Origin of the sequence: Microbacterium karelineae (assembly GCF_009745985.1) — a bacterium.
GTDB classification, from domain to species: domain Bacteria; phylum Actinomycetota; class Actinomycetes; order Actinomycetales; family Microbacteriaceae; genus Microbacterium; species Microbacterium karelineae.
In genome coordinates, this window is sequence record NZ_WFIX01000182.1 from 340498 (window position 1) to 395846 (window position 55349).

Genomic DNA, 55349 nt, shown 5'->3' on the forward strand with positions numbered 1-55349 from the left:
CGGGCCTGCTCGATGTACGCGGGCTCGTCGAGGGCTCGGCCGAGCTCGACGAGGCCGAGCTCGATCTCGGGGTGGCCGCAGATGCCCTGCCGGCCGTCGACCCCGAACTCGCGGCACACGTGATCCGCCGCGCGCCGCGCGATCCGGACGAGTTCGTCGTCCTCGCCGTGCGTGCGCACGCGGGCGACGGCCACCTGCAGCAGGTGGCCCGTGCAGTACAGCTCGTGTCCCGCCGAGAGGTCGGAGTAGCGCCCCGCCTGCCCGTCGTGGCCGAAGCACGTGTTGAGGTAGCCGTCGTCGTCCTGTGCGGACGCGATCCGCCCCACGAGCTCGCCCCAGAGCCGCTCGGCGGCGGGATCCGGCGTGTGCCCGAGCTGCCAGGCGACGGCCTCGAGCAGCTTGTACACCTCGGAGTCCGAGAACTGCCAGCCCGGGCGCTCTCCCCCCGTGGCACCGCGCGCGACGCGGTCGAAGTTCGCGAGCCAGCCGAGGCGCTCCATCCAGTCGTGGCAATGGCGCAGCGTGGCGCGCGCGTTCGTCTCCTGGAGGCCGCCCCAGAATCCGCCGACGAGGCGCATCTCGCCGAGGCCGATCCCGCGACGGGATCCGGGCGCGACGACGGGGCGCGCAAGCGGGTCGGCGCGTGTGGTGTCGAGAGTCACGAAGATGTCCTTCTCAGTCCTTGACGGCGCCCGCGGTGACGCCAGCGGCGACGTAGCGCTGAGCGATCACGAGCAGCACGGCGGCGGGCACGGAGGCGACGACGGCGGTCGCCATGATCGCGTTCCACTGCGTCGTGTTGTTGCCGATGTAGTTGTAGATGCTGAGGGTGATGGGGATGAGCTGCCCGTTGCGGTTGAGGGTCGAGGCGAAGATGAAGTCCGACCAGGCCCAGAGGAACGCGAACAGCGAGACGGTGAGCATCGAGTTGCGGCTCACGGGCAGCACGATCGAGGCGAACGTGCGCCACGCGCCCGCGCCGTCGACGCGCGCCGCCTGCAGCAGCTCGCGCGGGATCCCCGACATGAACGCCGAGAACAGCAGCACGCCGAAGGGGACAGAGATCGTCGAGTCGGCGATGATGAGGCCCCATACGGTGTTCAGCAGGCCGAGGCTGTTGTAGACGGCGTAGAAGCCCATCGCCATCACGACGGCCGGGATCATCTGCGCGACCAGCAGCAGGAAGTTGAGCGACCGCCCGCCGCGCATGTTCAGCAGCGCGAGCGCGTAGCCGGCGGGCGCCGCGATCACGAGGGTGACGACGACGCTGCCCAGGCCGATCAGGAGGCTCGTCCCGAGCGCGGGGAGCTGCTGCGCGAACACGGCCGCGTAGCCGTCGAACGTCGGATCCCACGGGAACCACTGCGGCGGCGTGCGCCGCAGATCCCCCGTCCTGGTGAACGAGACGTTCGCCATCCAGTAGACGGGGAACAGCATCAGCGCCGTGAAGACGACGCCCAGCGCGGTCTTCCACCAGGCGCGCCTCATGGTGCGGGCGGCGGTCATGATCCGGCCTCCTGTCGGTGCTGGAGCCTGAGGTGCAGGAATCCGAACACGAGCGCGATGACGATGAGCAGGTTGCCGACGGCTGCCGCGGGCGAGAACGCGGGGATCCCGGTGCCAAAGGCCTCCTGGTAGGCCCAGATCGACAGGGTGGTCGAGGCGCCGGCAGGCCCGCCCGCGGTCATCACCCAGATCACGTCGACCACCTTCAGCGTGTAGATGAGGCCGAGCAGCAGCGTGATCGCCGACACGGGCCGCAGCAGCGGGAACGTGATGCTCCAGAACTGCCGCCACGGACCCGCGCCGTCGAGCGATGCCGCCTCGTACATCTCGACGGGGATGTTCTGGAGTCCCGAGTGGAGGATGACGAGGTTGAAGGGGATCCCGAGCCAGATGTTCGCGATCGTGACCGACAGCAGCGCCGTCTCAGGCGACGTGAGCCAGTTGATCCGATCCCCGCCGAACGCCACGAGGAGCGAGTTGACGATGCCGTTGTCGCTGTTCAGCATCCACGCCCACGTCGACGCCGAGACGATCAGCGGCAGCAGCCACGGCACGAGGAACAGCGCCCGCAGCACGTTCGAGAGCCGGAAGTTCTGCCGGAAGAACACCGCGAGGGCGAGCCCGACCGCGAACTGCACGACGATCGAACCGAACGTGAACAGCAGCGTGTTGACGAGGGCGGTCGGGAACGTCGACGATCCGAAGATCTCCGCGTAGTTCGCGAATCCCACGAACTCGGCGTCGCCCTGCACGAAGGCGCGGATCGTGTAGTCGTGGATCGACAGCTCGATGTTGCGCCACAGCGGATAGGCGTAGAAGACGCCGAGGTACGCCAGCAGCGGGGCCGCGAACCCGACGGCGGCCCATCGGCTCGCGTCGAGCCGCCGTCGGGGGCGCCACGCGCCCTGCTTCGCCCGCGCCCCGATGAGCGTCGCGGTGGTGGTCATGGATCGGTTCCCTCTCGTGCGCGGGGCGCGCGGGTCAGCTGGTGGCGGCCTCGGCGGCGTCCTGCGCCGCCTCGAGGGCCTCCTGGGGGCTCTCGGCCCCCGACAGCGCGCTCTGCACAGCCGTCCACAGCGCCTCGGAGATGAGCGGGTAGTCGGTGCCGAGCCCGCCGCTCGTGCGGCCCTTCGCGTTCTGCACGGCCGTCACCCACGGCTCGAGGTCGGGATTCTCGGCGAGCAGCTGCTGCTGGCCGTCGGCGGTCGGCGGGATGTAGTACGCGAACGTGGTCGCCGTCTCGACGAAGCCCTCGGGTGTCGTCATGCACTCGACGATCTGGCGCGTGACGTCGTACCGCGCCGTGTCGTCCTGTGCGGGCGCGACGATGAACTCGCCGCCCGTCGGTGCCGGCGCGACGCCGCCGTCGCGGCCGGGAAGCTGCACGATGCCCGTGGCGAAGTCCGCCTCGGCGGCGCTGTTGACCTGCCACGTGCCGTTCTCGGCGAATGCGAAGTCGCCCGTGAGGAACTCCTCCCACACGGTGTTCTGCGAGTTGCCGATCACCGAGTTGGGCGCGTAGCCCTCGTCGAGCCACGTCTTCCACAGCTCAAGCGCCTCGACGGCCTCCGGCGAGTCGAGCGCGCCGAGGTCCGCGCCGGATCCCCAGAACCAGGGCAGGAACTGGAAGGTCCCCTCCTCCGTGCCGATACCCGCGAAGGTGATGCCGCGGTGCCCGGCCCCGTCGACCTTCTCGAGGGCCGTGGTGAGGCTCGCCCAGTCGGTGATCGAGGCCGGGTCGACGCCCGCGTCGTCCAGGACGTCGGCGTTGTAGTAGAGCGACAGCGTGTTGGTTCCGATCGGGACGCCGTACGCGGACCCGTCGACGACGCCCGCGTCGAGGAGGTTCTCGTCGATCGCCGACGTGTCGAGTCCGAGCTCATCAACGGTCGTGAGCATCCCGGTCTCGGCGAGAGTGGACACGGCCGGGTTGTCGAGCAGGATGATGTCGGGCGACGTGCCCTCCTGCGCCGCGAGGAGCGCCTGATTGGTGAGCGCCGTCGTGTCGTACGCGGTGCGCTCGATCTCGACGCCGGCGTCTTCGCCGCACTGCTGGGCGCGCTGCTCCCAGTCGGACGAGCCGTCGTGCTGGGGGTACGGATCCCACCAGGTGTAGGTGCCTCCGGCGGCATCGCCGTCGTCGGATCCGCCGCCTCCGCCCGATGAGCAGGCGGCGAGGGCGCCGACGGCGACGAGTGCGGTGGCGGCGGCGAGTGCGGTGCGGGTGCGGTTCATTGCTGTTCCTCCTTGAACGAGAGTCGGTTCGTTCGAACCGGTTCGATGAACGACGTGGTGAAAGGGCTGTCGGGTGGTGGGGATCTGGGGTCAGGGACGCCGCGGGGCGGCGGTGCTGCCCCTGTCGACGAGGTCGGGAGAGACGTAGCTCACGACGTTCGGGCCGTCGTGGCCGGTCTGCCCCTCGATCCGCCGGACGAGCGCGCGGACCGCCATCTCTCCCAGGCGGTCCGGCGCGCTCTCGACGGCCGAATAGGGCAGCGAGAAGGTGCGGGCGAACTCATCGGAGTATCGACCGACGACGGACAGGTCGCGCGGCACCGACAGGCCGCGCTCATGCACGACCGTGGGCAGCGCCGCGGCCGCCGCCTCGTTGTTCACGAGCAGGCCCGTGGCGTCGGGGTGGGCGTCGAGCAGCTCGCCGATCGCGCGGCCGACCTCGGGCTGGCGCGCGGGTGCGAACGCGGTGTCGAGGCGGATCCCCCGGATCCGCGCCTGCTCGATCGCCGCGTCCCGCAGGCGCCAGACGTACGCGCCGCCGCGCTCGACGACGTGCTCGGGCTGCGAGACGAGGAGCAGCTCGCGGTGCCCGAGATCGCACAGGTGGTCGACCATCCGGCGCCCCGCCTGCTCGAAGTCGAGGTCGAACACGTCGACCCCCGAGCAGTCGGCCGGACGGCCGACGAGGGCGCCCGGCTGCGCCGCGGAGCGCAGGACGGCCAGGCGCTCGTCGTGCTCGGCGACGTTCAGGAGCACGATGCCGTCGACCATGCGCGTCGACGTCAGGCGGCGCAGCGCGCTGGCGCCGTCGGACTCTGTGACGAGGAGGATGTCGTAACCCAGCTCGCGCGCCGTGTCGGAGACGCCGAGGATGTACTGGAGCATCGCCGGCGCGAACTCGTCTTCGTAGAATTGTGCGAGCAGGCCGATGGTGCGGGTGCGCGCCGTCGCGAGCGCGCGGGCGCCGGCGTTGGGCGTGTAGCCGAGGTCGCGCACGGCGTCCTCGACGCGGCGGCGCACATCGTCGGAGATCGACCGCTTGCCGGAGAGGGCGTATGACGCGGTGCTGCGCGACACCCCCGCCTCGCGGGCGACGTCTCCGATCGTGACCACGGCGTCTCCTGTTCCGGTCGCGGCTGTGCGAACCGGTTCGACAGTACATGCGGGCGGGCAGATCGCACAACCCCCGGAACAGCCCCCTCCAACACAACGCAGTCATTCCGACACCCGGCGGGCCGCGGATCGGCGTGTCGGGCCGGTGCCGGCCGCGCTGACTGCGTTGTGTTGGAGCTCAGACCGCGCCGGCGAGGAGCGCGCCGGCCTCGCGCAGCCAGCGGGCGGGGTCCGCGAGGGCGGCCTCGGTGGATCCGGCGATCTCGGTGAGCGCGGCGGATCCCGCGAAGGCCGCAGTGTCGCCGTCGATCGCGCCGGCGACGAGCGCGACGGGCACACCGGCCGTGCGGGCCAGGTCGGCAACGTGCGCGGGCGCCTTCCCCTCCGCGGACTGCCCGTCGAAGCGCCCCTCCCCCGTCACGACGAGGTCGGCGCCGGCGATGCCCTCCGCGAGGCCCGTGAGCTCGGCGATCGCGACGGATCCGGGCACGAGCTCCGCACCCCAGACCCGCAGGGCGAATCCCGTACCGCCCGCCGCGCCCGCGCCGGGCTCACCCGCGAGGCTCGCGCGCCCGAGCACCTCGGCGAGCCGCGCGAGCCCCGCGTCGGCGCGCGCGACGCCGGCCTCGTCGAGCCCCTTCTGCGGGCCGAACACGGCCGCCGCACCGCGGTCGCCCGTGAGGGGGTTCGTGACGTCGCTCAGCACGGTCGCACCCCCGGCGGGAAGCGCCCGCAGCGACGACAGGTCGGCGCTCGCGAGCTCGTCGAGGCCGGCGGATCCCGGCACGGTGGACGCGCCGAAGTCGTTCTGGAACCGCGCGCCGAGGGCGGTCAGCATGCCCGTCCCGCCGTCGGTCGACGCGCTCGACCCGATTCCGAGCACGAGGCGGGAGACCCCCGCGTCGAGCGCCGCGGCGATCGCCTGCCCGAAGCCGAGCGTCGAGGCATCCCGGGGGCGCAGATCATCGCCGAGCAGCTCGATTCCGGAGGTGCTCGCGAGCTCGACGACGCCCGTCCCACCCGGGAGGCCGTCCTCGGCGGGCAGCCGCAGCCACGCGGCCGTCACGGCGCGGCCCGCCGGCCCCGTCACGCGCACCGACATGCGCTTCGACCCCGGCACCGCCTTCTCGAACGCGTCGAGGGTGCCCTCGCCCCCGTCGGCCATCGGGCGCAGCGTGAAGCGGTCACCGGGCGCCGCGCGCACCCACCCCTCCGCGATCGCGACGGCCGCGTCCGCTGCCGAGATGGATCCCTTGAAGCTGTCGGGCGCGACGACGATGCGGCGAGTCATGGGACCCATCCTGCCGCATGGAGCAGGAAAGCGCTTACCGCCGCTCGAGTCAGAACGTCGACCGGAGCCGGGCGATCTCCGTCTCGACTTCGAAGTCGGCGGCGGGCCACGCGGGATCGATGTCCTCCAGGGTCTCGAGGAGCAGCGCCTGCACTGCGAGCCGCGCGTACCACTTGCAGTCGGCTGGCACGACGAACCAGGGCGCCTCGTCCGTCGAGGTGCGGCGGATCGCCGTCTGGTACGCGTCCTGATAGGCCGGCCACTCCGAGCGCTCGTCGACATCGCCCGGGTTGTACTTCCAGTGCTTGTCGGGGCGCTCGAGGCGCTCCATCAGCCGCGCGCCCTGCTCCTCGTACGAGGCGTGCAGCATGACCTTGATCACCCGGGTCCCCTGCGCGACGAGGCGGCGTTCGAAGTCGACGATCGCGTCGTAGCGGCGCTCGATCTCGTCCGGATCCGCCAGCTCCCGCACCTTTCCGATGAGCACGTCCTCATAGTGCGAGCGGTCGAACACCCCGATGAAGCCGGGCTTCGGCACGCGCTTCTCGATGCGCCAGAGGAAGTCGTGCTCGAGTTCGTCGGGCGTGGGCGCCTTGAAGGCGGCCAGCTCGACGCCCTGCGGGTCGACGCCGCCGACGACGTGCCGCACGATGCCGCCCTTGCCGGCCGAATCCATGCCCTGCAGCACGAGGAGCACGGCATCGTGGGCGCCCGCCGTGCGCGCCGCGAACAGCCGCTCCTGGTACTCGGAGAGCTGCGCGAGCCCCGCCAGCAGATCGGCCTGCCCCGCCTTCTTGCCGCCCTCATAGCCCGGCGTCGAGCGCGGATCGACGCTCGGCAGCACGAGGCCGTCCCCCGCCCGCAGGCACGCGCGCGCGTCATCTGTCCACTTCATCTGGCTCTTCGCGGTCATACGGCCAGTCAACCCGACGGACCCGCGGATGCACAACGACGCGGATTCTGCGCCGACCCCCGCGACACGCCGGGGAATCGACACCGGGTGCACAGAGTTGGCGTCGTTGCGCAGGGGAGCGCGCTCAGCGGTCGAGCGGAACCTCGATGATGGTCGCGCCCGCGGCCGCCGTCAGCGCCTGGTCGAGCTCCGACCGCGTCGTCGCCCGCACATGCTCCCAGCCGTAGGCGTGCGCGAGCCCCGCGATGTCCGCCGACTGCGGCGTCAGCTGCACGCGGTCCATCGCCCCGGGCGGTGCGACGCGGGCCACCTCGAGCCCGTCGAAGATCGTGCCGCCGCCGTCGTTCCCGACGACGATCTGGATCCGCGGGCGCGGCTCGTCGTCCGGCAGCAGCAGGGATCCGACGTCGTGCAGGAACGCGAGATCGCCGAGGATCACCCGGGTCATGCCCTGCTCGCCGTCGGCCTGGCTCGCGAGCGCGATGCCGAGGGCGGTCGCGATCGTGCCGTCGATGCCCGCGAGCCCGCGATTCGCGTGCACGGGCACCTTCTTGCCCGCCAGGACGTCGTCCGCGACGCGCACGAGCCGGCTCGAGCCGAATACGAGGCGGTCGTGCGGCCACGTCGCGCGCCACACGCCCGCGACGAGCTGCGCGCGGTCGAGAGGAGTGCGCACCGCCTCGAGCTCGGCGCGCACGGCGCCGAGGCGGGTCTTCCGATCCGTCGAGGCCAGCGCCGCCGAATCGGGCGCCGCCGTCTCGAGGTCGACCATGTGCGCGCGCGACCAGCGCATCCAGGATCCGAGCCACTCGCGGTCGGCCTCGCCGGGCGCGACCGCGACCGCGTCGGCGCGCGTCGTGGATCCGCTGAGGTCGAGGGCCTCGTCCGTGCCCCGCAGCGCCACGATCTCGATGTCGCGCCGTGAGAGCAGCGCGGCGACCTCGCGCCCGAGGGTGGGGTGCCCCACGACCACGACGCGCTCGATGCCCCCGCCGAGGTCGGGGTCGGCGAGCGCAGCCCGATAGCCGTGGACCACCCGGCGCCCGAAGCGCGCCCCGCTGACGATCTCGGCGACGAGCGGCCAGTCGCCCTGGTGCGCGATGACCTCGGCGTCGGCACCCGCGTCGGCGCCGGCGACGACGACCGTGCGCGGCCCGGGCTCGAGCGTGACGGGCTCGGGAGGATCGGGCAGCAGCGCCTGCGCCGCGCTGACGGCCGCGCCGCCGCGGGAGCGGCCCTCGGCGAACCATGCGGGAAGGGATCCGGCGAGGGGCTCGCGGAACGGCAGATTGAGGTGCGCGACGCCCTGCACCGCCTCGCCCGCTGCGGCAACGAAGGCGCGTGCGGCGAGCGTACGCATCTCGGCGCCCTCGCCGTCCGCCCCCGCCGGCACGTCGGCGTCGTGCGCGAAGCGCGCCGCGGATCCGAACATGCCGGGCTGCGCCGTCGTCTGGTTCGCCCCGACGCCGCGCAGCTCGGGCGGCCGATCGGCGGTGAGGAGCACGAGAGGCACGCCGGAGTGGTGTGCCTCGAGCGCCGCGGGCAGCAGGTTCGCCACGGCCGTGCCCGATGTGCAGATCACGAGGGCCGGGACCCGCGTGGCGCGGCCGATCCCGAGGGCCGTGAATCCGGCGGCGCGCTCGTCGATGCGCACGTGCAGCGAGATGCGCGCCTGCCGCTCGAGGTCCGCCGCGGCGAGCGCCAGGGCCTGCGAGCGGGATCCGGGGCTGACGACGACGTGCCGCACGCCGAGCGCGACGAACGCGTCGAGGAGCGCGCAGGCGGCATCCGTCGCGGGGGACGGGGCGCCGCCGGGTTCGTCACCCGCGGGCATCGCGCGGATCGTCCTCGGGGTCGTCGCCCTGCGTCCGCGCGCCGGCATCGCCGTCGTCCGGGGCGTCCTCGTCGGCATCGCGCAGCGGATCGGAATCGCCGTCGGCCGCTTCGCCCTGCGGATCCGTGGCGTTCCCATCGGCATCGCGCTGCGGATCGGCGTCGCCGTCCTCGCCGTCCTCGTCGCCCGCGTCGCTCGGCGGGGCATCGTCGAGCTTCGGGGCGTCGTCGAACTCCGCCTCGGCGTCGAGCAGCGCCAGCTCCTCCTCGAGGCGGCGGATGCGCTCGTCCGATGCCGAGAGGAAGGCGGGGTCGTCTTCGGGACCGATCCGGCTCGCGGCGCCCGCCGCGACGTATCCGGGTCGGGCGCGCCCGATCGTCCACCAGAGGATCCCGCCGATCACGGGCACGAGCGTGATGACGACCCAGGTGCGCTTCGAGACGCCGCGGTGACGCGACTCGGGCTGCACCGCGCAGTCGACGATGCTCAGCACGGTGAAGACGACCGCGGCGACCGCGAGGATGATGAGGATGCGTGCCACGCGTCCATCCTATTGGGGACCGGTGGGGATGAGCCGGACGTCAGGCCTGTTCGACCGGTTCGATGCGCGGGAACGACGCCGTCTCGTCGCCGACGGGCGACTCGACGGTCTCGACCCCGTCGTCCTCGCCCGTCAGTCGCGCGACGGCCGCCTCGAACTGGCGTGAGAGTGCGTCGGCCGCCGCCTCACCGTCGCCGCCCGCGATCGCGTCGATGAGCTCGCGGTAGGTCGGCGAGACGGATCGGCGCACGTGGTAGCCGTCCTCGGCGCTGAGGCTCGCGATCCGCGTCTCCGCGAGCAGCGTCGCGATGCGCGCCGACAGCCGGGCGCTGCCGACGAGGTCGACGAGCTGGCTGTGGAACGCGATGTCGGCATCGCCGATCGGAACGGCCTCCGTACCGGTGCTGACGGTGACGAGCCGCGCGAGGCACGCCTCGAGCTCGGCGATCTCGCGCGCCCGGGGGCGCTGCGCGAGACGCCTGGCCGCGTGCGCCTCGATCGCGAGCCGCGCCTCGTAGAGGTCGTCGACCTCGTCGGCGCGGATCCGGCGCACGCGCAGCCCGCGACCCGGCACGGACACGAGCAGCCCCTCCTGCACGAGGCGCTGCGCCGCCTCGCGGAGCGGGCCGCGGCTCACGCCGAGCTGGGAGGCGATCTCGACCTCGCCGATCGGGCCGCCGACGGGCAGATCGCCGGCGAGGATCGCCTTGCGGAGCTCGATGACGATCAGGTCGACGGTGGACATGCGTGCGACGGGCACAACGGATCGCGCGACGTCGAATCGGGGGACGGACTTCGTCACGTCACGCCTCCTGTCGCCCAGCAGTTCTCTCACGGGTCGATTGTCTCACCGTCACGATTCTGTCTCATTGTCGACAGTCGGACAATAGGATTGATTTGACGTCGACACTGTGCGATCGTTGCCCCGTTCTGCCTCGATGCGGGCTCCACGCGCGCACCGGCTTCCCACGGAGAGGAAACAGCACGATGATCCGACGCACCATCACGACCACGGGGATCGCCGGCCTCGGCGTCCTCGCTCTCGGCCTCGCCGGGTGCACCTCGACGGCGCCATCCGGCGGCGGCGACGGCGAGGGCTCGATGAGCACGCTCGAGACGCTGCAGGAGGAAGGCACGATCACTCTCGCCATCAACGGCGAGCAGCCGTACTCCTATCTCGACGAGAACGATGAGCCCACGGGCGCCACGATCGAGATGCACAAGAAGATCTTCTCCGAGCTCGGCATCGAGAACATCGAGGTCGAGCAGGTCGAGTGGGACAGCCTCATCCCGGGCCTCAACGCCGGCCGGTGGGACGCCGTGAGCGCGGGCATGTCGATCACGCCCGACCGCTGCGCCGAGGCCGCCTTCAGCGACCCCGAGATCATGTACACGACCACCCTCGCCGTGAAGGCCGGAAACCCGATGGGCCTGTCCGATCTCGACTCGGCGCTCGCGTCAGACGGCGACGTCCGTCTCGCCCTGCAGACCGGCGCGATCGAAGACGGCTACGTCGAGCAGCTCGGCGGCTACGACAACATCGTTCCCGTCGACAGCGCGCAGAACGGTCTCGAGGCCGTCAAGACCGATCGCGCCGATGCCTTCGCCCTCACGGCGGTCTCGCTCGAGTGGATGACGCAGGACGACGACGATCTCGAGACCACGGGCGCGTTCGTGCAGGAGATCGACGGCATCAAGCAGTACGGCGCCGGCGCGACGGTGTTCCGCCAGGCCGACACGGAGCTGCTGGAGGCGTACAACGAGGCCGCGGCGAACATCACCGGTGACGAGCAGTCGTACCTCGACGTCGTCGAGCCCTTCGGATTCAGCGCCGAGAACCTGCCGCCGCAGGACATGACCACCGAGCAGCTGTGCTCGGGCGATCTCGAGGAGCTGCAGTAGTCCCGCAGCTCCGCCCATCGTGAACGACAACATCGAGGCGCTCGTCCGGGCGCTCCCCCGGCTCTGGGACGGCCTGCTCATCACCGTCCAGCTCACCGTGGGGAGCGCCCTGCTCGCGCTCGTCATCGCCATCGTCCTCGGTCTCACGGCCCGCGCGCACAACGTGCTCCTCCGGGGCACGGCCCGCGTGATCATCGAGTTCTTCCGCGGCACCTCCCTGCTGGTGCAGCTCTTCTTCCTCTACTTCGTGCTCCCGCTGCCGCCCCTCTATGTGCAGCTCCCCGCCGTCGTGTGCGGCCTCATCGGCCTCGGGCTGAACTACGGTGCCTACGGCGCCGAGATCGTACGCGGATCCATCAACGCCGTCCCGAAGGGACAGTGGGAGGCGACGACGGCGCTCAGCATGTCGCGCGCGCAGCGCGTGCGGCGCGTCATCCTCCCGCAGGGGTGGGCCCTCATGCTCCCGTCGCTGTGCAACCTGCTCATCCAGCTCCTCAAGGGCACGGCGGTCGTCTACCTCATCTCGATCGTCGACCTCACCGCCCGCTTCAACGACCTGCGGCAGTCCACGGGCGACGTGTTCTTCACCTACTCGATCGCCCTCGTGGCCTACTTCGTGATCGCGTACCTCCTGTCGGCCGGCATGCGCGTGCTCGAGCATCGGGCCAAGAAGAAGCTCGGGCAGCACGCGCCGCCGATCTTCTCGCTCCGGACGGCGGGCCGAGTCTCATGATCGACACCACGCCCTGGAAATGGGAGCACGTCTGGGCCGCGCTGCCCGACATGCTCTACGCCTTCGTCACCGTCACGCTCTTCGTGACGATCCTCGGCAGCGTCATCGCCGCCGTCCTCGGCCTCGGGATCGCCCTGCTGCGGAAGACGGTTCCGGGCACCGTGTCCGCTGTCATCACCTTCGTGGTCGACTTCATCCGGATGACGCCGCTCGTGATCCAGCTCCTCTTCCCCTACTTCGCGTTCCCGCATCTCGACCCGCTGATGATCGGGGTCGTCGTATTCGGGATCCACTACGCCAGCTACATGGCGGAGGTGTATCGCGCGGGGATCGACGCCGTGCCGAAGGGGCAGTGGGAGGCTGCGACCGCGCTGTCGATGTCGCGCCGCCGCACGTGGACCGCCGTTGTCGTGCCTCAGGCCATCCGGTCGACACTGCCCGCCCTCGGCAACTACGTCATCTCGATGTTCAAGGAGACGCCGTTCCTCACGGCGATCACGGTCATCGACATGCTCGGTGCGGCCATGACGTACGGCGGTCAGCACTTCCGTTCCATCGAGGTCGTCACGCTCGCCGGCATCCTCTTCCTCATCGCGAGCTACCCCACCTCACTCCTCATCGGGCGATTGGAGAAGCGCCTTGCCTACTGAACCCCACATCCACACCGGCGCCATCGAGCTGGCGGAGGGCGAGACGCCCGCGATCCGCTTCGAGCACGTCGTGAAGCGCTACGGCGACAACACGGTGCTCGACGGGCTGAACTTCACGGTGCGCAAGGGCGACCGCGTCACGCTGATCGGCCCCAGCGGATCCGGCAAGACGACGATCCTGCGCCTCGTGATGACGCTCGAGGACTCGACCGACGGCTACATCCTCATCGACGGGAAGCCGCTCACGCACGAGCCCCGGGACGGGAAGCGCGTCGCGATCAAGGACAGGCGCCGCGCCGAGATGCGCAAGCGCATCGGCATGGTGTTCCAGCAGTTCAACCTGTTCCCGAACATGACGGTGCTCGAGAACATCGTCGAGGCGCCCGTGCACGTGCTCGGCGTCTCGAAGTCCGACGCCATCACGCGGGCCCACGAGCTGCTCGCGCAGGTCGGTCTGCCCGACAAGGCCGACGCGCACCCGACGTCGCTCTCGGGCGGCCAGCAGCAGCGCGTCGCGATCGCGCGATGCCTGGCGATGGATCCCGAGATCATGCTCCTCGACGAGGTCACGAGCGCCCTCGATCCCGAGGTCGTCGGCGAGGTGCTGGGGATCCTCCGCACGATCGCCGAGACGACCGATGTGACGATGCTGATCGTCACCCACGAGATGCAGTTCGCCCGCGACGTGTCGAACCGGGTGCTGATGTTCGACAAGGGGCGCATCGTCGAGGAGGGCGATCCGAACGCCATCTTCGACGACCCCCAGGAGCAGCGCACGAAGGACTTCCTCTCGGCCGTCTCGTGAGGCGCCCAGCCGTGGATCCTACGATGGATCCGTGAAGATCCGCTCCCTCGTCGTCTACTCGCTGCTGCGCCTCGCGTTCTTCCTCGTGCCGCTCGGCGTCATGATGCTGTTCCCCGCGTTCCAGGACCTGTGGTGGCTCGCGGTCATCTTCGCCGCGCTCATCGGCCTCAGCCTGTCGATCGTGTTCCTCCGGAAGCCGCTCGGCGAGGTCTCATCGGGGATCCACGAGCGCCAGCAGGCGAAGAACCGCCCGCGCACCGCCCGCGAGGTCGACGACGAGATCGAGGACGCCGCGAACGAGGCCGCCCAGAAGGACGAGTGACCCCAACCCTTCATTTCTGGCACATCCCTGCACCGGATCCCGTACGGATATGTGCCAGAGATGAAGGGTTGTCGGTGCGTCAGCCCACGAACGCCCAGGCGAGGAAGACGCCGTAGATCGGCGAGCTGATCGACGTCAGGGCGAGGGCCGTGATGAGCTCGCGCGGCGTGCGGTGGCTCCACACGATCACGATCGCGGGTCCCGCGGCGATGAGCGCGAAGAAGGCCAGCCACGCGATCGGGTAGAACAGGGCGAGCCAACCCGCGATCGCGAAGGCGAGCGCGATGAGGACCGTGAAGAGGATCTTCGTGCCGAGCGCGCCGATCACGACCGATAGGGTGCGCTTGCCGGCCTCGCGGTCCTGGTCGATGTCGCGCAGGTTGTTGGCGAGCAGCACAGCCACGGCGAGCAGCCCCGCCGCGACGGCGCCGGCCCACGCCTCCTGCGGCAAGAACAGCGCCTGCACCCACGTCGTGCCGAGCGTCGCGACGAGGCCGAAGAACACGAAGACGAACACCTCGCCGAGGGCGTGATATCCGTACGGTCGCTTGCCGCCCGTATAGAACCACGCGGCGACGATGCACACGGCTCCGACGGCGAGCATCCACCACTGCTGGGTGCGGATGACGATCGCGAGTCCGGCGAGCGCCGCGATCCCGAAGAACGCGAACGCGACGGTCAGCACGCGCTTCGCGGGGACCCTCCCCGACGCCGTGAGCCGGGCGGGCCCGACGCGGAAGTCGTCCGTTCCCCGGATCCCATCCGAGTAGTCGTTCGCGAAGTTGACGCCGACCTGCAGCGCGACCGCGACGACGAGGCAGGCGAGCGCGATGACCCGGTGGAACTCGCGGTCTCCGTCCGCGAGGATCGCGGCGCCGGTGCCGATGATGATCGGCGTGATCGCGAGGGGCAGCGTGCGCAGCCGCGCCGCGCCGATCCAGTCACGCCCCGTCACGGGCTTCGGAGGCGGCGCCGATACGGAGCCGCGCTTGGCCGGGTTGCCGGGGATGTTCCGCTTCTTCTTCGCCTTCGCCACGAGGATTCATCGTACGCGGGTGCGAGCCGGCGGCGCCCTTCCGCCTAGGCTGGCGGCATGAAGCGCACCGTGCACCTGGTCGTCGACGACCTCGACGGATCCACGCTCCCGGCCGGCGAAGGCGAGACGATCGAATTCGGGCTCGACGGAGCGACCTACGAGATCGACCTCGGAGCGGACAACGCCGCCGCGCTCCGCGAGGCGCTCGGCGCGTATGTCGAGGCGGCCCGCGATGCGGGCGGCGCGGCCGCCCCGAAGAGCCGCCCGACGACCGCGTACACCGTGACCCACCTCCCCACGACGCGTCCGCGCGGTGAGAACGCCCGGATCCGCAAGTGGGCCCGGAAGCACGGCCACGACGTCGCCGAGCGCGGCGCCATCCCGCAGTCCGTGCGCGACGCCTTCCACGCCCGCGGCTGACGGCGCGCGTCAGCGCAGCGCGCGCAGGCAGCGGCGCGTGCAGATCTCCTGCATGATGCGCACGAGGGGGTCGCCGATCCAGAAGAGCGCGCCCGCGGGTCGCGAGAACGCCGTCACGCGCAGCCAGACGGATCCGTCGCCGTCGCGCTCGACGACGAACGCCTCCTCGCCCCGCGTGCCGCCCACGTTCGGGTAGGTGAAGTCGGTCACAGGCTCCCCCGCTCCACGAGGCCCGTCAGCGCGCGCCTGTCGGGCTTCCCGCTCGCGAGGCGCGGGATCTCCTCGACGCGCACGACGCGGTCCGGGCGCGCGGGCGCGCCGATCGCGCGCGCCACGGCCGCTCGCGCCTCGTCCAGGGATCCGGTCGACGTCGCGACGATCACGGGCGTCTGGCCCCAGCGCTCATGCGGCCCGCCGACGACGACCGCCCCCTCGAAGCCGGGCACCTCCCGCACGACGCGCTCGACCCGATCGAGCGAGACGTTGACGCCACCCGAGATGATGACGTTGTCGATGCGGCCCGTCACGCTCACGACCCCGTCGACGACGGATCCGGAATCGCCCGTGCGATACCAGCGCGACCCATCGGAATCCGTGACGAACGTCGCCCGCGTGCGCTCGGGGTCGCCGAGGTAGCCGTCGGCGAGGGTCGGGCCCGCGATCCGCAGCTCGCCGCCCGCGACGGACGCCGCCACGCCGTCGAGCGGCACGCCGTCGTACACGCAGCCGCCGCTCGTCTCGGTGGATCCGTAGGTGCGTACGACGCGCGCGCCGAGGACGACCGCCCGGTCGCGCAGCACGTCGGGCAGGCGCTGCCCGCCGACGAGGATCGCCTCGAAGGCGGCGAGCGCGCGGGCGATGCCCTGATCCCGCTCGGCCGCGTCGACGAGCGTCTGCAGCTGCGCCGGCACGAGCGAGGTGAATCGGGGAACGGGCGCGCCGTCCGCGAACGAGCGCATTCCCGATGCGGCATGTGCGAAGGTGTCGGCCGTGAACCGACCCGCGAGGATCGCCGGATCCCGACCCGCGACGAGGGCGCGCACCATGACCTGCACGCCGGCGATGTAGCCGCCCGACAGCGGCAGCAGCCAGTGCCCCTCACCGATCCGCGCGGCGGTCGCCATCGCGGACGAGGTGAGGGCCGAGCGCGAGAGGGCGACGGACTTCGGCGTACCCGTGGAGCCCGAGGTCGTGAGCACGACGGCGGTGCCGGCGGGCACCTCGCCGGGAAGGTCGGCCGCGGATCCGAGCGCGATCGCCGGCCCCGCGCCGAGGACGGCGCCGCGCAGCGCGCGCAGCAGATCCCGCGGATCCTCGCTGTCGACCTGCTCGAGCCTCACGACCGGCCCCCGCCCGACATCAGAAGTGGTGCGGGTACGCCGACCAGTCGGGGTCGCGCTTCTCGAGGAAGGCGTCGCGGCCCTCGACCGCTTCGTCGGTGCCGTAGGCGAGGCGCGTCGTCTCGCCCGCGAACAGCTGCAGGCCGACCATCCCGTCGTCGGCCGCGTTGAACGCGTACTTGAGCATGCGGATCGCGGTGGGCGACTTCGTGAGGATCGTGCGCGCCATCGCGATCGCCTCGCGCTCGAGGTCCTCGTGCGGCACCACGCGGTTGACGGCGCCCATCTCGTAGGCGCGGTCGGCCGAGTACTCCTCGGCGAGGAAGAACACCTCGCGCGCGAGCTTCTGGCCGATCTGCTTCGCGTAGTAGGCGGATCCGTATCCGGCGTCGAAGGATCCCACATCGGCGTCGGTCTGTTTGAACCTCCCGTGCTCGCGTGACGCGATCGTGAGGTCGCACACGGCGTGCAGCGAGTGCCCGCCGCCGGCCGCCCAGCCGGGCACGACGGCGATGACGGGCTTCGGCATGAACCGGATGAGGCGCTGCACCTCGAGGATGTGCAGGCGTCCGGCGCGCGCCGGATCGGTCACCTGCCCCTCGTCGTCGGAGTACTTGTACCCGTCGCGCCCGCGGATGCGCTGATCTCCCCCGGAGCAGAACGCCCACCCGCCGTCCTTCGGGCTCGGGCCGTTGCCCGTCAGCAGGACGCATCCGATGCGCGGATCCGTGCGCGCCCCCTCGAGGGCCCGGTGCAGCTCGTCGACCGTGCCGGGGCGGAAGGCATTGCGCACCTCGGGGCGGTCGAACGCGATCCGCGCGATGCGGCCGTCGGTCGAGACGTGCGCCGTGATGTCCTCGAAGCGCTCGGATCCGGGCGCGGGGACCCACTCGGCGGCGTCGAAGAGGTCGGAGACGTGGGGCTCAGTCACGGATCCCAGCCTACGCGCGGCCGACACCGTGAGCCGCGATGCACAACGACGCCAATTCTGTCCTCACAGCCCCTGACCGGCCCCCATATGCCATCTCCGCACAGAATTGGCGTCGTCATGTACCGGCGCACGCGGCAGGATGGGGGCATGCCCGCTCCGCTGCCCCTCGCCGAGATCCTCGACTCGCTCCACGTGGTCTCGCTTCCCCTGGCCACCCGCTTCCGCGGCGTCGACCGCCGCGAGGCCGCCCTCTTCGAGGGGCCGGAGGGGTGGGCGGAGTTCTCGCCCTTCCTCGAATACGACGCCGCCGAGGCCGCCGCCTGGCTCGCCGCCGCGATCGACTTCGCCTCCGAGCCGCAGCCGCTGCCGCACCGCGACCGGATCCGCGTGAACGCGACGATGCCGGCGGTCGACGCCGACCGTGTGCCGGAGATCCTCGCCCGCTACGGCGCGTGCCGCACGGTCAAGGTGAAGGTGGCCGAGACGGGCCAGGTCCTCGACGAGGACATCGCCCGCGTCGCCGCCGTGCGGGCCGCGCTGGGCCCGGAGGGCCGGATCCGCGTCGACGCGAACGGGGGCTGGAACGTCGACGAGGCCGAACACGCGCTCCACGCGCTCGCCGAGTTCGACCTCGAGTACGCCGAGCAGCCGTGCGCCACGATCGGCGAGCTCGCCGATGTGCGGGCGCGGCTCCGCGACTGGGACATCCCGATCGCGGCGGATGAGTCGGTCAGGAAGGCCGAGGATCCGCTCGCCGTCGCGCGGGCCGGGGCCGCCGACATCCTGATCGTGAAGGCGCAGCCCCTCGGCGGGGTCCGGCGCACCCTCGACATCGTCGAGCAGGCCGGACTGCCGGCGGTCGTCTCATCCGCCCTCGACACGAGCATCGGCCTCGCCCAGGGCGCGCACCTCGCGGCGGCGCTTCCCGTGCTCGATCACGACTGCGGCCTCGGCACCGCGGCGCTGTTCACGAGCGACGTCACCGCGGATCCGCTCGTTCCCGAGAACGGCGAGATCCCCGTCGCGCGCGTCGCACCGGATCCGGCCCTCCTCGACGCCCACGCGGTGTCGCCGGACCGACGCGCCTGGTGGGAGCATCGGATCCGCGCCTGCTACGCAGAGCTCATCGCACGCACATGAGCAGCCACGACACGCCCTGCGGGTTCGCGGGGATCGGGCGTGTCGTGGCCGCCGAAGTCAGTTGCGGGCGTCGCGCCAGGCGAGCCAGCGCTCGACCGAACCGAAGTCCAGCTCTGGGCCCGAGATGCCGAGCGTGAACAGGCGCACGCCGGCGTCGTAGAGCGCGTCGGCCTCCTGCTCGTCGCGGCCCTTCAGCTCGTTCGAGACGACGAGTCCCGACACATCGCGCCCCTCCTTCTCGGCCCATGCGTCGATGACCCCGAGCTTGTGTGAGAGCTCATCGGCGCCGACGAAGCTGTGCCAGATATCGGCGTGCCGGGCGACGAGGCGCAGGGTCTTCTTCTCGCCCGCGCCGCCGATCATGACGGGGATCTCACGCGTGGGCGCGGGGTTCAACTTCTCCCAGCGCCGCTCGATGCGCGGCAGGGAATCGGCGAGCGCGTCGAGCCGCGTGCCGAAGGTGCCGAACTCGTAGCCGTACTCGTCGTAGTCGCGCTCGAACCAGCCGGATCCGGTGCCGAAGATGAAGCGACCGGTGTCGGTGCCCTTCGCGGAGATGTGGTCGACCGTGCGGGCCATATCGGCCTGCAGATCGGCGTTCCGATACGAGTTGCAGTTCACGAGGCAGCCGAACTCGACGCGCTCCGTCTGCTCGGCCCACGCGGAGAGCATCGTCCACGATTCGAAGTGCAGACCATCGGGCTCGCCGCTGAGCGGGGAGAAGTGATCCCAGTTGAAGAGGATGTCGACGCCCATCTCCTCGAGCCGTGAGACGGCGCCGCGGATCGTGGCGTAGGTGGAGTGCTGGGGGGCGATCTGGACCCCGAGCCGGACAGGTGCATCGAGTGCTGGCATGACGTCAGGCTATTGGCCCCGCGCGACCCGGGGCCCGGATGTCCGAGAATTCACCTGTCGTCGACGAGCAGGCGCGCGGCCCGGCCGATCTCGTCGGCACGCGCACGGGTGAACTCCTCGTCCGATGTGCCCATCATGACGCCGCGCTGGCTGGAGTCGGCCCACACGGCGAGGAGGATCCGCGTCGCCTCGACGGGGGTGACGCGCAGCGGGGCGCCGCTGCGCCCGATGGTGTCTTCGATGATCTGCGCGACCTCGTCGATGCAGCGATCGTTCGTCTCGCGGAAGGCGCGCGCGAACTCCTTGTCGCGCATCGCGTGGGTCGTCATCTCGGTCCACAGCAGTGCGCCGAAGCGGTCGTCTCCGCCGACGGCGCTGAGGATCGCGACGATGACGGACATGTCGTCGAGTCGGATCGGCTCGTCGAAGCTCTCGACCCGCGCACGGACGGCTGCGATCTGCCCCCGCCCGAACTCGGACACGAGCTCGAGGAAGATCTCGTCCTTCGACTCGAAGTTCGAGTAGAAGGCACCCCGGGTGAAGCCCGCGCGCTCGCACACGGCCTCGACGGAGGTCGCGCCGAGACCGACCTCCGCGAACAGCTCGGCAGCCGCGTCGAGCAGCCGTGCGCGGGTGGCCGCGCGGCTGCGGGGCCTGGGGGAATTCTGGGCGTCGGCGCCCGGGGAGTCGGTCACGGAGAATACGATACACTCCTGTATCGGATACAGATCTGTATCGAACCCGCGCACCGCTCCCCGATCTCGGAGGTCCCCGGCGTGTCCACCTTCCTCTCGTCCCTCGGCCGCTGGTCGTACCGCCACCCATGGCGCGTGCTCGGCGCCTGGATCCTGATCCTCCTCATCACGGGGGCAGGCGCCGCCGGCCTCAGCAAAGGCTTCGAGAACAGCTTCTCGATCCCGGGAACCGAGTCGCAGGAGGGCCTCGAGCAGCTCGAGCGCACTTTCCCGCAGGTCGCCGGCGCGTCGGCGCAGGTCATCGTGGTGGCGGGCGCCGGTGACACCGTCGACGACGGCGCCTACCGGGATCCGATCGAGCGGGCCACCCTCGACCTCGCGGATCTCGACGGCATGTCCACGTCGACCTCCCCATTCGACGACGAGGTCGACGGGCTCGTCTCGGATGACGGCACTGCCGCGATCGTGCAGCTGCAGCTCGAAGACCAGTCGACGAGCATCGGCGACGACGTCAAGGACGCCATCGCTGATCGCGTCGACGAGCTCGCGGCCGAACTGCCGGATGGATCCACGACCCGTCTCGGCGGCGAGCTGTTCGCGACCGAAGTGCCCGCGCTCTCCCCTGTCGAGGCCGTCGGCGTGCTCATCGCGCTGCTCGTGCTGATCGTCACCTTCCGATCGTTCGTCCTCGCCGGCCTGCCGCTCGCCGTCGCGCTCGTCGGCGTCGGCACCTCGATGCTCGGCATCGTCACCGCGACCGCGTTCGCCGACGTCAGTTCGACGACCCCGATGCTCGCGCTGATGCTCGGGCTCGCCGTTGGCATCGACTACGCACTGTTCATCGCCGCACGCCACCAGGACCAGGTGCGCGGCGGAGCGGATCCGGAGGACTCGGCCGCGCGCGCGACCGGCACGGCCGGATCCGCCGTCGTCTTCGCGGGCATCACCGTGCTGATCGCCCTCGTCGGGCTCGGCTTCGCAGGGATCCCCTTCCTCACGACGATGGGCATCGCCGCGGCCGTCGCGGTCGCCGTCGCGATCGCCATCTCCGTGACGCTCACGCCGGCCCTCCTCGGCTTCACGAAGGGCCGTACGATCGGCCGCCCGAGGGCACCGCGCCAAGGCCGCGAGCGTGTCGGCTTCGCCCGCCGCTGGGTCGGGCTCGTGACCCGTCACCCGATCGTCACGACCGTCGCGATCGTTCTCGGTCTCGGCGTCGTCGCGATCCCCGCCGCGCAGCTGCAGCTCGCACTGCCGAACGCGGGCGTCCTCCCCGAGGAGAGCGACGCGCGCCAAGCATACGACCTCACGGGCGAGCACTTCGGCGAGGGTTTCAACGGCCCGCTGATCCTCACGGGCACGATCGTCACGAGCGACGACCCGCTCACGCTCATGGAGGATCTCGGCGACGAGGTCGAGAGCGTCGATGGGGTCGCCGAGGTGGCGCTCTCGACGCCGAACGAGGCCGCCGACACAGGCATCGTGCAGATCATCCCCGAGACGGGCCCGTCGGATCCCGCGACGAGCGACCTCGTGCGCGAGCTGCGCGCCCACCACGACGAATGGCTCGACGAATACGGGATCGACCTGAAGGTGACGGGCTTCACCGCCGTGTCGATCGACATCTCAGATCAGCTGCAGGATGCGCTCGTCCCGTTCGGCATCTTCGTCGTCGGCCTGTCGTTCCTCCTGCTCATGGTCGTGTTCCGGTCGATCTGGGTGCCGCTCAAGGCGGCCCTCGGCTACCTGCTGTCGATCCTCGCCGCGTTCGGCGTCGTGACGATGGTGTTCGAGTGGGGCTGGGGCGCCGACCTGCTGCACGTCAGCAAGACGGGGCCCGTGATCGCGTTCATGCCCATCCTCGTCATGGGGGTGCTGTTCGGCCTCGCCATGGACTACGAGGTCTTCCTCGTCTCGCGCATGCGGGAGGACTTCGTGCACACCGCGCGGAGGCTGGGCGCGACGCGGGACGTCGCCGTCGACGCGGTGCGCTCCGGATACGCCGCCTCGGCGCGCGTCGTCGCCGCCGCCGCCGTCATCATGTTCGCGGTGTTCGCCGCATTCGTCCCGGAGGGCGACAGCAGCATGAAGCCGATCGCCCTCGCCCTCGCCGTCGGAATCACGGTCGACGCGTTCCTCATCCGGATGACGCTCGTGCCCGCCGTCATGGCCCTCCTCGGCCACCACGCGTGGCGGATGCCCGCCTGGCTCGAGAAGCGGCTCCCCCGCCTCGACATCGAGGGCGAGGCGGTCGAGCGCGAGGATCAGCTCGCGGCGTGGCCCGCGCCCGAATCGAGCAGCGTGATCGCCGCCGACGAGCTCGCGATCACGGCCGACGGCGAGGTCCTCGCGCACGACGTCTCGATGCGGGTCGGCCCCGGCGACGCTCTCGTCGTGACGGCCGAGGATCCGCGATCCTCGCGGGCCGTGCTCCTCTCGATCGCGGCGCGCATCTCCCCCGACGAGGGCGGCCGCCTGCGCGTCGCCGGGCACCTCCTGCCCGGCCGCGGCGCGTGGGTGCGCTCGCGCGTGGGCGTCGCGCTGCTCGCGGGCGCCGACGATCCCGCGGGCGCGCTGCGCGACGCGCTGGACGGCGGTACGCGGATCCTCGTGATCGACGGGTTCGACGCGCTCTCCTCGACGCGGCGAGACGACGTCGCGCGCCTCCTCGCCGACGCTCGGGCGGGATCCGCGGATCCGGTCACGCTCGTCGTCGCGTCGGCGTCCCCGCCGGATGCCGCGCGCCTCCTGGCCGACGCCGACTGGCACTCCCCTTCCGTTCTCGACGTCACGCCGCGCGTCGCGGCGACGACAGCAGAGGTGATCGCATGACCACGCACATCGAACGCGCCGGCACGAAGGGCCCGGTCACCTGGCTGACGATCGCGGGCGTGCTCGTGCTGCCCGCCGTCATCGGCGGCATCCTCGTCGCCGCCCTCTCCGAGCCGACCCAGCGCCTCGACAACATGTCGGCGGCGATCGTCAACGACGACGCCGGCGTCGAGATCGACGGCCAGCTCACGCCCCTCGGGCGCCAGCTCGCCGCGGGCCTTGTCGAGGGATCCGACGACGTCGACAGCAACATCGACTGGGTCATCTCGAACGCGGACGACGCGGCGGACGGCGTCGAGAGCGGCGAATACCAGGCGGTCGTGACGATCCCCGAGGACTTCAGCGAGGCGGCGATGTCGTCGGCCGACGCGATCCAGGGATCCGACACGCCCGCGCAGGCGATGATCGATGTCGAGACGTCCGCCGAGGCGCGGATCGTCGACGGCGCGATCATGCAGCAGGTCTCGGCGACAGCCGCCGACACGATGGGCGCGCTGCTCTCGGAGGCGACGCTCGAGAACGTGTTCGTGAGCTTCACCGACCTGGGCGACCAGCTCGGCGAGGCGGCCGACGGCGCCGGGCAGCTCGCCGACGGAGCGACAGACGCGGAGGACGGCGCGGAGCAGCTCGCGGACGGCGCGGGCGACCTCGGCGACGGGATCACGCAGCTCGGCGACGGCATCTCGCAGCTCGCGACGGGCGCCGACGAGGCGACCGACGGCGCCGTGCAGCTCGCCGACGGCACGTCGTCGCTGTCGGACGGCGCCTGGGCGCTCGCCGACGGCGCGGACCAGCTCTCGGGCGGCGCGGTGTCGCTCGCCGATGGGATCGCGCTCGTCGAGGGGGGCCTGCGCGGCGCGGACGGCCAGCCCGGCCTCGCGGATGGCGCGGCGCAGGTGGCCGACGGCGTCGCGGGGATCGACGAGGGCCTCGGCGGATCCGGCGATCAGCCGGGCCTCGCCGATGGCGCCGGTCAGCTCGCCGACGCGTTCGACGAGCTCGTCGCGGCCGTGAACGGCGGCGATCAGCCGGGCCTCGCGGCCGGCGCGAACCAGGTCGCCGACGGCGTCGCGGGACTCGACACCGGGCTGAACGGATCCGGCGATCAGCCCGGCCTCGCCAGCGGCGCCGCCCAGGTGGCCGATGGCATGGACGGCCTCAGCGCCGGCGCGACCGATCTCGCGAGCGGCGTGGCGGGCCTCGCCGACGGCACGGCCGGTCTCGAGGCGGGCCTGAACGGATCCGCGGATCAGCCGGGCGTGACGGCGGGATCGGAACAGGTCGCGACGGGTGTCGAGGACCTCTCGGCGAACTGCGCCGCGCTCGGCGGCAGCCCCGAGATCTGCGCGCAGCTCGAGCAGCTCGCCCCCGGCGCACGCGACGTGGCGACCGCCACGTCCCAGCTCGCGACAGCTGCGACGCAGGTGAACGAGGGCGCGCAGCAGGCGTCGGACGGCGCCTCGTCGCTCGCAGAGGGAGCGTCCCAGCTCGCCCCGGGCGCCCGGCAGGTATCGGACGGATCCGCGCAGCTCGCGGACGGTGCATCGCAGCTCGCTCCCGGCTCCCGGCAGGTCGCTGACGGGACACAGCAGCTGGGAGACGGCCTCGCCCAGGCGCAGCCGGGCGCACGGCAGCTCGCCGACGGATCCGCACAGCTCGCCGACGGCGCCGCCCAGCTCGCGCCGGGCGCCCGCCAGGTGTCGGACGGCGTCGCACAGCTCGCCGGCGGATCCCCCGCGCTCGTCGAGGGCGCCTCGGCGCTCGCGGACGGCGCGGCATCGCTCGGCGACGGCGCGGGTCAGCTCGCCGACGGAGCCGACCAGGCCACCGCGGGCACGTTCTCGCTCGCCGGCGGCATCGCGCAGCTCGCCGACGGCGCGCACGCGGCCGGCGACGGCACCGGCCAGCTCGCGGACGGCGCGGACGAGCTGTCGGGCGGCGCGGGCGAGCTCGCCGGCGGCATCGGACAGCTCGGCGACGGCGCGACCGAACTCGGCGACGGGCTCGGCGAGGCCGTCGCACAGCTGCCGAGCTTCACCGACGACGAGGCGGGCGACCTCGCGTCGGTCGTGCGCGCGCCCGTGACCTCGAGCGGCGGCGGACTGGCGCTCTTCGGCGATGGGGCGGTTCCGCTTCTCGCGGCGATCGTGCTGTGGTTCGGATCCCTCGCGACGTTCCTCGCGCTGCGCCCCGTCACGGCCCGCGCGCTCGCCTCGCGGCGGTCGTCGCTCGCGCTCGCGGCGCGCGGGTTCCTGCCGGGCGCGCTCATCGGCGCCGCGCAGGGCGTGCTCGTGGCCGCCATCGTCGTGTGGGTCGGCGAGTACGCGTCGGCGGCGGCGTGGTCGGTCGTCGGGGTCGCGATGCTCGTCGGTGTCGTGTTCGCATGCGTCCACCAGGCGCTCGCGGCGGCGTTCGGCGGCGTCGGCCGCTGGATCGCGGCGATCGCCGGCGCGCTCGCGATCGCGGTGAGCATCGTCTCGACGGTCCCCGGCGCGCTCGCGCAGCTCGCCGCGATCCTGCCGACCTCCCCGGCGATCGCCGCCTTCCTCGGCGCGATCGAGGGGACCTCGGTGGGCGGCGCGCTCGCGTCCCTGGTCGTATGGGGCGCCGTGTCGTTCGCCGCGACGACCCTCGCGGTGCAGGCCCGCCGCACCACCTCGCCGACGGCGATCCTCGCGGGGGCCTGAGGCTTCCCGTCGCACGAATCGATCTTCCAGGGCACCCTGGAGGTCGATTCGCGTGACGGGAAGCCGCCACAGTGAGAGTGGTCAGAGCGTTGCCGCGGTGCGGGGGAGCCCGGTACCCTCCGATGAACTGCCCGGGGCGGATCTGCCAGGGTGAGGCCGCTGAGGGGAGCATCCTGTGATCATCGATCCCGCCCGACGGGCGCGCCGGGGTGCGCTCGGCGCGGCCCTGCTCATCGCACTCGGAACGCTGAGCATCGCCGCACCCGCCGTGGGTGCGCCGCTTGCCGCGGCATCGGCACCGGGCCCGACTGCCGCGTCAACGGAGGCGCCTGCCCCGACCGCAACGCCCTCGCCGACCCTGATCCCCGCCCCGGCACCGACGCCGAGCCCGACGCCAGAGCCGACACCGACGCCCGGGCCCACCCCCACAGCGACGCCAGCGGCGCCGACGTTCAAGACACCGCACGACGGCGCGAGGGCGGTCGGACCCATCTCCGAGATCTCCGGTCTCGCGGAGCCGGGTGCGCAGGTCACGCTCACGGGCGATGTCGACGCCGCGACGACCGCCGATGCGGGAGGGATCTGGTCGGTCGCCGTCGACCTCACGTACGGCATCTACACGGTGCACGCCGCGCAGACGATCGCCGGCGCGACATCTGAATCGGCGACGTCGACCTTCACCAGCGCGCCACCCGCGCCCGAGATCACGTCGCATCTCGTGTGGCACACGATCCACAGCACCCAGTACCTCGCGGGCGTGAGCGGCACGGGAGTACCCGATGCCGAGGTGCACCTGACCGGCGACCTGAGCGGTCGAACCATCGCGGGCGGAGACGACAGCTGGACCGTGTTCGCGCAGCACCCCGACTTCGACTTCGGCACATTCGAGGTCGCCGCGACGCAGACGGTCAACGGTGTGGAATCGGATCCGACCGCCCATACCTTCACCTACGCGCCCGGCGCCCCGGAGTTCGTCGATGTCGAGGACGGGGCGGTCTTCGAGGAGGGAACCCCCGTCGAGCTCGACGTCTGGGTGAGCCCCTTCCCGGCGCACGTGCAGGTGGAACTCGCGAAGACGGAGGACACCAGCACCATCGTGTGGTCCGAGGACGTCTTCATCAACTACCTCTCCTCAGGCATCGACGGGCCTCCGCTCATCCCGCCTGCCCTCGCACCCGGCGACTACACCGCGACAGCGCACGTGGTCCGCGTGCTCGACATGGATCCTCTCGTCACGACGACGACGTTCACCGTCGCTCCGAACGGGTCTGGTGACGAGCTGGCCGCCACCGGCGCCGATTCGCCCCTGCCGGTCGCCCTCGGCGGCGCGGCGCTGATCGCGCTCGGACTCGCGGTTCGCCGCGTCGCCCGGAGGGCATGACCGCCTACGGCGATCCTCGCGGGGGCCTGACACCGGAGTTCAACAGGTCTTCGCCGAGTCCGGTGCGATTCGCACCGGACTCGGCGAAGACCTGTTGACTTGGGGAGCGGCTCAGGCCGCGACGATCTCCGGCTCCGTCTTCTTCGCACCGATCGACTTGAACAGCGTCACCGCGAAGCCGGAGACGACCGTGCCCGCGGCGAGCGCGAGGAGGAAGCCCCAGAGCGGGCTGATCGCGAAGAACACGAAGGCCCCGCCGTGGGGTGCCTGCGACTCGACGAGGAACAGCATCGAGAGGAAGCCGGTGACGGCGCCGCCGAGCATCGAGGCGGGGATCACGCGCAGCGGGTCGGCGGCCGCGAACGGGATCGCTCCCTCCGAGATGAACGACAGGCCGAGAAGCCACGCCGCGACGCCGTTCTCGCGCTCGGCGGGCGAGAACTTCGATCGTGCGAGGACCGTCGAGGCGAGCGCCATGGCGAGCGGCGGCACCATGCCGGCGGCCATCACGGCGGCCATGATGTAGTACGGCACGGGGTTGTCGGGCGAGGCGTTCCCGAGCGAGGCGACCGCGAACGCGTAGGCGACCTTGTTGATGGGCCCGCCGAGATCGAAGCACATCATGAGGCCGAGGATGATCCCGACCACCGGCAGGAGGCCCGAGGCGGCGAGGTCGTTCAGGCCGTTCGTCAGCGCCCCCATGAGCGCCGCGATGGGCGCGCCGAGCACGAGCAGCAGCAGGCCGGACGCGAATATCGACGCGAGCAGCGGGATGATCACGACGGGCATGAGGCCGCGCAGCCAGCGCGGCACGTCGAAGGTGCCGAGCCACCAGGCCGCGAGGCCCGCCAGGAGGCCGCCGACGATGCCGCCGAGGAAGCCGGCGTTCATGAGCACGGCGACGGCGCCCGCGACGAATCCGGGGGCGATGCCGGGGCGGTCGGCGATCGCGTAGGCGATGTAGCCCGCGAGCGCCGAGACGAGGAAGCCCATCGACAGGCCGCCGATCGTGAAGGCGACGGCGCCGAGGTATTCGAGCAGGCCGCCTGCGGGCAGGTTCCACAGCGCGTTGTTCACCGCGATGTCGTTCGCCGACTCGTTGATGTCGAAGCCGCCGAGCAGGAACCCGAGCGCGATCAGCAGACCGCCGCCCGCGACGAACGGGATCATATAGCTGACGCCCGTCATGAGGATCCGCTGGATGCGCTTGCCCCAGCCCTGCGGCTGCTGCGGCGCCGACGAGGTCGCGGCGTCGCCCGACACGCGCTCGGCGCTCGGATCGCTCGCGGCGCGCGTCGCGAGCGCGATGAGCTCGTCGGGGTGCTCGATGCCGGCCTTCACGGCGCGGCGGATCACGGGCTTGCCGGCGAAGCGCCCTGGCTCGCGCACATCGACGTCGACGGTGAAGATCACGGCGTCCGCGTCGGCGATCACCTCGGGGGCGATCGGCGTGTAGCCGCTCGACCCCTGCGTCTCGACGGTGAACTCGACGCCCGCCTCCTTGGCGGCCTTCGTCAGCCCGTCGGCCGCCATGTAGGTGTGCGCGATCCCGGTCGCGCAGGCCGTCACGGCGACGATCTTCGTGGCGCCGGGGGCGGCCGTCGGCGCGGCGGGCGCGGCGGCGGGGGCCTCGGAAGGTGCCTCCCCCTCGCCGATCGCCTCGCGCACGATCGCGACGACCTCGTCGGCGTCGGTCGCCTCGCGCAGGGCCGACGTGAAGTCGTCGTCCATGAGGCTCCGGGCGAGCTGCGAGAGCACCGCGAGGTGCTCCTCCGCGGCCGTGTCAGGAGCGGCGATCATGAAGACGATGTCGCTCGGCCCGTCGAAGGATCCGAAGTCGACGGGCGGGCTGAGGCGAGCGAAGGCGAGCGACGCCTCGGAGACGGTCGCGGCCTTGGCGTGCGGGATCGCGATGCCGCCGGGCAGGCCGGTCGCGTCCTGCTCCTCGCGCGCCCAGGCGGCGGCGAAGAGCGCGTCGGCGTCTCCCGCGCGACCCTCCGCGACGAAGCGTGCGGCGAGGGAGCGGAGGACGTGCTCCTTGTCGGCGCCGATCTCGTCGTCGAGGCTGACGAGCGCCGGGGTGATGGTGGACATCTTCGGGGTCCTTTCTCGGACTGGGGGATTCACAGCAAGTCGGTCAGGACGATCTCGCCGGTCGGCAGATCGTCGGGGGTGGCGAGCCGCGTGCCCGGGAGGGCGGCGGTGCCGGATCCGTATCGGACGGCGCTCGCGAGCCGTTCGGGGGCGGAGGCGCCCGCCTGGGCGGCGTGCAGATATCCGGCGAGTGAGCTGTCGCCCGCCCCGACGGTCGAGCGGACGCGCACGTTCGGGGGAATCGTGGCGTGCACGGCGCCGTGCGCGTCGACGAGCACCGCTCCGTCGCCGCCGAGCGTGATGAGGGCGGCGCCGACCTTCGCGGGCACGAGCGCCCGCGAGATGTCGGCGACGGCCCGCTCGACGGGGATGCCCTCGGGCAGGCGTGCATCGGCGAGCTCGGCGAGCTCGAGCTCGTTCGGCTTGATGAGGTCGGCGTTCCCGTCCGCGACGACCGCCGCGAGCGCGGGTCCCGACGTGTCGACGGCGATGCGGGGCGGATCCGCGAGGCGCTCGCGCACGGCGCGGATGATCCGCACGTACAGGTCGTCGTCCGCCCCCGGCGGGAGGGATCCGCAGAGCGCGAGCCAATCGGCCCCGTCGCCCTCGCAGGCGTCGACGACCGCGTCGACGAGCGCGCCCGCGGTGTCGGCGTCGAGCGTCGGGCCGGGCAGGTTGAGCTTCGTCGTCTCGCCGGCCGGGTCGGTGATCGTGAGGTTGCACCGCGCGTGCCCCGCAATGGGCACGGCGCGCGTCGGCAGCTCGGATCCGAGGGCGGCGCCGTAGGGATCCGCCGGCGCGAGCGGCAGCACGCCGCGCACCGCGTCGCCCGCGTCGTGGAGCACGCGCGCGACGTTGATGCCCTTTCCGCCCGCGTCCTCGCGCATCGAGGCGGCGGACTGCACCTCGCCCGGGGCGAGGGGCGCGTCGAGTTCGACGGTGCGGTCGAGCGACGGGTTGGCGGTGAGCGTGACGATCATGCGCGTCCTCCTTCGTCGGCGGATCCCGTCCAGACATCGACGTCGTGCCGCGCGAGCGCATCGGCGAGACCGGGATCCGGATCCTCGTCGCAGACGAGCACGTCGACGTCGCCGAGCGCGGCGAAGCGCTGCAGCGATTCGACGCCGTGCTTCGAGACGTCGACGAGGGCGATCGCGCGGTGCGCCGCGTGCACCATGGCGCGCTTGACGGCCGCCTCGTCGGCGTCGGGGGTGCTGAAGCCGAAGTCCGCGGACAGGCCGTTCGCGCCGATGAAGGCGATGTCGGGGCGCAGCGCGTCGATCGCCTGCACCGTGCTGGCGCCGACGGCGGCGCCCGTCATGGTGCGCACGTGCCCGCCGAGGACCGTCAGTCCGATGCCGTCGCGCCCCGCGAGCGCCGCGGCGTGGGCGACGGCGTTGGTGACGATCTCGGCGCGCCCGCCGGCGAGGTGCTGGGCGAGCGGCTCCAGGAGCGCGCCGGTCGTGGTGCCGGCGTCGAGCAGGATGGATCCGTCGAATCCCGAGGGGATCGCGGCGAGCGCCCTCGCGGCGATGCGCGCCTTCTCGTCGCCGCGCTGCGTGAGCCGTTCGCCGACGGCGCGCTCGACGAGGCTCGCGCGGTTCGTCGCGATCGCGCCGCCGTGCACGCGGCGCAGCAGCCCGCCCTCTTCGAGGGCCTGCAGGTCGCGTCGCGCCGTCTCGGTCGTGATGTCGAACATCTCCGAGAGCTCGCGGACGGACACTCGCCCCGCGTCGCGCACCGCGCGTGCGATGAGTTCCTGCCGCTCTGCCTGATACATCTCGCCCTCCCTTGGGTGAGACGAGAATACAACACGTTCCCACTGAAAACAACACGTTCCCAAATACTCGGGCACGGAACGCGCAACGGCCCCCTCCCGATCCGGGAGGGGGCCGCGTGGCGAGGAGGGGGATCAGTCGATGCCGCTGTACGCGTGCAGACCCTCGAAGAACATGTTCACGATCGTGAAGTTGAACAGCACCGCCGCGAAGCCGACGATCGACAGCCACGCCGAGCGGGTGCCTCGCCAGCCGCGCGTCGCGCGCGCGTGGATGTACCCGGCGTAGAGGACCCAGATGATGAAGGTCCAGACCTCCTTGGTGTCGAAGCCCCAGTACCGTCCCCATGCGTCCTGCGCCCAGATGGCGCCCGCGATGAGCGTGAACGTCCAGAAGATGAAGCCGATGATCGCGAAGCGGTACGCGAGACCCTCGAGCGCCTCCGCCGACGGCATCGTGCGCAGCAGGCTCCTCTTGTCGGCGAGCGCGTCGTCCGAGGCCGCGCGCCGCTCCCGCCGCGCCTGCAGCAGCTGGAAGACGCTGAGCGCGAAGGCGAGGGCGAGGAAGGCGGTCGCGAGCGAGGCGACGAACACGTGGATCACGAGCCACGTCGACTTGAGGGGATCCATGAGGGGCGTGATCGAGGTGTAGATCGTCGGCATCGAGGCCGCCCCGAGCAGGATCGTCACGAGGCCCGTCATGAACGCGCCCACGTAGCGGAGGTCCTTCCAGAACAGCACCCCGAGGTACACGGCTGTGAACAGCAGCGTCGCGGTCATCGCGAACTCGTACATGTTCGACCACGGCACGCGGCCCGCCCCGATGCCGCGCAGCACCGTCGCTCCGAGGTGCAGGAGGAAGGCGATCCCGGTGAGGGTCGTGCCGATCCGCGCCATCACGTTGTTCCCGTGCGGGACGGGCTCGTCGGAGCCGTCCGCATCGGGCACGGACGCGCCGCCCGCGCCGACGAGCTGCGCCTGCCGATCCTTCTGGCGCACCGAGGCCTCAGAGCGCTTCGCGAGGTCGACGGCGTAGCAGATGAACGCCAGCGCGTAGACGGCGATCGCCGTCCACAGGGCGATGACGGACCACGTGTCATACAGCAGGGCGTTGGCGGAGGGCATGGGCTCGATTCTCGGTCTGATGTTCTCGGCGGGTGGGGCGCGGGCGTCAGCCGCGCAGATCCTTCTCGTGCTGCGCGGCGAGCTCGTCGACGGCGCGGCGGATCGCGGGATCCTCGCCGCGCGCGAGGCCCGCGTACTCGACGCGCGCTCCGTCGCCATCCGGCGTCACCTTCACCCACAGGCGCCGGCGCGGCACGAGCAGCGCCGTGATGAGCCCCGCGACGAGCAGGATCGCGAAGGCGAGCACCCAGCCCGTCGAGGCGTCGTGGTGCACCTGCAGCGACACGAACCGCTTGACGGACTCGGTGTATCCGATCTCGTCGACGTCGGCACCCTCTGGGGTCTCGTCCTCGAAGGTGACGGATCCGCGCCCGCCCGGCAGGTCGACGGTCTGGCCGGGCGACAGTTCGAGCGACGAGGCCTCCGCATCGGGGCCGGCGATCTCCTCCATGCCGCTCGGATCGAGCGTGTACACGGATCGCGGGGTGCCGTCGTCGATGCCGAGGTCGCCCACATACGCGCGCAGGGTGAGCACGGGATTGTACAGGTCGGCGTACGCCGAGGTCATCGCGCCCGTGCCGAGCTCGGCCTGCGTCGGGTAGAAGAAGCCGACGAGGCCCAGCTGCTGCTCGAGCCCATCGGGCACCTTGACGACGCCGAGCGAAGTGAGATTGTCGTCCTGCGGCAGGAACGGAACCGAGTCGCGGTAGACGACCTCGCCGTCCGCGTCGCGCACCGTGATCGTCGGCGCATATCCGTTGCCGAGGAGGTAGACGGCGTCGCCGTGCACGCGCAGCGGGTGGTTCACCCGCACGGCGCCCTCCTCGGAGGACCCGTCGGCCTCGCGGACCGTGACATTGGCCGAGAAGTCGCCCGCCTGCCCCGCGCCGTTCTGGCCGTACGGCACATAGGTCACGTCGAACGAGTCGAGCGTCATGGAGTACGGCGCGAGGGCGTCGTCGGCGACGAGCCGGCCCTTGTTCATCGACGAGTAGTTCAGCAGCGAGTTCACGAAGGTCGTGCCCTCGATGATGACGCTCTGCCCCGTGTAGGCGAGCTGCCCGCCGAGGCCGACGGCGACGAGGATCCCTACGAGCGCCGTGTGGAAGAGGAGGTTGCCCGTCTCGCGCAGATAGCCGCGCTCGGCCGAGACCGACCGGGATCCGCCGGAGTCGTATCGCTCGACGCGATAGCCCTGCTTCCTCAGGCGAGCCTCGGCGGCGGCGACGGCGCGCTCGGGATCCGCCGCGAGCGTCTCCGCGCGGAAGTCGGCGAGTCGACCCAGGCGCGCGGGCGTGCGCGGCGGGCGCGCGCGGAGCGCCGAGAGGTGGTGCTTCGTGCGCGGCAGGATGCACCCGATGAGCGACACGAACAGCAGGAGGTAGATGGCGGAGAACCACGCCGAGGAGTACACATCGAACAGCTGCAGCGCGTCGACGATCGGGAACAGGTCGGGGTTGTCGCTCTCCCACTGCGTGACGCCGTTCGGGTTCGCCATGCGCTGCGGGAAGATCGATCCTGGGATCGCGGCGATCGCGAGCAGGAGCAGCAGCACGAGCGCCGTGCGCATGCTCGTCAGCTGACGCCAGCCCCAGCGCAGCCAGCCGACGACGCCGAGCGTCGGCTGGGCGATGCCGGGCCCCGCGGAGTCGTAGTGATCGTCGGGGCGACGCGGATCCGCGGCCGTGTTGTTCGTGAGATCAGATCGGGAGCTCGACACCGCCGATCACCCCCTGCAGGCGCGACATGATCATGGTCCACACGCCCGACACCATCAGCAGCCCGAGAAGGATCAGCAGGGATCCTCCGACGATGTTGACCGTGCGCACGTGCCGGCGCAGGAACGTCAGCGACCGCGTCGCCCAGCCGAAGCCGAGCGCCGCGATGACGAACGGGATCCCGAGCCCGAGCGAGTAGGTGAGCCCGAGCAGGCCCGCGCGCCACGGATCCCCCGTGTTCCACGACAGGCTCATGATGACGGCGAGCGTCGGCCCGATGCACGGCGCCCAGCCGATTCCGAGGGCGAGGCCCAGCAGCGGCGCCCCGATGAGGCCGAGGTCGCCGTTCATGGTCGGCTTCATGGTGCGCTGAAGCGGCCGGAGCATGCCGAGGAACACGAGGCCCATCACGATGATGACGACGCCGAGCACCCGCGTGATGGCGTCCTGGTAGCGCAGGAGGAACAGGCCGAGCCCGCCGCTGAAGACGTTGAGCGCCATGAACACGACCGTGAAGCCGGCGATGAACAGCAGCACGCCGCCGACGAGGCGCCCGCGGGGCGCGGATCCGGGACCCTCCGCCCGCGGCGCGACGGCGCCCGAGATGAAGCCGAGGTAGCCGGGAACGAGCGGCAGCACGCAGGGCGAGAGGAACGACAGCAGCCCCGCCGCGAGAGCGATGGGGAGCGCGACCCAGAGGGCGCCGCCGCCGACGAGCTGTTCGATGCTCACGCGGTCTCGTCGAGGGTCTCGCTGACGAGCGTCGAGAGGATCGACGCGCCCTCGAGCTGGCCGATGATGCGCGCCGCGACGCGGCCTTCGCGGTCGAGGACGAGCGTCGTCGGCGTCGCCTGGATCGGCGTCGCCGCGGCGAAGGCGAGCTTCACGGATCCGGTGTCGACGTCGACGATGCTCGGGTACGTGACCTCGTTCTCGGTCGCGAAGGAGCGCGCCGTATCGGCCTGGTCGTAGATGTTGACGCCGACGAACGCGACGTCGTCGCCCTGGTGCTCCTGCCACACCTGTTCGAGGTCGGGCGCCTCGACGATGCACGGCCCGCACGAGGCGTACCAGAAGTTGACGACCGTGACCTTGCCGGCGGTGTCATCGCTCGAGAGCGGCTCGCCGTGCTCGGTCTCGCCCGCCCATTCGACGGGGTCGCCGCGGTCGTCGGCGGGGATCTCGTCGACGCGGAAGTCGCCCGCGATGTAGCCCTTGTTGTCGCCCGCGAGGTACTGCTCCGACACGGGGTCGCTCGAGCACGCGGCGACGGACGCCGCGAGCGCGACGATCGCGAGGGCGGATCCGACGCGTCGGATCAGGGCAGTCGAGGGCACCTGAGCAATTCTACGCGCTGTAGTAAGAGGAGGCTGAGTGCGCCTGCTTACGCGCCCCGGCGCCGGATCCGGGCGGCGAGCGCCGCGATCGCGCGCCAGCCGACGAGGAATGCCCCGAGCGCGAGGGCCGTGACGATGAGGAACGACCAGGCGAAGCCGCCTCCCGTCGCGACGCGGAGGACCATGCCGAGCGCGACCGCGAGGATCCAGACGGGGATCCCCGTGCGCAGCGGGGCCGCCGGCGTCCGCCACGCACGGCACGCGGCCCACCCGATTGCGGCGCCGAGGAGGAACGGCCACGCGACACCCGCGAGGCCGGCGGGGGTGAACCCGCCCTCGTGGTTCGCCATGCCGATCGCCGCGAACACGACGATGAGCAGGGCGTCGATGACGGCGGCGAGGATCCAGGGGAACGGGCGGCGGGAGGTCACAGCTCGAGCGTACGCACCCCACCCCTGCACGACGACGCCAATATTGTGCGGAGACGTCTGCGATGGCGGCGTGTCACCCCGACGGACCGAGAATTGGCGTCGTCGTGCAGGTGGATAGGGTGGCAGCATGCCCGCCGAACGCCTGCACCTCGTCCGCCACGGGGAGGTCCACAACCCCGGCCACGTGCTGTATGAGCGGATCCCCGGGTTCGGGCTCAGCGAGACGGGTCGCGAGATGACCCGCGCCGCCGCCGCGCACGTCGCGGGCCTCGGTCGGCCCGTCACCCGCCTCGTCTGCTCGCCGCTGCAGCGCACGCGCGAATCCGCCGAGCCGTTCTCGGAGGCCTTCGGACTCGAGCCGCAGGCCGATGAGCGCGTGATCGAGCCGTGGAACGCGTTCGCGGGGAAGCGGATGAAGCGCGCCGTGATGAATCCCCTCAACTGGCGCCTGCTCGTGAACCCGTCCCGTCCGAGCTGGGGTGAGCCGTTCGCCGACACGGCGGCGCGCGTCGTCGCGGCGATGACCGACGCGTGGGACGCGGCCGACGGCGGCGACGTCGTGATCGTGTCGCACCAGGCGCCGATCTGGCTCGCCCACCTGGCGGTGGCGGGCGAGAAGCTCGCCCACTCCCCCACGAAGCGCCGCTGCGCCCTCTCGAGCGTCACGAGCTTCGATCGACCCGGCACCGGCCCGACGGGCTTCGCCGAGATCGCCTATGCCGAGCCCGCCCAGGCCGGAATCGACCTCGGCGCGGTCTGACCCGGCGTCCCGTCAGCCGCGGCGGCGCATGGCCGCCCGCTCGACGATGATCAGCACGACCACGACGATCGCGCCGCCGATCGCGAAGAGAATCGGACCGAGCGGATCCGTCGGCGCGACGAGCACGCCGTGGCCCTCGTCGCTGCCGTCGCCGCCCTGCCACGGCCAGAGGGCGCGCAGCGATCCGAGCATGAGGCCCGCCATGACGAGGAGCGTCATGCGGCGGTGCCTTTCGAGCAGGACGCGGATCACGCGCACGACCGTCAGCAGCCCGAGGATCGCCCCGGCCGCGAAGACCCCGATGTAGCCGAGATCGCGATCGTCGACGGCCTGCAGGGTCGGCGAGTAGAGGCCGATGGCGAGGAGGAAGAAGGATCCGGAGACACCCGGGACGACCAGCGCGCAGACGGCGACGGCCGCGGCGAAGAAGACGAAGATCAGGTTCGGATCGTCGATCGCGGATCCACCGGCGAAGCCGACGAGGAAGAAGGCGATGGCGGCCGGGACGACGAACGAGACGACGTCGACCGCGAGGTTCGTGCGCTTCGGAAGCAGCTGGAACGGCACGATGAGGCTCGCCGAGACGAGGCCGAAGAACAGTCCGCGCGCGTTCTCGGGGTGCGCGGAGACGAGGTGCTCGACGGTCCCCGCCGCGAACAGCACCGCCGCCGCCATGCCGATGAGCATCGGGACGACGAGCCACCAGTCGACCTCGCCGATGCGGCGCCGGAAGCCCGCCAGGCGGTCCGGGCCGACCACGAGCGTCTTGAACGCCCCGCCGAGGGCGCCTGCGGCGATCAGCGCCCGCTCGTAGACACCCGTGACGAGCGCGACGGTTCCGCCGGAGACGCCGGGCACCAGCTCGGCCATGCCGATGAGGAATCCGCGCAGCGCGTTGACGGGGCTGTGCGCGGGTCGCGCGGCGGGGGCGTTCTCGCTCATGGGTCTCGCTTCCGTCGTGGGGCGCACTCGCGCCGCCACGACATTACCGGCCGCACCTCACTCCCGCCCTGGGGACAAGCCGCGGGAACAGGCACGTCTGAGCGTCCAGGCGGCGGCGAATAGGATTGTCCCCGTCAGATCAACACAATCAGGAGGATCCTCCGTGCTGCGCACACACACTGCCGGCTCCCTGCGAGCCGAGCACATCGGTCAGACCGTCACCCTCACGGGGTGGGTCGATCGTCGCCGCGATCACGGAGGAGTCGCCTTCATCGATCTGCGCGATGCCTCGGGCATCTCGCAGGTGGTCATCCGCGACGAGGAGATCGCGCACCCGCTGCGCAGCGAGTTCGTCCTCCAGGTGACCGGCGAGGTGTCGCAGCGCCCCGAGGGCAACGCGAACGACAACCTTCCGACGGGCGAGATCGAGGTCATCGCGACCGAGGTCGAGGTCCTGAACGAGTCGGCCCCGCTGCCGTTCCAGGTGTCGACGGCGCTCGACGGCCAGGAGACGGTCGGCGAGGAGGCGCGCCTCAAGCACCGCTACCTCGACCTGCGCCGCCCGGCGCCCGCGCGGGCGATGCGCCTGCGCTCGAAGGCGAACCAGGCCGCGCGCCGCGTGCTCGACGCACACGAGTTCGTCGAGGTCGAGACCCCGACGCTCACCCGTTCGACGCCCGAGGGCGCCCGCGACTTCGTCGTCCCCGCGCGCCTCAGCCCCGGATCCTGGTATGCGCTCCCGCAGTCGCCTCAGCTGTTCAAGCAGCTGCTCATGGTCGGCGGCATCGAGCGCTACTACCAGCTCGCCCGCAGCTACCGCGACGAGGACTTCCGCGCCGACCGCCAGCCCGAGTTCACGCAGCTCGACATCGAGATGAGCTTCGTCGACCAGGAGGACGTCATCGCCCTCGGCGAGCAGCTCGTGGCCGAACTGTGGAAGCTCATCGACGTCGAGGTCCCGACGCCGATCCAGCGCATCACGTACGCCGACGCGATGCGCCGGTACGGATCCGACAAGCCGGATCTGCGCTTCGGCAACGAGATCGTCGAGCTCGCCGAGTACTTCGCCGAGACGCCGTTCCGGGTGTTCCAGCAGGAGTACGTCGGGTCCGTCGTCATGACGGGCGGTGCCTCCCTCCCGCGCCGCCAGTTCGACGCGTGGCAGGACTGGGCCAAGTCGCGGGGAGCCAAGGGCCTCGCATACGTCACCTTCGCGGAGGACGGCACGCTCGCCGGCCCCGTCGCGAAGAACCTCTCCGACGCCGAGCGCGAGGGCCTCGCAGGCGTCACCGGCGCGCAGCCGGGCGACGCCGTGTTCTTCGCCGCAGGCACGACGTCCGAGGCGCGCGCGCTGCTCGGCGCCGCGCGCGTCGAGATCGCGAACCGCACGGGCCAGATCGATGAGAACGAGTTCGCGTTCTGCTGGGTCGTCGACGCGCCGATGTTCGAGCCGGCCGCCGCGGCCGTCGCCTCCGGTGATGTCGCGGTCGGCGGCGGCGCCTGGACGGCCGTGCACCACGCCTTCACGGGCCCCAAGCCCGAGTTCGCCGACACGTTCGACACGGATCCCGGATCCGCCCTCGCATACGCGTACGACATCGTCTGCAACGGCGTCGAGCTCGGCGGCGGCTCGATCCGCATCCACCGCGAGGACATCCAGAAGCGCGTCTTCGCCGTCATGGGCCTCGACGAGGCGGAGGCACAGGAGAAGTTCGGCTTCCTGCTCGAGGCGTTCAAGTTCGGTGCGCCGCCGCACGGCGGCATCGCGCTCGGCTGGGACCGCGTGCTCCAGCTGCTCACGAAGACCGACTCGATCCGCGAGGTCATCGCGTTCCCCAAGACGGGCAATGGCTTCGACCCGCTGACGGCGGCCCCCGCCCCGATCACGCCGGAGCAGCGCGCCGAGGCCGGCGTCGACTACGAGCCCGACGACGAGTAGTCCTCCCTGAGCGCCCCGCGGATCCCGCGGGGCGCTTCGCGTGGGGTGAGTGTCCAGTGCCCGCCCTGTGTGACTGTGGCGGGGCGCACCCGACCGGCATCCCCTCTTGTCGTCGACGGCAACGTTTCAGTACGGTCGGCTTCAGCTCGCCCGTTTCCTGCGGCGCGACGACAAGGAGGTCCATCAGGTGTCATTCCTCGATCGGCAGCACACGATCGCCCCGGCCGGGTACAGCCGGTGGCTCATCCCGCCCGCCGCCCTCGCGATCCATCTCTGCATCGGCCAGGTGTATGCGACGAGCGTGTACAAGAACTCCCTCGTCGCCCACTTCGATGCCTCCCTCACGGCGATCGGCGTGATCTTCTCGATCGCGATCGTCATGCTCGGCGTCTCGGCCGCGATCCTCGGCACGTGGGTGGAGAAGGTCGGCCCACGCAAGGCGATGTTCACGTCAGCCTGCTTCTGGGCCGCCGGGTTCCTCGTCGGGGCGCTCGGCATCTCGACCACGCAGCTCTGGCTCGTCTACATCGGCTACGGGTTCCTCGGCGGCATCGGTCTCGGCATCGGGTACATCTCGCCCGTGTCGACCCTCATCAAGTGGTTCCCGGACCGGCCGGGCCTCGCGACCGGCATGGCGATCATGGGATTCGGCGGCGGCGCGCTCGTCGCCTCCCCCGTCTCCCGCCAGCTCATGGCGCTCTACGACCCGACCTATGATCCGGCGGACTCCGGAGCCATCGCTTCGGGATCCGCGGTCGCGATGCTGTTCGTCACGCTCGGCGTCGTGTACTTCCTCGTGATGATGCTCGGCGTCTTCAACGTGCGCACGCCGGCGCCGGGATGGAAGCCCGACCACTGGGATCCGCGCACCGTCAAGCCCAAGTCACTCGTCACGACCGCGAACGTCTCGGCGGCCAACGCGACGAAGACGCCGCAGTTCTGGCTGCTGTGGATCGTCCTGTTCTGCAACGTCACGGCCGGGATCGGGATCCTCGAGCAGGCGAGCCCCATGATCCAGGACTTCTTCCGCGAGGGAGGAACCTCGCTCGTGGTCGGCTCGACGGCGGCGGGATTCGTCGCGCTGCTGTCGCTGTTCAACATGGCGGGGCGGTTCGTGTGGTCGTCGACGAGCGACTACACGGGACGCAAGCCGATCTATATGATCTACCTCGGCGTCGGGATCGTCCTCTACCTGCTCCTGTCGACCGTCGGAGCGTCGAGCACGCTGCTGTTCGTCGTCCTCGCCGCGATCATCCTGTCGTTCTACGGCGGCGGGTTCGCGACGATCCCCGCGTATCTCCGCGACCTGTTCGGCACGTATCAGGTCGGCGCGATCCACGGCCGCCTGCTCACAGCATGGTCGGCCGCGGGCATCGCCGGGCCGCTCATCATCAACGGGTTCCTCGATGCGCGCGGCACGCCTGGCGAACTCGTCGCCGCCGACTACCGCCCCGCGTTGTTCACCATGGTCGGCGTCCTCGCGGTCGGCTTCATCGCCAACCTGCTGGTGCGCCCCGTCTCCGAGCGCTTCCACGAGCCGACGCGACCCGAGCCCGAGCCCGAGAAGCAGGAGGTGGCGAAGTGAACGAGCAGGATCCTCCGTCGACAGGGTCGTCGCAGACGGCGCGGATCGTCGTGTCGTGGGCGATCGTCGGGATCCCGCTGGTCTACGCGCTCGTGCAGACCGCGATCTCGGTGACGCCGCTGTTCACCGGGTGACTGTGCGCGCCCGCGGATCCGATCCGCGGGGCGCACGTCGCGTCAGATCTCGAAGTCGATCGCGGCTCGGCGCGTCTTGAACGTGCCGATGAACGTCGACACCTCGACGTGCGCGGGGTGCGTGGCGTAGACGGCGAGCGCGTCGGCGTCGTCGAAGTCGGCGACGAGGGCGAAGTCGAAGTTGCCGTCGATGTCGACCGAGTTCGCGCCGACGGTCATCGAGCGCAGGCCCGGCACGACGCCGACGAGCTTCTCGAGGCGAACGGCCGCCTCGGTGATCTTGGCGTTGCGGTCCTCGGCGGTGTCGGCGTCGACGTCGAACATCACGATATGGCGGATCATGCGCGCTCCTTTGCAGATCAGGGGATCTAAGTCATCGTACGGATCGAATCGGATCCCACGGGGAGGGCGACACGATGGCGCGGCTCACACCGCCGTCACGCGTACGGAGTGGTGGCCGGTCGCGCCGTCGGGGGCGGGCGGCGCGGTGTCGGAGGTCTGCGTCTCGCCGCGGCGGCTGAGCGCGCGGCAGGCGAGGGTGTGCTCGCCTGCGTCGAGCACGACGGGCAGGCTCCACTGCACCCAGGTGTCGTCTGAGATGGCCGACGTGAGCTGCGCGCGCTGCCACGATCCGCCGTCGACGGACACCTCCACGCCCGCGACACCGACGTGCTGCTGCCACGCGACGCCGGCGACGACCGTCTCACCGGACGGCACCTCCGTGCCGCGCGGCACATCGATGCGCGACTGCAGCTTGATGGGGCCGCGAGCGGACCAGCCGCGATCCGTCCAGTACGCGCGCGCCCGGTCGAAGCGGGTCACCTCGAGCTCCACGACCCACTTCGTCGCCGACACGTATCCGTAGAGCCCCGGCACCACCATGCGCACGGGGAAGCCGTGCTCGAACGGCAGCGGATCGCCGTTCATACCGACGGCGAGGATCGCGTGGCGGTCGTCGGTGAGGGTCTCGAGCGGCGTGCCCGCGGAGAATCCGTCCTGCGACCGCGACATCACCATGTCGGCCTCGGGCAGCGGCCCGGCCTCGGCGAGCAGGTGCCGGATCGGGTATCCCAGCCACACCGCGTTGCCGATGAGCCCGCCGCCGACCGTGTTCGACACGCAGGCGAGTGTCGTCACGGATTCCTCGAGCGGCAGGGCGAGCAGCTCGTCCCACGAGAGCGTCACCTCACGTTCTACGAGACCGTGGATCCGCAGGCTCCACTGCGCGGGATCGATCTCGGGCACGACGAGCGCCGTGTCGATGCGATAGAAGTCGCGATTCGGGGTGATGACGGGGTCGAGCCCGTCGATCGCGAGCTCCGCGCCGTCCGGCACGCTCGCGGGATCCTGCGCGGACGGCAGCCGGATCGCGGCACGGATCGCCTGGATCGTGCGATCCGTCGCCGTCCCGACAGCCGACCATGCCGCGGCCGCGACGCCGACGATCGCCGCGGCTCCGCTCGCGGTCAGGAAGCCGCGCCGCGAGAGTCCCTCGGCCTGCTCCGCCTGGCGACGCCGGATCAGGAGCCAGACGCCCGCCGCCCCGACCGCCCCCGCGATCGCCGACGGCACGATCGCGAGCGCGTCGGGGTTCGCGCGCGTGAGGGCGGCGACGATCCCGACGACGCCGAGGGCGCCCGCGAGGACGGATCCCCACGGCGGCCTGATCCGCTGGATCAGCCCCGACACGGCCGCCACTCCGAGCAGCACGGCGCCGATCAGGACGAGCAGCGCGATCTTGTCGGCCGTGCCGAACAGGGCGATCGCGAGATCCTTCGCCCACGTCGGGGCGAGGTCGATGAGCACGGACCCGATGGCCGCGAACGGGCTCGACCGCGGCGCCGCGATGACGGCGGCGAGCTCGCCCAGCCCCGCTCCCGCGACCGCCGAGGCCACGCCCGCCCACGCCGCTGGGCCCTTCGCGATCCGTGTCTCCATGCCACTGAGGCTACGGCGCGAGCGCGCGGCGTCGGTCAATCCTTACGGAGACGAAATACGTGCGTCCCTCCGGCGCGCGCGGGCCTCGCGTCGGGTGTCCGACGAGAACCAGCCGATCGCGCCGAGCACGGGGAGGAGGACCACGGCGAGCGTCCAGAGCATGCGGCGCTCCCGGTCCACCCCGCGTGCGCGCGCGACCGACACGAGCGCAACGACGCCGATGGCCGCCAGAGCGAGAAGGACCCCGCTCCACGCGATGTCGTACGCCATGGGCAGGAGCGGGTTCGCCTCGTCCGAGATCACCATGGCGGCGACGCCTCCACCGGTCATCGGCCGCGGAGCGCCTGCGTGAGGCGGTCCTGCGAGACGCGCCAATGGCCATGCAGCTCGCCGTCGATGAGGACCACGGGGATCTTCTCCCACCACGTCTCGTGCAGCAGGGGATCGTCGAGGATCGACAGCTCGGTGACCTCGACGCCGTCGGCGACCTCGTCGGTCAGGCCGGCGAGAGTCTGGTCGATGACCTCGCGCGCGACGTCGCAGAGGTGGCAGTCGGGCTTCGTGATGAGGGTGAGGTCGGTCACCGCTCGACCTCGTAGCCGGCCTCGATCCATGCGTCCGTTCCGCCCTGCACGTTCGTCACGTCGTACCCGCGCGGCTCGAGCGCGGCGACGACCTGAGCCGAGCGTCCGCCGATCTTGCAGATGACGTCGAATTCATGGGGCAGCTCGCCGAGGCGCTCGCCCAGCTGCGAGAGGGGGATGTTGATCGCGCCGGGCACACGGCCGGCGGCGAACTCGCCCTCCTCGCGCACGTCGATGAGCGGGGTGTCCGTACGCGCCATGAGCTCGGCGACCGTGATCTCCTGCATGGATCCATTCTCGCGCACGCCGCGGCCGGTCGGATCGAGATGCACGACGACGCCGATTCTGCGTGCCGTCCTGGCGGGGCCCGCGGAATCACGCGGGTCGGCCGCAGCCGGGCAGCAGAATTGGCGTCGTTGTGTATCGCAGGCCCGCGTCACATCGCGCAGTCGGCCATCTCGTCGGACATCTCGTCCGACATCTCGTCGTCCATCGACTCGCCGTCCATCGACTCGCCGTCCATCGACTCGCCGTCCATCGACTCGCCGTCCATCGACTCGTCGGACATGGACTCGTCGGACATGGACTCGTCCCCCATGGACTCCTCGTCCATGGACTCCTCCTCCATCGACTCGTCCATGGGCTCCTCCGAGGGGCATTCGCCCATCTCCTCGTCCATGGGCGTGTCCGACTCCATCGGCTGCTCCATCGGGGTCTCGTCCATCGGCTCGTCCGTGTCGACGCCCGAACCCGCCCCCGTGCCGCAGCCTGCGAGGACGAGTGCGAGGCCGACGAACGCGCTCGCTGTGATCGAAGTTCTGCGCATGGCTGTCTCCTGTGTTCTCGTCGCGCCGTTCGCGACGTCTCCCCCGACGCAATCACCGCGATGGCCCGCACGGGCGACTTGTTTCAACGCCGTAAGGGTCGGTGTCCCCGGCCCGCGGAGCGCCTATCGTCGTCACCATGGAGAGCACGCCGCGGGTGATGGTCGTCGAGGACGACCCGACCGTGCGCGCCGTCGTCGGCGACTACCTGCGCGAGGCGGGGCTCGTCGTATCGCTGCACGGCGATGGGCTCTCGGCGCGCGCCGCGATCGCCGAGGCCATCCCCGACCTGCTCGTCATCGACCGGATGCTGCCCGGGATCAGCGGCGACGAGCTCTGCCGCGAGGTCCGGGCGGGATCCGATGTCCCGATCCTCATGCTGACGGCCCTCGGCGGCGTCGAGCAGCGGATCGAGGGGCTCGAGTTCGGCGCCGACGACTACCTCTCGAAGCCGTTCGCGATGCGCGAGCTGCTGCTGCGCGTGCGCGCGCTGCTGCGCCGGCGGCAGGCCGCGGATCCGGTGTCGGTCTTCCAGACGGGTCGTTTCCGCGTGGATCCCGCGCACAGACGCGCGTGGATCGACGGGCGCGAGATCGCGCTGACGACCCGCGAGTACGAGCTGCTGCTGCACCTCGCGCGGCACCCAGATCGGGTGCTCACGCGCGACGACCTGCTGCGTGCCGTGTGGGGATGGAGCGTCGGCGACGGATCCACCGTGACGGTGCACGTGCGCCGCCTTCGCGAGAAGATCGAGCGGGATCCGCGCCTCCCCGAATACCTGCGCACCGAGTGGGGCCGCGGATACCGCTTCACCCCGGAGGGAGACGCATCATCGACGTCATGATGCTCGGGGGCGCCGACATCGCCCTCATCGTCGCGACCGCGCTCGTGTGCACGATCGCCGTCGCGGGTGCGACGCTTCTCGCGCTGCGATGGAACCGGCGCCGGTCGATCGCGTCGCAGTTCACGATCGTCGTCGCGGGCGCCGTCGGCGGCGTCGTGGTGTCGACGATCGCGATCATGGGCGAGATGTACGTGTCGCCGCACGATCTCACGGTGTTCCTCTGGGTCGTCGGCGTCTCGGCGGTCGTGAGCATCGCGGCGGCCTGGTTCCTCGCCCGCCGCACGGCGCGGGCGTCGACGGCGGCCCTCATCGCGTCCGCCCGGCAGGTGGGCGAGGGCGCCGTCGTCGACGCCGAACGCCCCGGGTGGCGCGAGTTCGACGAGGTCTCCGCGCAGCTCGCTGAGACGAGCGAGAAGCTCGCGGCGGCCCGCGGCGAGATCGCGAAGCTCGACGATGCGCGGCGCCAGTTCTTCGCGTGGATCTCGCACGATCTGCGCACGCCGCTCGCGGGGATCCGCGCGACGGCCGAGGCCATCGACGACGGCGTGAGCACGGATCCGGCCGCCTCGGCCCGCGTGATCCGGGCGCGCGTCGACGCGCTCGACCGCATGGTCGACGATCTCTTCCAGCTCTCGCGGCTCGAGACCGGCACGCTCGTGCTGCATCGGGAGCTCGTCTCGCTGCTCGATCTCGTCTCCGATGCCGTCGTCGACGTGCAGGCGCAGGCCGAGGCGCGGGGCGTGCGGATCGTTCCCGCGCGCATCGACGGTCACATGCTGTGGGCGGATCCGCGCGAGCTCACGCGGGCGATCGGGAACCTCCTCGCGAATGCGGTGCGGCACGCCCCGGAGGGGTCCGAGATCGTCATCGACGCCGAGCAGCGGGAACCCGTGCGCCGGAGGACGGCCCGTCCGACGGATCGAATCGGCGGATCGGATCCGTCAGATCGGTCGTTCTCCGAAGGATCGGGCGAGGACGAGTCCCGTCACCTCCTGGTCAGCGTCATGGATCACGGATCCGGCGTCGCGAGCGAGGACCTCGGGCGCCTCTTCGACGTCGGCTGGCGCGCGGCGGGGTCGCGCGATGAGCCCGGTGCGGGCCTCGGCCTCGCGATCGTCCGCGGCATCGTCGAGGCGCACGGCGGTGAGGTCGGCGCCGACAACGTCGACGACGGCTTCGTCGTCACGCTCGCCCTGCCCGCCGAGCCCTGAGCGCCGATACAGAAGACGCCGGCCCCGCGGGTGCGGGGCCGGCGTCTCGTCCTGCGACGCTTACTTCTTGTTGCGACGCTGGTGGCGGGTCTTGCGAAGCAGCTTGCGGTGCTTCTTCTTCGCCATGCGCTTGCGGCGCTTCTTGATGACAGATCCCATGGGAACCTCACTCATGTCTCGGGGTCGGACGGCTGGCACGTACAGGTGCCGGCGTCCGGAAACGGGACGGCAGAAAAAGTGCCTCAGAGCATCTTATACCGATGCCCCGTGTGGACGAATTCGGCGGACGTTCAGCCTGCCTGCGCGTGCCCCTCATCGGGCAGCTGCACGACCTGGGTGACGGCGCTCTCGGGGACGCGATAGCTGCGTCCGAAGCGCACGGCGGGGAGCTCACCGGAGTGCACGAGTCGGTAGACCGTCATCTTCGAGACGCGCATGATGTCGGCGACCTCGGCGACGGTCAGGAACCGCACGTCGGGCATTTCGGCCATGTTCAACTCTCCCCGGGGTGTTGCCAGCAGGATCACTCTATGGGGACGGGGAGGCTCATGTAAACCTGTGTGGCCGATGTGACCGGTCAGAGCCAGCCGTTCGCCTCAGCAGCGCGCGCCGCCGCGACCCGCCCCGATGCCCCCGTCTTCGCGATCGCGGCGCTGAGATAGTTGCGCACCGTGCCCTGAGTGAGGTGCACGCGCGCGGCGACGACCGCGATCGGCTCGCCACCCAGGCACTCGCGCAGGATCTCGCGTTCGCGCTCGGTCAGCGGGTTCGCACCGCTGGCGAGGGAGTCGCTCGCGAGCGACGGATCGATCACGCGGCGACCGGCGCACACTCCGCGCACCGCCTCGGCGAGCTCCCCCGCCGGGGTGTCCTTCACCACGAAGCCGCCCGCGCCCGCCTCGAGCGCGCGGCGCACGTAGCCGGGGCGCCCGAAGGTCGTCACGATGATCGAGCGCACGCCCGGCAGCTCATCGCGGATCCGTGCCGCCGCCTCGATGCCGTCGGCCCCCGGCATCTCGATGTCGAGCAGACACACGTCGGCGTGAGATGCGCGGGCCGCCTCGACCACCTCGTCGCCGCGCCCCACCTCCGCGACGACGTCGATGTCGTCTTCGAGCGCGAGGAGCGCGGCGAGCGCCCCGCGCACGAGCGCCTGATCGTCCGCCAGCAGGATCCGGATCACCATCGCACCTCCACGCGCGTCCCGCGCCCGTCCTCGCCCGGGCCGACCGAGAGACTCGCGCCCGCCGCCTCGGCGCGCTCGCGCATGCCGCGCAGGCCCGACGCGGCGTCGTCCCATTCGATCCCGATGCCGTCGTCCTCGATGATGATGCCGTCGCTCGCGAGCCGCACCTCGCAGCGCGCGGCCCGCGCGTGGCGCACGACGTTCGTGACGGCCTCGCGCAGCGTCCACGCGACGACGATGCGGCGCCGCGGATCCACGACGTCGCCCGATTCCGGCACATCCGCACGGATCCCCGCCCCGTCGAGGGCGGAGCGGGCGGCGACGAGCTCGTCGGCCAGCCGCGCGACGCGCAGCCCCGACACGGTCGCCCGCACCTCGGCGAGCGCCTCGCGTGACAGGCTGCGCACCTGGGCGATCTCGGCCTTGGCGCGCTCGGGGTCCCGGTCGATCAGGCGTTCCGCGAGCTCGGCCTTGACGGTCACGACCGTGAGGCTGTGCCCGAGGACGTCGTGCACATCGCGCGCGACGCGCTCGCGCTCGGCGACGAGGGAGAGCTGTCGATCGATCTCGTCATGATGCTCCTGCGCGTTCGTGATGAGACGGATGCACCCGACCGAGACGAAGACGATGGCGGGCGGCATGTACAGCACACCGAACTCGGCGAACCCGTCCGGAACGCTCGCGAGGACGATCGTGAGGACGAGGTACTGGCCGAGGAACGCCGCGGTGGCCACGATGAGCGCTTGGATGATCGGGCCGGCGAACATCGCGATCGAGATGAGGAACGCGCCCGCGCCGAGCGCACCGGGCCCGACGAGGATCGCCGCGGCCGCCATGAGAGAGACCATCACCGCGAGGCCGATCCCCCCGCGCCGCGCGGCGGTGCGCCAATCGCCGGATCGGATCATCCAGGCGTACGCCGCCATATAGGTCACGGCGTATGCGACGAGCAGCGCCACGCCCGCGCCGCGCGCGATGCTCGGCGCCGAGCTCTCGGATGCGGCCGAGATCGGGAACAGCATGAACACGACCCAGACGATGCCGAGCACCCACGCGAAGCGGTCCCACGGCCCACGCGCCGCATCGGCCGCGCTCGGCAGGGTGGACGGCCGACGACGCCGGGATCCGCCCGGATCCCGCTCCTCGCCCGTCTCCGTCGCGCTCATGGTCCCCATCGTGTCACTCCGCGCGTCGGGGAATGCACCGCGGGGCGGGGGCCTCCCCCATCTCGCCCCGCCCCGGGCTGCTCACTGTCGCGCCCGCCCGCGCCGCGCGATGAGGATCGTCGCCGTGACGAACACGATCGTCCACACGGCCAGGTTGAGGATCGGGACCCACAGCTCGTCGCGCTCGGGCTGGCCGCCCGGGCCCATCGACGCGATCCATCCCTCGGTGAGCGGGTACCGGGCGAGCGCTACGTATCCGTAGAGCGGCGTGAACCGCGCGATGTCGAGCAGCGCGCCGCTGAGCGGGAAGAACAGGTTGCCGAGGAAGGCGAAGACCACGAGGGATCCGCTCGCCGCCCCGACGGCGCCCTCGCTGCGGAACAGGAGCCCGGCGAGCAGGCCGAAGAAGGAGAAGACGGCCGCGCCGATGAGGACGATGATCGCGCTCGCGGTCCACACGCGGGCGATCGCCTCGGCTCCCGTGAGCCAGCCGAGGAGGTAGATGAGCGCGACGGGGACGATCGCGACCGTGAAGCCGACGGCCGCCTTCGTCACGACCCGCTGCGCGTCGCTCATCGGCGTGAGGCCGAGCTGGCGGCCCCAGCCCTGCATCTGCTCGACGGCCGCCATTCCGCCGACGCCGACGGTCGCGGTGACGGCGCCGTAGGCGGCCATGCCGACCATGATGTAGAACGCGACGTTGCCGTTCCCGAGATCCGTGTCGCCGTAGTCCTGCGCGGCGCCGAAGATGAGGTACATGAAGGCCGGGAGGATCGCGATGAAGAACATCGTCACGAAGTCGCGTCCGACGCGGGCCAGCTCGATGCGGTAGTAGGTGGCGTTCATGCGGATGCTCGCTCCGTGATGAGGCGGAACGCATCATCCATGCTTCCCGCGGCGATCTCCAGGTCGTGTGCGCCGTGCTCGATGAGCAGGGCGCGGGCGACGGCGTCCGAGTCGGACGCCTGCACGTGCAGGCGGCCCGCGTCGGAGGCGACGTCGAGCACCTCCGGCATCCGCTCGAGTGCCCGCACGACCTCCGCCTCGCGTGCGGCGTCGACATAGGCGTGCACGCGGCGGCCGGTCGCGGTCGCGCGGATCTCCGCGGTCGTGCCGTCGGCGACCACGCGCCCGCCCGCGACCATGACGATCCGCTGAGCGAACGCGTCGGCCTCCTCGAGGTAGTGGGTCGCGAAGATGACGGTGCGCCCGTTCCGCGCGTCCTCGCGCATGCGATCCCAGAACTCCGCCCGCGCCGTCACGTCCATCCCGGCGGTCGGCTCGTCGAGGATCAGCAGATCGGGATCCGCCAGCAGCGCGAGCGCGAAGCGCAGCTTCTGCTGCTCCCCGCCCGAGCACTTCGAGACGCGTCGCTTCTGGATCGCGGTGATGCCCGCCCGCTCCATGACCTCGCCGACGGGCAGGGTCTTCGCGAAGGTCGACGCGATGAGCGCGACCGTCTCGCGCACCGTGAGGTCGCGCAGGAGCCCGCCCGACTGCAGGACCGCCGACACCTGCCCGTCGTGCACGGCGCGGTGCGGCGCGGATCCGAGCACCGACACATCGCCGGCCGTCGGGGCCGTGAGGCCGAGCACCATGTCGAGCGTCGTCGTCTTGCCGGCGCCGTTCGGCCCGAGGAGCGCGACGATCTCGCCGCGCAGGATCGTGAGGTCGATGCCGTCGACCGCGCGGAAGGGGCCGCCGCCCGTGCGGAACTCCTTCACGACCCCGCGCAGCTCCACCGCCGTCTGCTGTGTGTCCATGGCTCCCAGCGTGGCCGACCGCGCACCGCGCGGCGAGGGCCCGCTGTCACGGATCCGGCATGACAGATGTCATACCGCCGTTCGCATGACGCCCGCCGACCGGTTCTCGCGGCCACTCGTCGGCGCGGATCCGATGACCGGGGGCGGGGTTCAGTCGAGGCGGGCGCGGGCTTCGCGCAGCGCCTGCTCCTGCTGCCGGCGCGCCTGGCGGACGGCCTTCTCCGCCTGGCGGAGCTCCTTCTCCGTCGCCGCCAGATGGCGAACGGCCGCCCGATACCTCTTGTCGTCGGCGACATCGGCGACGCCCTCGATCGCCGTCCGGTCCAGGGCCGCGGGGGCGCCGCTCCCCCGCGCGTCGAGGTACGCTTCGATGCCGTCGAGCGTGCGCTCGAGCCCGAAGCGGAAGGGATCCGCCTCCGACAGGAACGCGCCGGCGTCGACGAGCGCACGCACCCGCGGATACGTTTCGCCGTCGATGACGCGGTCGTACAGCGCGTGCTCCTCGGCGCTGATCTCCTCGGTCGTGCGGCCCGACTCGCGCGCCGCCTGGTCGTAGCCCGCGTAGACCATCCCCTGCCATCGCGCCTGCCCCGTGATCGCGAGCACGATGGCGAGCTTCTCCTCCTCGCCGAGGGGCGCGCCGTCGAGGGCCTCGAGACCCGCCTCGATCCACTGTGAGCTGTTCGGCGTGATGGGCGAGCCCGAGATGGGCAGGGCGAGGATCCACGGGTGGCGCAGGTAGATCGACACCTGCTCGACGAACAGCACGCGCAGCTTCGCTCGCCACCCTTCCTCGTCGCGGTGACGCAGGGACGGCGCGCCGGTCGCCTCCTCCTGCATGAGCAGCAGCAGATCGTCCTTCGCGCTGACGTAGCGGTACAGCGACATCGGCGTGAATCCGAGCTTCTTCGCGACGGCCGCCATCGACACGGCGCCGATGCCCTCCGCGTCGGCGAGCGCCACGGCCGTCTCGACGATGCGCTCGACGCTCATCTCGCGCTTGGGGCCGCGCTGCGGGTTCGCGGCGACGCCCCAGGCGAGAGCGATCCCGCGGGGGAGCTCGGTGTCTTCCTGCATGACCCCAGCCTACGTCGGTATATGTCGTAAACAGTGTGTTATGGTCATAAACAGTTTCGCTCGTACACGAAAGGATCCGATCGTGACACCGGCCATCGAGACCCGCGCGCTCCAGAAGCGCTTCGGCACCCACGCCGTTCTCGACGGCGTCGACCTGCGCGTCGAGAACGGCGAGGTCTTCGCCCTCCTCGGCCCGAACGGCGCCGGGAAGACGACCCTCGTGAACATCCTCACGACGCTCACGCGTCCCGACGGCGGATCCGCGCAGGTCGCCGGCCACGACGTCGCGCGCGACGCCGTGGCCGTGACGCAGTGCATCGCGCTCACGGGCCAGGCGGCGGCCGTCGACGAGGTCCTCACCGCGCGGGAGAACCTCGTCATGTTCGGGCGCCTGTCCGGGTTGTCGCGCACGAGCGCTGCGCTGCGCGCCGAGGAGCTGCTCTCCCGGTTCGACCTCGCAGATGCGTCGGACCGCCGCGTCGGCGCCTTCTCCGGCGGGATGCGCCGGCGCCTCGACCTCGCGTTGAGCTTCGTCGTCCAGCCGCAGGTGCTGTTCCTCGACGAGCCGACGACGGGCCTCGACGCCCGCAGCCGCCGCGAGCTCTGGCACATCATCGCCGCCCTCGCCGAGACCGGCACGACGGTGTTCCTGACGACGCAGTACCTCGAGGAGGCCGATCAGCTGGCCGATCGCATCGCCGTCCTGCACGATGGGCGGATCGCGGCCCTCGGCACGTCCGACGAGCTCAAGGCGCGCATCGGCGGCGGATCCGTGCAGCTGCGCGATGCCGCGGGGGCGCTCCTGCGCGAGCTGCCCACCGACGGCTCCGTGTCGTCCGTACGGCGCGCAATCGACGAGCTCGACGCCGCCGGCCTCGACGGTGAGATCGCGATCCATCGCCCGACGCTCGACGACGTCTTCCTCGCACTCACCGACCGCCCCCGACACAAGGAGGACGCATGACCGCCGCCACCCTCGCCGCTGCGCGCCCGCGCCTCGGCGGCCTCGCCGCCGAGGCCGTGTTCGTCGGACGCAGCATGCGCCACTCGTTTCGCGACGCCGAGTCGCTTCTCATGTCGATCGTGCTGCCGGTCATGCTCATGCTCGTGTTCACGTTCGTGTTCGGCGGCGCGATCGACCCCAGCGGCGGATATGTCGACTATGTCGTCCCCGGCACGATCCTCACCTGCGCGGGCTTCGGCGCCGCGACGACGGCCACCTTCGTCGCGAACGACATGACGGGCGGGATCATCGACCGCATCCGCACGATGCCGCTGCGCGCCGGCGCGGTTCTGACCGGCCACGTCGTCGCCTCCCTCGCGCGGAACCTCCTCGCGACGGGGGTCGTGATCCTCGTCGCGCTCGCGATCGGATTCCGACCCGACGCGTCGCTCCTCGACTGGATCGGCGCGATCGCGACGATCGCGATGTGGATCTTCGCGATCACCTACCTGTTCGCCGCGATCGGCCTCGCCGCCGGATCCGCGGAGGCCGCGAGCGGATACGGATTCATCCTGCTGTTCCTGCCGTACATCTCGAGCGGCTTCGTGCCGCTCGAGTCGATGCCCGGATGGCTGCGGACCGTCGCCGAGGTGCAGCCCGTGACCCCGGTCATCGAGACGATCCGCGGGTTCCTCCTGGGCACCGATGCGGGCGCCGCGCCCCTGTGGGCGCTCGTCTGGTGCGCAGGGATCGTCGCGGTCGCGGCGGCGTGGGGCGCCTGGCTGTTCCGACGGAAGGCGGGCAGGCGCTGAGACGGCTCAGGCGCCGAGGCGCTTGAGCGCCGTCTGCACGACGGCGGCCGTGCGGCCGAGGGACTCGGCGAACTTCGACGCGGGCTGCGGCAGGGGCGCGTAGATCGACTGCGTGGCCTCCGCCGCGAGCTCGCTCTCGTCGACGAAGAACGGCACGAGCCAGTCGTCGATCACCTCGAGGGGCTCCGGCTCGAGCCGGTAGTAGCGGTGCTGGCCTTCCTCGCGCACCGACACGAGCCCCGCCTCGCGCAGCACCTTGAGGTGCTTCGACACGGTCGGCTGGCTCACGCTCAGCTCCCCGACGATCTCCGACACGCTCGTGCCGTCCTGCGTCTCCTGGTCGCGACGCAGCAGCAGCTGCAGGATCTCGCGCCGGGTGCCGTCGGCGATCACGTCGAAGATGTCGGCCATAGCCCACAGCGTATGGCATGCCGGGCATATTCGACACGGTGGCCGAGGGTGCGGCGGTACGATGATCGCTGTCCTGCACGCGAACGAGAGGCGCCCGGTGATGCCAGGCAGCGAGGCCGCGCAGCGTTCGAGGCCGATCGCACGGTTCACGCGCGCCGCGTGGCACCATTTCCGGGTCGTCACGACGCACTCGCCGTCGCGGTTCGCGATCCTCGTGTTCTCGAGCCTCGTGATCATCTTCACGGCGATCCTCTCGCTGCCGATATCTTCGGCCGACCGCACGGTCACGCCGCTGTCCGATGCGGTGTTCACGGCGATGTCGATGATCTGCGTCACCGGCCTCGTGAGCGTTGACATGACCACCCACTGGTCGGTGTTCGGCGAGATCGTGCTCTTCATCGGCGTGAACATCGGCGGCATGGGCGCGCTCACGCTCGCATCGATGCTGGGCCTCATCATGTCGAAGCGCATGGGTCTGCGCGCGAAGCTCATCGCGGCCGGCGACACGAACCCCCTGCGCGCCCACGGCGGCGCCGTGAACGAGTCGCAGGCCGTCCATCTGGGCGAGGTCGGCCATCTGCTGCGCACGGTCGCGCTGTCGACCCTCGTCATCGAGCTCGCCGTCGCGCTGCTGATCCTGCCGTCGGCGCTCGCGAAGTACGAGTGGTGGCTCGAGGGCACCTGGGCGGCCATCACCTATGCCGCGATGTCGTTCACCAACACCGGCTTCACCCTCAACGAGGGAAGCATCGGTCTCTTCGCCGACGACTTCTACTTCCTCACCATCGTCATGCTCAGCGTGTTCGTCGGATCCGTCGGCTTCCCCGTCATCTTCGCGCTCTCTCGCCACCTCACGATTCCCCGCAAGGCGACGCTCTTCCGCCCGAAGACGTGGTCGCTGCACGTCAAGCTCACGCTCGTCACGGCCACGCTGCTCGTGTTCGCCGGCGCCGCGGTCCTCCTCGCCCTCGAGTACGACAATCCCGGCACATTCGGGTCGATGGGCGCGGGAGAGACGATCTTCCAGGCGTTCTTCGTCTCGATCATGACCCGATCCGGAGGCTTCTCCGTGATCGACATCGGCGAGCTGTACGGATCCGGCATGGTCGTCGGATCCATGCTGATGTTCGTCGGCGGCGGGTCCGCGTCGACGGCCGGCGGCATCAAGGTCACGACGCTCGCCGTGCTCGCTCTCGGCGTCTGGTCGGAGGCGAAGGGGCGCCGGCAGGTGCAGGCGTTCGGGCGCCGGATCCCCTCCGACGTGCAGCGCGTCGCGGTCGCGGTCCTCGCGTGGGGCTCGACGATCGTCGCCATCGCGACCATCGCGATCGCCCAGATCACGCACGCCCCCATCGCGGAGGTCCTATTCGATGTCATCTCGGCGTTCGGCACCGTCGGGCTGTCGACAGGGCTCACCGAGACACTGCCCGACGCCGCGCTCTACATCATGGCCGTGACCATCTTCATGGGGCGCGTTGGTACAGTCACACTCGCCGCGGCCGTCGCGGCGACATCGCAGTCGCAGCACTACGAGCTGCCCGTCGAAAGGCCGATCGTTGGTTGAACCGCTCCGCAGCGACTCCCCT

General features: G+C 71.3%; 59 protein-coding genes (2 of these 59 only partly in view). 20 read left to right on the top strand and 39 right to left on the bottom strand.

What is annotated here, in order from left to right; all coding sequences use genetic code 11:
• From GB932_RS10630 to GB932_RS10675, 10 genes are all read right to left on the bottom strand, one after another.
• Window positions 1-662 carry the 5' portion of a glycoside hydrolase family 127 protein gene (locus tag GB932_RS10630; RefSeq protein WP_306769947.1) on the bottom strand. Its footprint begins 1279 nt before the window's first position, so the window shows 662 of its 1941 coding nt (coding positions 1-662); it begins with the start codon at window positions 660-662; its stop codon lies off the left edge, out of view.
• A 13-nt stretch (window positions 663-675) separates the two neighbouring features.
• Window positions 676-1506, bottom strand: a complete 831-nt coding sequence (locus tag GB932_RS10635; RefSeq protein WP_231916119.1) for a carbohydrate ABC transporter permease — start codon at window positions 1504-1506, stop codon at window positions 676-678.
• A complete protein-coding gene (locus GB932_RS10640) occupies window positions 1503-2453 on the bottom strand; it encodes a carbohydrate ABC transporter permease (RefSeq protein ID WP_156760657.1) in 951 nt (316 codons plus the stop codon). Before GB932_RS10640 ends, GB932_RS10635 begins: the two co-directional genes overlap by 4 nt.
• Before the next feature lie 34 nt (window positions 2454-2487).
• A complete protein-coding gene (locus GB932_RS10645; RefSeq protein WP_156760658.1) occupies window positions 2488-3741 on the bottom strand; it encodes a sugar ABC transporter substrate-binding protein in 1254 nt (417 codons plus the stop codon).
• Between the two features lie 90 nt (window positions 3742-3831).
• Window positions 3832-4854, bottom strand: coding sequence for a LacI family DNA-binding transcriptional regulator (locus GB932_RS10650; RefSeq protein ID WP_156760659.1), 1023 nt, complete (start codon window positions 4852-4854; stop codon window positions 3832-3834).
• Window positions 4855-5032: 178 nt separating this feature from the next.
• Window positions 5033-6145 carry a glycerate kinase gene (locus tag GB932_RS10655; protein ID WP_156760660.1) on the bottom strand — a complete coding sequence of 371 codons (1113 nt, stop codon included), beginning with the start codon at window positions 6143-6145 and terminating at the stop codon, window positions 5033-5035.
• A 49-nt stretch (window positions 6146-6194) separates the two neighbouring features.
• Entirely contained in the window at window positions 6195-7058 is an 864-nt protein-coding gene (locus GB932_RS10660; protein WP_156760661.1) for a PPK2 family polyphosphate kinase, read from the bottom strand.
• Between the two features lie 124 nt (window positions 7059-7182).
• Window positions 7183-8892, bottom strand: coding sequence for a 2-succinyl-5-enolpyruvyl-6-hydroxy-3-cyclohexene-1-carboxylic-acid synthase (gene menD, locus GB932_RS10665; protein WP_156760662.1), 1710 nt, complete (start codon window positions 8890-8892; stop codon window positions 7183-7185).
• Window positions 8879-9433: a PLD nuclease N-terminal domain-containing protein gene (locus tag GB932_RS10670; protein WP_156760663.1), complete on the bottom strand. Its 555-nt coding sequence runs from the start codon at window positions 9431-9433 to the stop codon at window positions 8879-8881. The genes menD and GB932_RS10670 overlap by 14 nt, the downstream gene beginning before the upstream one ends.
• A gap of 40 nt (window positions 9434-9473) precedes the next feature.
• Window positions 9474-10235, bottom strand: coding sequence for a GntR family transcriptional regulator (locus tag GB932_RS10675; RefSeq protein ID WP_156760664.1), 762 nt, complete (start codon window positions 10233-10235; stop codon window positions 9474-9476).
• A gap of 185 nt (window positions 10236-10420) precedes the next feature.
• On the opposite strand from GB932_RS10675, the gene GB932_RS10680 reads away from it, so the two are divergent.
• The 5 genes from GB932_RS10680 to GB932_RS10700 are packed head-to-tail and all read left to right on the top strand — an operon-like array spanning window position 10421 to window position 13845.
• Entirely contained in the window at window positions 10421-11335 is a 915-nt protein-coding gene (locus GB932_RS10680; protein ID WP_156760665.1) for a transporter substrate-binding domain-containing protein, read from the top strand.
• Window positions 11336-11354: 19 nt separating this feature from the next.
• Window positions 11355-12068, top strand: coding sequence for an ectoine/hydroxyectoine ABC transporter permease subunit EhuC (gene ehuC, locus GB932_RS10685; protein ID WP_156760666.1), 714 nt, complete (start codon window positions 11355-11357; stop codon window positions 12066-12068).
• Window positions 12065-12718, top strand: coding sequence for an ectoine/hydroxyectoine ABC transporter permease subunit EhuD (gene ehuD, locus GB932_RS10690; protein WP_156760667.1), 654 nt, complete (start codon window positions 12065-12067; stop codon window positions 12716-12718). Before ehuC ends, ehuD begins: the two co-directional genes overlap by 4 nt.
• 28 nt (window positions 12719-12746) lie before the next feature.
• Window positions 12747-13523: an ectoine/hydroxyectoine ABC transporter ATP-binding protein EhuA gene (ehuA, locus tag GB932_RS10695; protein ID WP_156760734.1), complete on the top strand. Its 777-nt coding sequence runs from the start codon at window positions 12747-12749 to the stop codon at window positions 13521-13523.
• Between the two features lie 31 nt (window positions 13524-13554).
• Window positions 13555-13845 (top strand): DUF4229 domain-containing protein, encoded by a 291-nt coding sequence (locus GB932_RS10700; protein ID WP_156760668.1) that lies wholly within the window; start codon window positions 13555-13557, stop codon window positions 13843-13845.
• A gap of 79 nt (window positions 13846-13924) precedes the next feature.
• Here GB932_RS10700 and GB932_RS10705 read toward each other — a convergent pair whose 3' ends face one another.
• Window positions 13925-14887, bottom strand: a complete 963-nt coding sequence (locus GB932_RS10705) for a 1,4-dihydroxy-2-naphthoate polyprenyltransferase (protein ID WP_156760669.1) — start codon at window positions 14885-14887, stop codon at window positions 13925-13927.
• A 51-nt stretch (window positions 14888-14938) separates the two neighbouring features.
• On the opposite strand from GB932_RS10705, the gene GB932_RS10710 reads away from it, so the two are divergent.
• Window positions 14939-15301 carry a histone-like nucleoid-structuring protein Lsr2 gene (locus tag GB932_RS10710; protein ID WP_156760670.1) on the top strand — a complete coding sequence of 121 codons (363 nt, stop codon included), beginning with the start codon at window positions 14939-14941 and terminating at the stop codon, window positions 15299-15301.
• A gap of 9 nt (window positions 15302-15310) precedes the next feature.
• On the opposite strand, the gene GB932_RS10715 is transcribed toward GB932_RS10710, so the two are convergent.
• Genes GB932_RS10715 through GB932_RS10725 form a run of 3 tightly spaced genes read right to left on the bottom strand, consistent with a single transcriptional unit; the run spans window position 15311 to window position 17572 of the window.
• Complete coding sequence (locus tag GB932_RS10715; protein WP_197517427.1) at window positions 15311-15511, bottom strand: DUF1990 family protein; 201 nt, start codon at window positions 15509-15511, stop codon at window positions 15311-15313.
• A complete protein-coding gene (locus GB932_RS10720; RefSeq protein WP_156760671.1) occupies window positions 15508-16641 on the bottom strand; it encodes an AMP-binding protein in 1134 nt (377 codons plus the stop codon). Before GB932_RS10720 ends, GB932_RS10715 begins: the two co-directional genes overlap by 4 nt.
• Before the next feature lie 19 nt (window positions 16642-16660).
• On the bottom strand, window positions 16661-17572 hold the full coding sequence (locus GB932_RS10725) for a 1,4-dihydroxy-2-naphthoyl-CoA synthase (protein ID WP_156760672.1): 912 nt from the start codon (window positions 17570-17572) through the stop codon (window positions 16661-16663).
• Between the two features lie 147 nt (window positions 17573-17719).
• On the opposite strand from GB932_RS10725, the gene GB932_RS10730 reads away from it, so the two are divergent.
• Entirely contained in the window at window positions 17720-18712 is a 993-nt protein-coding gene (locus GB932_RS10730; RefSeq protein WP_156760673.1) for an o-succinylbenzoate synthase, read from the top strand.
• A 57-nt stretch (window positions 18713-18769) separates the two neighbouring features.
• Here the strand turns inward: GB932_RS10730 and GB932_RS10735 are convergent, their stop codons facing one another.
• A complete protein-coding gene (locus tag GB932_RS10735) occupies window positions 18770-19567 on the bottom strand; it encodes an LLM class F420-dependent oxidoreductase (RefSeq protein WP_156760674.1) in 798 nt (265 codons plus the stop codon).
• A 50-nt stretch (window positions 19568-19617) separates the two neighbouring features.
• Window positions 19618-20262 (bottom strand): TetR/AcrR family transcriptional regulator, encoded by a 645-nt coding sequence (locus GB932_RS10740; RefSeq protein WP_231916120.1) that lies wholly within the window; start codon window positions 20260-20262, stop codon window positions 19618-19620.
• An 81-nt stretch (window positions 20263-20343) separates the two neighbouring features.
• On the opposite strand from GB932_RS10740, the gene GB932_RS10745 reads away from it, so the two are divergent.
• The 3 genes from GB932_RS10745 to GB932_RS10755 all read left to right on the top strand — a co-directional run bounded on the left by GB932_RS10745 (window position 20344) and on the right by GB932_RS10755 (window position 27162).
• Window positions 20344-23094: an MMPL family transporter gene (locus GB932_RS10745; RefSeq protein WP_156760675.1), complete on the top strand. Its 2751-nt coding sequence runs from the start codon at window positions 20344-20346 to the stop codon at window positions 23092-23094.
• Window positions 23091-25781, top strand: a complete 2691-nt coding sequence (locus GB932_RS10750) for a YhgE/Pip domain-containing protein (RefSeq protein ID WP_156760676.1) — start codon at window positions 23091-23093, stop codon at window positions 25779-25781. Before GB932_RS10745 ends, GB932_RS10750 begins: the two co-directional genes overlap by 4 nt.
• Before the next feature lie 175 nt (window positions 25782-25956).
• Window positions 25957-27162 carry an Ig-like domain-containing protein gene (locus tag GB932_RS10755; protein WP_156760677.1) on the top strand — a complete coding sequence of 402 codons (1206 nt, stop codon included), beginning with the start codon at window positions 25957-25959 and terminating at the stop codon, window positions 27160-27162.
• Window positions 27163-27273: 111 nt separating this feature from the next.
• On the opposite strand, the gene GB932_RS10760 is transcribed toward GB932_RS10755, so the two are convergent.
• The 8 genes from GB932_RS10760 to GB932_RS10795 form a co-directional block, all read right to left on the bottom strand.
• Window positions 27274-29256: a PTS fructose transporter subunit IIABC gene (locus GB932_RS10760; RefSeq protein WP_156760678.1), complete on the bottom strand. Its 1983-nt coding sequence runs from the start codon at window positions 29254-29256 to the stop codon at window positions 27274-27276.
• 29 nt (window positions 29257-29285) lie between these two features.
• Complete coding sequence (locus tag GB932_RS10765) at window positions 29286-30236, bottom strand: 1-phosphofructokinase (protein WP_156760679.1); 951 nt, start codon at window positions 30234-30236, stop codon at window positions 29286-29288.
• Entirely contained in the window at window positions 30233-31036 is an 804-nt protein-coding gene (locus GB932_RS10770) for a DeoR/GlpR family DNA-binding transcription regulator (protein ID WP_156760680.1), read from the bottom strand. The genes GB932_RS10765 and GB932_RS10770 overlap by 4 nt, the downstream gene beginning before the upstream one ends.
• A gap of 132 nt (window positions 31037-31168) precedes the next feature.
• Window positions 31169-32158 carry a c-type cytochrome biogenesis protein CcsB gene (ccsB, locus tag GB932_RS10775; RefSeq protein ID WP_156760681.1) on the bottom strand — a complete coding sequence of 330 codons (990 nt, stop codon included), beginning with the start codon at window positions 32156-32158 and terminating at the stop codon, window positions 31169-31171.
• 46 nt (window positions 32159-32204) lie between these two features.
• Window positions 32205-33878: a cytochrome c biogenesis protein ResB gene (resB, locus tag GB932_RS10780; RefSeq protein WP_156760682.1), complete on the bottom strand. Its 1674-nt coding sequence runs from the start codon at window positions 33876-33878 to the stop codon at window positions 32205-32207.
• Entirely contained in the window at window positions 33859-34608 is a 750-nt protein-coding gene (locus GB932_RS10785) for a cytochrome c biogenesis CcdA family protein (protein ID WP_156760683.1), read from the bottom strand. Before GB932_RS10785 ends, resB begins: the two co-directional genes overlap by 20 nt.
• Window positions 34605-35213 (bottom strand): TlpA family protein disulfide reductase, encoded by a 609-nt coding sequence (locus GB932_RS10790; protein ID WP_231916122.1) that lies wholly within the window; start codon window positions 35211-35213, stop codon window positions 34605-34607. The genes GB932_RS10785 and GB932_RS10790 overlap by 4 nt, the downstream gene beginning before the upstream one ends.
• A gap of 47 nt (window positions 35214-35260) precedes the next feature.
• Window positions 35261-35644 carry a DUF3054 domain-containing protein gene (locus GB932_RS10795; protein WP_231916123.1) on the bottom strand — a complete coding sequence of 128 codons (384 nt, stop codon included), beginning with the start codon at window positions 35642-35644 and terminating at the stop codon, window positions 35261-35263.
• Between the two features lie 127 nt (window positions 35645-35771).
• On the opposite strand from GB932_RS10795, the gene GB932_RS10800 reads away from it, so the two are divergent.
• A complete protein-coding gene (locus tag GB932_RS10800; protein ID WP_156760685.1) occupies window positions 35772-36404 on the top strand; it encodes a histidine phosphatase family protein in 633 nt (210 codons plus the stop codon).
• 12 nt (window positions 36405-36416) lie between these two features.
• On the opposite strand, the gene GB932_RS10805 is transcribed toward GB932_RS10800, so the two are convergent.
• The gene (locus GB932_RS10805; RefSeq protein ID WP_156760686.1) at window positions 36417-37346 is read right to left on the bottom strand and encodes a DUF368 domain-containing protein; all 930 of its coding nucleotides are present in this window, start codon (window positions 37344-37346) and stop codon (window positions 36417-36419) included.
• A gap of 163 nt (window positions 37347-37509) precedes the next feature.
• Between GB932_RS10805 and aspS the strand changes: the two genes are divergently transcribed.
• From aspS to GB932_RS19240, 3 genes are all read left to right on the top strand, one after another.
• Window positions 37510-39285, top strand: a complete 1776-nt coding sequence (gene aspS, locus GB932_RS10810; protein ID WP_156760687.1) for an aspartate--tRNA ligase — start codon at window positions 37510-37512, stop codon at window positions 39283-39285.
• Between the two features lie 187 nt (window positions 39286-39472).
• A complete protein-coding gene (locus tag GB932_RS10815; protein ID WP_156760688.1) occupies window positions 39473-40870 on the top strand; it encodes an OFA family MFS transporter in 1398 nt (465 codons plus the stop codon).
• Window positions 40867-41004: an MFS transporter small subunit gene (locus GB932_RS19240; protein WP_197517428.1), complete on the top strand. Its 138-nt coding sequence runs from the start codon at window positions 40867-40869 to the stop codon at window positions 41002-41004. The genes GB932_RS10815 and GB932_RS19240 overlap by 4 nt, the downstream gene beginning before the upstream one ends.
• A gap of 42 nt (window positions 41005-41046) precedes the next feature.
• Here the strand turns inward: GB932_RS19240 and GB932_RS10820 are convergent, their stop codons facing one another.
• The 6 genes from GB932_RS10820 to GB932_RS10845 all read right to left on the bottom strand — a co-directional run bounded on the left by GB932_RS10820 (window position 41047) and on the right by GB932_RS10845 (window position 44352).
• Window positions 41047-41346 carry a Dabb family protein gene (locus tag GB932_RS10820; RefSeq protein ID WP_156760689.1) on the bottom strand — a complete coding sequence of 100 codons (300 nt, stop codon included), beginning with the start codon at window positions 41344-41346 and terminating at the stop codon, window positions 41047-41049.
• A gap of 84 nt (window positions 41347-41430) precedes the next feature.
• Entirely contained in the window at window positions 41431-42942 is a 1512-nt protein-coding gene (locus GB932_RS10825; RefSeq protein WP_156760690.1) for a molybdopterin-dependent oxidoreductase, read from the bottom strand.
• A 42-nt stretch (window positions 42943-42984) separates the two neighbouring features.
• The gene (locus GB932_RS10830) at window positions 42985-43272 is read right to left on the bottom strand and encodes a PLDc N-terminal domain-containing protein (RefSeq protein ID WP_197517429.1); all 288 of its coding nucleotides are present in this window, start codon (window positions 43270-43272) and stop codon (window positions 42985-42987) included.
• Window positions 43269-43526: a glutaredoxin family protein gene (locus tag GB932_RS10835; protein ID WP_156760691.1), complete on the bottom strand. Its 258-nt coding sequence runs from the start codon at window positions 43524-43526 to the stop codon at window positions 43269-43271. Before GB932_RS10835 ends, GB932_RS10830 begins: the two co-directional genes overlap by 4 nt.
• A complete protein-coding gene (locus GB932_RS10840; protein ID WP_156760738.1) occupies window positions 43523-43813 on the bottom strand; it encodes a rhodanese-like domain-containing protein in 291 nt (96 codons plus the stop codon). Before GB932_RS10840 ends, GB932_RS10835 begins: the two co-directional genes overlap by 4 nt.
• A gap of 149 nt (window positions 43814-43962) precedes the next feature.
• The gene (locus tag GB932_RS10845) at window positions 43963-44352 is read right to left on the bottom strand and encodes a hypothetical protein (protein ID WP_156760692.1); all 390 of its coding nucleotides are present in this window, start codon (window positions 44350-44352) and stop codon (window positions 43963-43965) included.
• Window positions 44353-44489: 137 nt separating this feature from the next.
• Here GB932_RS10845 and GB932_RS10850 point away from each other — a divergent pair, with 137 nt between their 5' ends.
• Window positions 44490-45194 carry a response regulator transcription factor gene (locus tag GB932_RS10850; protein WP_156760693.1) on the top strand — a complete coding sequence of 235 codons (705 nt, stop codon included), beginning with the start codon at window positions 44490-44492 and terminating at the stop codon, window positions 45192-45194.
• The gene (locus GB932_RS10855) at window positions 45191-46405 is read left to right on the top strand and encodes a sensor histidine kinase (RefSeq protein ID WP_197517430.1); all 1215 of its coding nucleotides are present in this window, start codon (window positions 45191-45193) and stop codon (window positions 46403-46405) included. The genes GB932_RS10850 and GB932_RS10855 overlap by 4 nt, the downstream gene beginning before the upstream one ends.
• A gap of 60 nt (window positions 46406-46465) precedes the next feature.
• Here the strand turns inward: GB932_RS10855 and GB932_RS10860 are convergent, their stop codons facing one another.
• From GB932_RS10860 to GB932_RS10890, 7 genes are all read right to left on the bottom strand, one after another.
• Entirely contained in the window at window positions 46466-46564 is a 99-nt protein-coding gene (locus GB932_RS10860) for a 30S ribosomal protein bS22 (RefSeq protein WP_003792170.1), read from the bottom strand.
• Window positions 46565-46695: 131 nt separating this feature from the next.
• The gene (locus GB932_RS10865; protein ID WP_156760694.1) at window positions 46696-46896 is read right to left on the bottom strand and encodes a helix-turn-helix domain-containing protein; all 201 of its coding nucleotides are present in this window, start codon (window positions 46894-46896) and stop codon (window positions 46696-46698) included.
• Between the two features lie 86 nt (window positions 46897-46982).
• Entirely contained in the window at window positions 46983-47591 is a 609-nt protein-coding gene (locus GB932_RS10870) for a response regulator transcription factor (RefSeq protein WP_156760695.1), read from the bottom strand.
• Window positions 47585-48757: a sensor histidine kinase gene (locus GB932_RS10875; protein WP_156760696.1), complete on the bottom strand. Its 1173-nt coding sequence runs from the start codon at window positions 48755-48757 to the stop codon at window positions 47585-47587. Before GB932_RS10875 ends, GB932_RS10870 begins: the two co-directional genes overlap by 7 nt.
• Window positions 48758-48838: 81 nt before the next feature.
• Window positions 48839-49603 (bottom strand): ABC transporter permease, encoded by a 765-nt coding sequence (locus GB932_RS10880; RefSeq protein WP_156760697.1) that lies wholly within the window; start codon window positions 49601-49603, stop codon window positions 48839-48841.
• Entirely contained in the window at window positions 49600-50520 is a 921-nt protein-coding gene (locus GB932_RS10885; RefSeq protein ID WP_156760698.1) for an ABC transporter ATP-binding protein, read from the bottom strand. The genes GB932_RS10880 and GB932_RS10885 overlap by 4 nt, the downstream gene beginning before the upstream one ends.
• A gap of 150 nt (window positions 50521-50670) precedes the next feature.
• Window positions 50671-51597 carry a TetR/AcrR family transcriptional regulator gene (locus GB932_RS10890; protein ID WP_156760699.1) on the bottom strand — a complete coding sequence of 309 codons (927 nt, stop codon included), beginning with the start codon at window positions 51595-51597 and terminating at the stop codon, window positions 50671-50673.
• Between the two features lie 82 nt (window positions 51598-51679).
• On the opposite strand from GB932_RS10890, the gene GB932_RS10895 reads away from it, so the two are divergent.
• Both GB932_RS10895 and GB932_RS10900 read left to right on the top strand, forming a co-directional pair.
• A complete protein-coding gene (locus GB932_RS10895) occupies window positions 51680-52561 on the top strand; it encodes an ATP-binding cassette domain-containing protein (protein ID WP_438616712.1) in 882 nt (293 codons plus the stop codon).
• The gene (locus GB932_RS10900; protein WP_156760700.1) at window positions 52558-53352 is read left to right on the top strand and encodes an ABC transporter permease; all 795 of its coding nucleotides are present in this window, start codon (window positions 52558-52560) and stop codon (window positions 53350-53352) included. The genes GB932_RS10895 and GB932_RS10900 overlap by 4 nt, the downstream gene beginning before the upstream one ends.
• 6 nt (window positions 53353-53358) lie before the next feature.
• On the opposite strand, the gene GB932_RS10905 is transcribed toward GB932_RS10900, so the two are convergent.
• Window positions 53359-53763, bottom strand: coding sequence for an ArsR/SmtB family transcription factor (locus GB932_RS10905; RefSeq protein ID WP_156760701.1), 405 nt, complete (start codon window positions 53761-53763; stop codon window positions 53359-53361).
• 100 nt (window positions 53764-53863) lie between these two features.
• On the opposite strand from GB932_RS10905, the gene GB932_RS10910 reads away from it, so the two are divergent.
• On the top strand, window positions 53864-55327 hold the full coding sequence (locus GB932_RS10910) for a TrkH family potassium uptake protein (RefSeq protein ID WP_156760702.1): 1464 nt from the start codon (window positions 53864-53866) through the stop codon (window positions 55325-55327).
• Window positions 55320-55349: the 5' portion of a potassium channel family protein gene (locus GB932_RS10915; protein WP_156760703.1), read on the top strand. The gene runs 642 nt beyond the window's last position; 30 of the gene's 672 nt are visible here — the first part of the coding sequence; the start codon lies at window positions 55320-55322; the stop codon falls past the right edge of the window. Before GB932_RS10910 ends, GB932_RS10915 begins: the two co-directional genes overlap by 8 nt.

Bases quoted from the DNA above. Each gene is read 5' to 3' on its own strand.
- GB932_RS10850 (WP_156760693.1), top strand. From the start codon at position 44,490: ATGGAGAGCACGCCGCGGGTGATGGTCGTCGAGGACGACCCGACCGTG.
- GB932_RS10890 (WP_156760699.1), bottom strand. From the start codon at position 51,597: ATGCAGGAAGACACCGAGCTCCCCCGCGGGATCGCTCTCGCCTGGGGC.
- GB932_RS10875 (WP_156760696.1), bottom strand. From the start codon at position 48,757: ATGAGCGCGACGGAGACGGGCGAGGAGCGGGATCCGGGCGGATCCCGG.
- GB932_RS10860 (WP_003792170.1), bottom strand. From the start codon at position 46,564: ATGGGATCTGTCATCAAGAAGCGCCGCAAGCGCATGGCGAAGAAGAAG.
- GB932_RS10735 (WP_156760674.1), bottom strand. From the start codon at position 19,567: ATGCCAGCACTCGATGCACCTGTCCGGCTCGGGGTCCAGATCGCCCCC.
- GB932_RS10830 (WP_197517429.1), bottom strand. From the start codon at position 43,272: ATGACCGGTGGAGGCGTCGCCGCCATGGTGATCTCGGACGAGGCGAAC.
- GB932_RS10680 (WP_156760665.1), top strand. From the start codon at position 10,421: ATGATCCGACGCACCATCACGACCACGGGGATCGCCGGCCTCGGCGTC.
- GB932_RS10805 (WP_156760686.1), bottom strand. From the start codon at position 37,346: ATGAGCGAGAACGCCCCCGCCGCGCGACCCGCGCACAGCCCCGTCAAC.
- ehuD (WP_156760667.1), top strand. From the start codon at position 12,065: ATGATCGACACCACGCCCTGGAAATGGGAGCACGTCTGGGCCGCGCTG.
- GB932_RS10800 (WP_156760685.1), top strand. From the start codon at position 35,772: ATGCCCGCCGAACGCCTGCACCTCGTCCGCCACGGGGAGGTCCACAAC.
- GB932_RS10885 (WP_156760698.1), bottom strand. From the start codon at position 50,520: ATGGACACACAGCAGACGGCGGTGGAGCTGCGCGGGGTCGTGAAGGAG.
- GB932_RS10640 (WP_156760657.1), bottom strand. From the start codon at position 2,453: ATGACCACCACCGCGACGCTCATCGGGGCGCGGGCGAAGCAGGGCGCG.
- GB932_RS10710 (WP_156760670.1), top strand. From the start codon at position 14,939: ATGAAGCGCACCGTGCACCTGGTCGTCGACGACCTCGACGGATCCACG.
- GB932_RS10845 (WP_156760692.1), bottom strand. From the start codon at position 44,352: ATGCGCAGAACTTCGATCACAGCGAGCGCGTTCGTCGGCCTCGCACTC.
- GB932_RS10730 (WP_156760673.1), top strand. From the start codon at position 17,720: ATGCCCGCTCCGCTGCCCCTCGCCGAGATCCTCGACTCGCTCCACGTG.
- GB932_RS10900 (WP_156760700.1), top strand. From the start codon at position 52,558: ATGACCGCCGCCACCCTCGCCGCTGCGCGCCCGCGCCTCGGCGGCCTC.
- GB932_RS10750 (WP_156760676.1), top strand. From the start codon at position 23,091: ATGACCACGCACATCGAACGCGCCGGCACGAAGGGCCCGGTCACCTGG.
- GB932_RS10765 (WP_156760679.1), bottom strand. From the start codon at position 30,236: ATGATCGTCACGCTCACCGCCAACCCGTCGCTCGACCGCACCGTCGAA.
- GB932_RS10820 (WP_156760689.1), bottom strand. From the start codon at position 41,346: ATGATCCGCCATATCGTGATGTTCGACGTCGACGCCGACACCGCCGAG.
- GB932_RS10770 (WP_156760680.1), bottom strand. From the start codon at position 31,036: ATGTATCAGGCAGAGCGGCAGGAACTCATCGCACGCGCGGTGCGCGAC.
- GB932_RS10655 (WP_156760660.1), bottom strand. From the start codon at position 6,145: ATGACTCGCCGCATCGTCGTCGCGCCCGACAGCTTCAAGGGATCCATC.
- GB932_RS10910 (WP_156760702.1), top strand. From the start codon at position 53,864: ATGCCAGGCAGCGAGGCCGCGCAGCGTTCGAGGCCGATCGCACGGTTC.
- menD (WP_156760662.1), bottom strand. From the start codon at position 8,892: ATGCCCGCGGGTGACGAACCCGGCGGCGCCCCGTCCCCCGCGACGGAT.
- ccsB (WP_156760681.1), bottom strand. From the start codon at position 32,158: ATGCCCTCCGCCAACGCCCTGCTGTATGACACGTGGTCCGTCATCGCC.
- GB932_RS10905 (WP_156760701.1), bottom strand. From the start codon at position 53,763: ATGGCCGACATCTTCGACGTGATCGCCGACGGCACCCGGCGCGAGATC.
- GB932_RS10870 (WP_156760695.1), bottom strand. From the start codon at position 47,591: ATGGTGATCCGGATCCTGCTGGCGGACGATCAGGCGCTCGTGCGCGGG.
- GB932_RS10855 (WP_197517430.1), top strand. From the start codon at position 45,191: ATGATGCTCGGGGGCGCCGACATCGCCCTCATCGTCGCGACCGCGCTC.
- GB932_RS10645 (WP_156760658.1), bottom strand. From the start codon at position 3,741: ATGAACCGCACCCGCACCGCACTCGCCGCCGCCACCGCACTCGTCGCC.
- GB932_RS10760 (WP_156760678.1), bottom strand. From the start codon at position 29,256: ATGTCCACCATCACCCCGGCGCTCGTCAGCCTCGACGACGAGATCGGC.
- GB932_RS10660 (WP_156760661.1), bottom strand. From the start codon at position 7,058: ATGACCGCGAAGAGCCAGATGAAGTGGACAGATGACGCGCGCGCGTGC.
- GB932_RS10865 (WP_156760694.1), bottom strand. From the start codon at position 46,896: ATGGCCGAAATGCCCGACGTGCGGTTCCTGACCGTCGCCGAGGTCGCC.
- GB932_RS10880 (WP_156760697.1), bottom strand. From the start codon at position 49,603: ATGAACGCCACCTACTACCGCATCGAGCTGGCCCGCGTCGGACGCGAC.
- GB932_RS10635 (WP_231916119.1), bottom strand. From the start codon at position 1,506: ATGACCGCCGCCCGCACCATGAGGCGCGCCTGGTGGAAGACCGCGCTG.
- GB932_RS10840 (WP_156760738.1), bottom strand. From the start codon at position 43,813: ATGCAGGAGATCACGGTCGCCGAGCTCATGGCGCGTACGGACACCCCG.
- GB932_RS10825 (WP_156760690.1), bottom strand. From the start codon at position 42,942: ATGGAGACACGGATCGCGAAGGGCCCAGCGGCGTGGGCGGGCGTGGCC.